The sequence below is a fragment of the Microterricola pindariensis genome, from assembly GCF_002936985.1.
Lineage (GTDB): Bacteria > Actinomycetota > Actinomycetes > Actinomycetales > Microbacteriaceae > Microterricola > Microterricola pindariensis.
Window position 1 is genome coordinate 1 of record NZ_MPZN01000006.1, and the last position, 54,707, is coordinate 54,707.

59 protein-coding genes (1 of these 59 running past the window's edge) are annotated in these 54,707 nt (G+C 70.1%); 34 read left to right on the plus strand and 25 right to left on the minus strand.

From position 1 onward, the window contains the following. The coding region (locus GY24_RS03095) for a class I SAM-dependent methyltransferase (RefSeq protein WP_193953488.1) at positions 1-363 on the plus strand (363 nt) is incomplete at its 5' end. Between the two features lie 222 nt (positions 364-585). On the opposite strand, the gene GY24_RS03100 is transcribed toward GY24_RS03095, so the two are convergent. Beyond that, the gene (locus tag GY24_RS03100; RefSeq protein ID WP_233279168.1) at positions 586-2,256 is read right to left on the minus strand and encodes a DHA2 family efflux MFS transporter permease subunit; all 1,671 of its coding nucleotides are present in this window, start codon (positions 2,254-2,256) and stop codon (positions 586-588) included. Between the two features lie 132 nt (positions 2,257-2,388). Between GY24_RS03100 and GY24_RS03105 the strand changes: the two genes are divergently transcribed. From GY24_RS03105 to GY24_RS03120, 4 genes are all read left to right on the plus strand, one after another. Further along, positions 2,389-2,982, plus strand: coding sequence for a TetR family transcriptional regulator (locus tag GY24_RS03105; protein ID WP_104474319.1), 594 nt, complete (start codon positions 2,389-2,391; stop codon positions 2,980-2,982). A gap of 99 nt (positions 2,983-3,081) precedes the next feature. Next, complete coding sequence (locus GY24_RS03110) at positions 3,082-4,797, plus strand: long-chain-fatty-acid--CoA ligase (RefSeq protein WP_104474320.1); 1,716 nt, start codon at positions 3,082-3,084, stop codon at positions 4,795-4,797. A 166-nt stretch (positions 4,798-4,963) separates the two neighbouring features. Further along, complete coding sequence (locus GY24_RS03115) at positions 4,964-5,596, plus strand: TetR/AcrR family transcriptional regulator (RefSeq protein ID WP_233279169.1); 633 nt, start codon at positions 4,964-4,966, stop codon at positions 5,594-5,596. A 56-nt stretch (positions 5,597-5,652) separates the two neighbouring features. Continuing rightward, positions 5,653-6,453 carry an alpha/beta fold hydrolase gene (locus GY24_RS03120; RefSeq protein ID WP_104474321.1) on the plus strand — a complete coding sequence of 267 codons (801 nt, stop codon included), beginning with the start codon at positions 5,653-5,655 and terminating at the stop codon, positions 6,451-6,453. Positions 6,454-6,456: 3 nt separating this feature from the next. Here the strand turns inward: GY24_RS03120 and GY24_RS03125 are convergent, their stop codons facing one another. The 3 genes from GY24_RS03125 to GY24_RS03135 form a co-directional block, all read right to left on the minus strand. Beyond that, the gene (locus GY24_RS03125) at positions 6,457-7,131 is read right to left on the minus strand and encodes a YdeI/OmpD-associated family protein (protein ID WP_104474322.1); all 675 of its coding nucleotides are present in this window, start codon (positions 7,129-7,131) and stop codon (positions 6,457-6,459) included. 141 nt (positions 7,132-7,272) lie between these two features. Next, complete coding sequence (locus GY24_RS03130; protein ID WP_233279170.1) at positions 7,273-8,013, minus strand: hypothetical protein; 741 nt, start codon at positions 8,011-8,013, stop codon at positions 7,273-7,275. A gap of 62 nt (positions 8,014-8,075) precedes the next feature. Next, on the minus strand, positions 8,076-8,291 hold the full coding sequence (locus GY24_RS03135) for a hypothetical protein (protein ID WP_104474323.1): 216 nt from the start codon (positions 8,289-8,291) through the stop codon (positions 8,076-8,078). Positions 8,292-8,471: 180 nt separating this feature from the next. Here GY24_RS03135 and GY24_RS03140 point away from each other — a divergent pair, with 180 nt between their 5' ends. Continuing rightward, a complete protein-coding gene (locus GY24_RS03140) occupies positions 8,472-8,795 on the plus strand; it encodes a DUF7882 family protein (protein ID WP_083365084.1) in 324 nt (107 codons plus the stop codon). Positions 8,796-8,815: 20 nt separating this feature from the next. Here the strand turns inward: GY24_RS03140 and GY24_RS03145 are convergent, their stop codons facing one another. The 3 genes from GY24_RS03145 to GY24_RS03155 form a co-directional block, all read right to left on the minus strand. After that, positions 8,816-9,145: a DUF7882 family protein gene (locus tag GY24_RS03145; RefSeq protein WP_104474324.1), complete on the minus strand. Its 330-nt coding sequence runs from the start codon at positions 9,143-9,145 to the stop codon at positions 8,816-8,818. A gap of 62 nt (positions 9,146-9,207) precedes the next feature. Continuing rightward, positions 9,208-9,654 (minus strand): SRPBCC family protein, encoded by a 447-nt coding sequence (locus GY24_RS03150; RefSeq protein WP_104474325.1) that lies wholly within the window; start codon positions 9,652-9,654, stop codon positions 9,208-9,210. Positions 9,655-9,714: 60 nt separating this feature from the next. Next, on the minus strand, positions 9,715-10,785 hold the full coding sequence (locus GY24_RS03155; RefSeq protein ID WP_233279171.1) for a YihY/virulence factor BrkB family protein: 1,071 nt from the start codon (positions 10,783-10,785) through the stop codon (positions 9,715-9,717). A 249-nt stretch (positions 10,786-11,034) separates the two neighbouring features. Between GY24_RS03155 and GY24_RS03160 the strand changes: the two genes are divergently transcribed. From GY24_RS03160 to GY24_RS17595, 3 genes are read left to right on the plus strand one after another with little or no spacing between them, the layout of a single operon-like run. Beyond that, complete coding sequence (locus tag GY24_RS03160) at positions 11,035-11,931, plus strand: SDR family oxidoreductase (RefSeq protein ID WP_104474326.1); 897 nt, start codon at positions 11,035-11,037, stop codon at positions 11,929-11,931. A gap of 53 nt (positions 11,932-11,984) precedes the next feature. Next, positions 11,985-12,512: a Dps family protein gene (locus GY24_RS03165; protein ID WP_202972903.1), complete on the plus strand. Its 528-nt coding sequence runs from the start codon at positions 11,985-11,987 to the stop codon at positions 12,510-12,512. Positions 12,513-12,555: 43 nt separating this feature from the next. After that, entirely contained in the window at positions 12,556-12,729 is a 174-nt protein-coding gene (locus tag GY24_RS17595; RefSeq protein WP_161498672.1) for a hypothetical protein, read from the plus strand. A 55-nt stretch (positions 12,730-12,784) separates the two neighbouring features. Here GY24_RS17595 and GY24_RS17815 read toward each other — a convergent pair whose 3' ends face one another. Together GY24_RS17815 and GY24_RS03170 are read right to left on the minus strand one after the other, a co-directional pair. Further along, positions 12,785-12,952, minus strand: coding sequence for a hypothetical protein (locus GY24_RS17815; protein WP_162842919.1), 168 nt, complete (start codon positions 12,950-12,952; stop codon positions 12,785-12,787). A 2-nt stretch (positions 12,953-12,954) separates the two neighbouring features. Then, positions 12,955-13,134, minus strand: a complete 180-nt coding sequence (locus tag GY24_RS03170) for a CsbD family protein (protein ID WP_104474328.1) — start codon at positions 13,132-13,134, stop codon at positions 12,955-12,957. A 464-nt stretch (positions 13,135-13,598) separates the two neighbouring features. Here GY24_RS03170 and GY24_RS03175 point away from each other — a divergent pair, with 464 nt between their 5' ends. The 3 genes from GY24_RS03175 (at position 13,599) to GY24_RS03185 (ending at position 15,486) form a co-directional block, all read left to right on the plus strand. Beyond that, positions 13,599-13,967 carry a DMT family transporter gene (locus GY24_RS03175; protein ID WP_104474329.1) on the plus strand — a complete coding sequence of 123 codons (369 nt, stop codon included), beginning with the start codon at positions 13,599-13,601 and terminating at the stop codon, positions 13,965-13,967. Beyond that, entirely contained in the window at positions 13,967-14,281 is a 315-nt protein-coding gene (locus tag GY24_RS03180) for a DMT family transporter (protein ID WP_104474330.1), read from the plus strand. Before GY24_RS03175 ends, GY24_RS03180 begins: the two co-directional genes overlap by 1 nt. Positions 14,282-14,361: 80 nt before the next feature. After that, the gene (locus GY24_RS03185) at positions 14,362-15,486 is read left to right on the plus strand and encodes a hypothetical protein (RefSeq protein WP_104474331.1); all 1,125 of its coding nucleotides are present in this window, start codon (positions 14,362-14,364) and stop codon (positions 15,484-15,486) included. 84 nt (positions 15,487-15,570) lie between these two features. Here the strand turns inward: GY24_RS03185 and ectB are convergent, their stop codons facing one another. Together ectB and GY24_RS03195 are read right to left on the minus strand one after the other, a co-directional pair. Continuing rightward, the gene (ectB, locus tag GY24_RS03190; RefSeq protein WP_104474332.1) at positions 15,571-16,836 is read right to left on the minus strand and encodes a diaminobutyrate--2-oxoglutarate transaminase; all 1,266 of its coding nucleotides are present in this window, start codon (positions 16,834-16,836) and stop codon (positions 15,571-15,573) included. Positions 16,837-17,087: 251 nt separating this feature from the next. Beyond that, positions 17,088-17,645 carry a TetR/AcrR family transcriptional regulator gene (locus GY24_RS03195; protein WP_083365074.1) on the minus strand — a complete coding sequence of 186 codons (558 nt, stop codon included), beginning with the start codon at positions 17,643-17,645 and terminating at the stop codon, positions 17,088-17,090. Between the two features lie 140 nt (positions 17,646-17,785). Here GY24_RS03195 and GY24_RS03200 point away from each other — a divergent pair, with 140 nt between their 5' ends. Continuing rightward, positions 17,786-18,799 (plus strand): SDR family NAD(P)-dependent oxidoreductase, encoded by a 1,014-nt coding sequence (locus GY24_RS03200; protein WP_104474333.1) that lies wholly within the window; start codon positions 17,786-17,788, stop codon positions 18,797-18,799. Positions 18,800-18,841: 42 nt separating this feature from the next. On the opposite strand, the gene GY24_RS03205 is transcribed toward GY24_RS03200, so the two are convergent. Continuing rightward, a complete protein-coding gene (locus tag GY24_RS03205) occupies positions 18,842-19,411 on the minus strand; it encodes a GNAT family N-acetyltransferase (RefSeq protein WP_233279172.1) in 570 nt (189 codons plus the stop codon). A gap of 13 nt (positions 19,412-19,424) precedes the next feature. After that, on the minus strand, positions 19,425-20,069 hold the full coding sequence (locus tag GY24_RS03210; RefSeq protein WP_104474335.1) for a class I SAM-dependent methyltransferase: 645 nt from the start codon (positions 20,067-20,069) through the stop codon (positions 19,425-19,427). A gap of 158 nt (positions 20,070-20,227) precedes the next feature. Here GY24_RS03210 and GY24_RS03215 point away from each other — a divergent pair, with 158 nt between their 5' ends. Both GY24_RS03215 and GY24_RS03220 read left to right on the plus strand, forming a co-directional pair. Then, positions 20,228-20,515, plus strand: coding sequence for a hypothetical protein (locus GY24_RS03215; protein WP_104474336.1), 288 nt, complete (start codon positions 20,228-20,230; stop codon positions 20,513-20,515). A gap of 51 nt (positions 20,516-20,566) precedes the next feature. Then, on the plus strand, positions 20,567-21,007 hold the full coding sequence (locus GY24_RS03220; protein WP_104474337.1) for a VOC family protein: 441 nt from the start codon (positions 20,567-20,569) through the stop codon (positions 21,005-21,007). Here the strand turns inward: GY24_RS03220 and GY24_RS03225 are convergent. Genes GY24_RS03225 through GY24_RS03235 form a run of 3 tightly spaced genes read right to left on the minus strand, consistent with a single transcriptional unit; the run spans position 21,004 to position 26,557 of the window. After that, positions 21,004-21,756, minus strand: a complete 753-nt coding sequence (locus GY24_RS03225) for an EI24 domain-containing protein (RefSeq protein ID WP_233279173.1) — start codon at positions 21,754-21,756, stop codon at positions 21,004-21,006. The two genes, GY24_RS03220 and GY24_RS03225, sit on opposite strands and share 4 nt — an antisense overlap. A 9-nt stretch (positions 21,757-21,765) precedes the next feature. Beyond that, positions 21,766-23,748, minus strand: coding sequence for a hypothetical protein (locus GY24_RS03230; protein WP_104474338.1), 1,983 nt, complete (start codon positions 23,746-23,748; stop codon positions 21,766-21,768). Between the two features lies 1 nt (position 23,749). Then, complete coding sequence (locus GY24_RS03235; RefSeq protein ID WP_104474339.1) at positions 23,750-26,557, minus strand: MMPL family transporter; 2,808 nt, start codon at positions 26,555-26,557, stop codon at positions 23,750-23,752. Between the two features lie 135 nt (positions 26,558-26,692). Between GY24_RS03235 and GY24_RS03240 the strand changes: the two genes are divergently transcribed. Continuing rightward, entirely contained in the window at positions 26,693-27,100 is a 408-nt protein-coding gene (locus GY24_RS03240; protein WP_104474340.1) for a pyridoxamine 5'-phosphate oxidase family protein, read from the plus strand. A gap of 47 nt (positions 27,101-27,147) precedes the next feature. Then, the gene (locus tag GY24_RS03245; protein WP_104474341.1) at positions 27,148-28,182 is read left to right on the plus strand and encodes a GGDEF domain-containing protein; all 1,035 of its coding nucleotides are present in this window, start codon (positions 27,148-27,150) and stop codon (positions 28,180-28,182) included. Between the two features lie 33 nt (positions 28,183-28,215). Here the strand turns inward: GY24_RS03245 and GY24_RS03250 are convergent, their stop codons facing one another. Both GY24_RS03250 and GY24_RS03255 read right to left on the minus strand, forming a co-directional pair. Next, complete coding sequence (locus GY24_RS03250) at positions 28,216-29,640, minus strand: DUF2252 domain-containing protein (RefSeq protein ID WP_104474342.1); 1,425 nt, start codon at positions 29,638-29,640, stop codon at positions 28,216-28,218. 19 nt (positions 29,641-29,659) lie between these two features. Next, complete coding sequence (locus GY24_RS03255) at positions 29,660-30,040, minus strand: PLDc N-terminal domain-containing protein (RefSeq protein WP_104474343.1); 381 nt, start codon at positions 30,038-30,040, stop codon at positions 29,660-29,662. A gap of 202 nt (positions 30,041-30,242) precedes the next feature. Here GY24_RS03255 and GY24_RS03260 point away from each other — a divergent pair, with 202 nt between their 5' ends. The 3 genes from GY24_RS03260 to GY24_RS03270 are packed head-to-tail and all read left to right on the plus strand — an operon-like array spanning position 30,243 to position 33,606. Beyond that, entirely contained in the window at positions 30,243-31,901 is a 1,659-nt protein-coding gene (locus GY24_RS03260) for an MFS transporter (RefSeq protein WP_104474344.1), read from the plus strand. Next, a complete protein-coding gene (locus GY24_RS17415) occupies positions 31,898-32,467 on the plus strand; it encodes a hypothetical protein (protein ID WP_133161091.1) in 570 nt (189 codons plus the stop codon). Before GY24_RS03260 ends, GY24_RS17415 begins: the two co-directional genes overlap by 4 nt. Positions 32,468-32,508: 41 nt before the next feature. Then, a complete protein-coding gene (locus tag GY24_RS03270) occupies positions 32,509-33,606 on the plus strand; it encodes a DUF998 domain-containing protein (RefSeq protein WP_104474346.1) in 1,098 nt (365 codons plus the stop codon). Between the two features lie 46 nt (positions 33,607-33,652). Here GY24_RS03270 and GY24_RS03275 read toward each other — a convergent pair whose 3' ends face one another. Beyond that, a complete protein-coding gene (locus GY24_RS03275) occupies positions 33,653-35,524 on the minus strand; it encodes an alkyl/aryl-sulfatase (RefSeq protein WP_104474347.1) in 1,872 nt (623 codons plus the stop codon). A 101-nt stretch (positions 35,525-35,625) separates the two neighbouring features. After that, positions 35,626-36,531, minus strand: a complete 906-nt coding sequence (locus GY24_RS03280; RefSeq protein WP_104474348.1) for a DMT family transporter — start codon at positions 36,529-36,531, stop codon at positions 35,626-35,628. Between the two features lie 39 nt (positions 36,532-36,570). Between GY24_RS03280 and GY24_RS03285 the strand changes: the two genes are divergently transcribed. The 3 genes from GY24_RS03285 to GY24_RS03295 all read left to right on the plus strand — a co-directional run bounded on the left by GY24_RS03285 (position 36,571) and on the right by GY24_RS03295 (position 39,846). After that, on the plus strand, positions 36,571-37,083 hold the full coding sequence (locus tag GY24_RS03285; protein WP_104474349.1) for a MarR family winged helix-turn-helix transcriptional regulator: 513 nt from the start codon (positions 36,571-36,573) through the stop codon (positions 37,081-37,083). Between the two features lie 80 nt (positions 37,084-37,163). Further along, positions 37,164-38,594 carry an argininosuccinate synthase gene (gene argG / locus GY24_RS03290; protein ID WP_104474350.1) on the plus strand — a complete coding sequence of 477 codons (1,431 nt, stop codon included), beginning with the start codon at positions 37,164-37,166 and terminating at the stop codon, positions 38,592-38,594. A gap of 739 nt (positions 38,595-39,333) precedes the next feature. After that, positions 39,334-39,846: a Dps family protein gene (locus GY24_RS03295; protein WP_104474351.1), complete on the plus strand. Its 513-nt coding sequence runs from the start codon at positions 39,334-39,336 to the stop codon at positions 39,844-39,846. Positions 39,847-39,949: 103 nt separating this feature from the next. On the opposite strand, the gene GY24_RS03300 is transcribed toward GY24_RS03295, so the two are convergent. Then, positions 39,950-40,147, minus strand: a complete 198-nt coding sequence (locus GY24_RS03300) for a hypothetical protein (protein WP_104474352.1) — start codon at positions 40,145-40,147, stop codon at positions 39,950-39,952. A 174-nt stretch (positions 40,148-40,321) separates the two neighbouring features. Between GY24_RS03300 and GY24_RS03305 the strand changes: the two genes are divergently transcribed. From GY24_RS03305 to mnhG, 6 genes are read left to right on the plus strand one after another with little or no spacing between them, the layout of a single operon-like run. Beyond that, complete coding sequence (locus GY24_RS03305; RefSeq protein WP_104474353.1) at positions 40,322-43,255, plus strand: Na+/H+ antiporter subunit A; 2,934 nt, start codon at positions 40,322-40,324, stop codon at positions 43,253-43,255. Next, entirely contained in the window at positions 43,252-43,875 is a 624-nt protein-coding gene (locus GY24_RS03310) for a sodium:proton antiporter (RefSeq protein WP_104474354.1), read from the plus strand. The genes GY24_RS03305 and GY24_RS03310 overlap by 4 nt, the downstream gene beginning before the upstream one ends. Beyond that, positions 43,875-45,443, plus strand: coding sequence for a Na+/H+ antiporter subunit D (locus tag GY24_RS03315; RefSeq protein WP_104474355.1), 1,569 nt, complete (start codon positions 43,875-43,877; stop codon positions 45,441-45,443). Before GY24_RS03310 ends, GY24_RS03315 begins: the two co-directional genes overlap by 1 nt. Then, a complete protein-coding gene (locus tag GY24_RS03320) occupies positions 45,440-46,132 on the plus strand; it encodes a Na+/H+ antiporter subunit E (protein ID WP_156786404.1) in 693 nt (230 codons plus the stop codon). Before GY24_RS03315 ends, GY24_RS03320 begins: the two co-directional genes overlap by 4 nt. 1 nt (position 46,133) lies before the next feature. Continuing rightward, positions 46,134-46,406 (plus strand): monovalent cation/H+ antiporter complex subunit F, encoded by a 273-nt coding sequence (locus tag GY24_RS03325; RefSeq protein WP_104474356.1) that lies wholly within the window; start codon positions 46,134-46,136, stop codon positions 46,404-46,406. Next, positions 46,403-46,786, plus strand: coding sequence for a monovalent cation/H(+) antiporter subunit G (mnhG, locus tag GY24_RS03330; protein ID WP_104474357.1), 384 nt, complete (start codon positions 46,403-46,405; stop codon positions 46,784-46,786). Before GY24_RS03325 ends, mnhG begins: the two co-directional genes overlap by 4 nt. A 76-nt stretch (positions 46,787-46,862) precedes the next feature. On the opposite strand, the gene GY24_RS03335 is transcribed toward mnhG, so the two are convergent. Then, positions 46,863-47,402: a MarR family winged helix-turn-helix transcriptional regulator gene (locus tag GY24_RS03335; protein WP_233279174.1), complete on the minus strand. Its 540-nt coding sequence runs from the start codon at positions 47,400-47,402 to the stop codon at positions 46,863-46,865. Between the two features lie 110 nt (positions 47,403-47,512). On the opposite strand from GY24_RS03335, the gene GY24_RS03340 reads away from it, so the two are divergent. Together GY24_RS03340 and GY24_RS03345 are read left to right on the plus strand one after the other, a co-directional pair. Then, a complete protein-coding gene (locus GY24_RS03340) occupies positions 47,513-48,088 on the plus strand; it encodes an NADPH-dependent F420 reductase (protein ID WP_104474358.1) in 576 nt (191 codons plus the stop codon). A gap of 118 nt (positions 48,089-48,206) precedes the next feature. Further along, positions 48,207-48,743, plus strand: a complete 537-nt coding sequence (locus GY24_RS03345) for a hypothetical protein (RefSeq protein ID WP_104474359.1) — start codon at positions 48,207-48,209, stop codon at positions 48,741-48,743. A gap of 8 nt (positions 48,744-48,751) precedes the next feature. On the opposite strand, the gene GY24_RS03350 is transcribed toward GY24_RS03345, so the two are convergent. Next, positions 48,752-49,588, minus strand: coding sequence for an MBL fold metallo-hydrolase (locus tag GY24_RS03350; protein ID WP_104474360.1), 837 nt, complete (start codon positions 49,586-49,588; stop codon positions 48,752-48,754). Positions 49,589-49,693: 105 nt separating this feature from the next. Between GY24_RS03350 and GY24_RS03355 the strand changes: the two genes are divergently transcribed. Continuing rightward, positions 49,694-50,440, plus strand: a complete 747-nt coding sequence (locus tag GY24_RS03355) for an NUDIX hydrolase (RefSeq protein WP_104474361.1) — start codon at positions 49,694-49,696, stop codon at positions 50,438-50,440. A gap of 29 nt (positions 50,441-50,469) precedes the next feature. Here the strand turns inward: GY24_RS03355 and GY24_RS03360 are convergent, their stop codons facing one another. Together GY24_RS03360 and GY24_RS03365 are read right to left on the minus strand one after the other, a co-directional pair. Beyond that, entirely contained in the window at positions 50,470-51,507 is a 1,038-nt protein-coding gene (locus GY24_RS03360) for a serine hydrolase domain-containing protein (RefSeq protein WP_104474362.1), read from the minus strand. Positions 51,508-51,765: 258 nt separating this feature from the next. Continuing rightward, positions 51,766-52,755 (minus strand): LacI family DNA-binding transcriptional regulator, encoded by a 990-nt coding sequence (locus tag GY24_RS03365; protein WP_104474363.1) that lies wholly within the window; start codon positions 52,753-52,755, stop codon positions 51,766-51,768. A 128-nt stretch (positions 52,756-52,883) separates the two neighbouring features. Between GY24_RS03365 and araB the strand changes: the two genes are divergently transcribed. Both araB and GY24_RS03375 read left to right on the plus strand, forming a co-directional pair. Further along, positions 52,884-54,641, plus strand: a complete 1,758-nt coding sequence (gene araB, locus GY24_RS03370) for a ribulokinase (RefSeq protein ID WP_104474364.1) — start codon at positions 52,884-52,886, stop codon at positions 54,639-54,641. Beyond that, positions 54,638-54,707, plus strand: partial view of an L-ribulose-5-phosphate 4-epimerase gene (locus GY24_RS03375; RefSeq protein ID WP_104474365.1) — the 5' end (the start) only. The gene runs 656 nt beyond the window's last position; only the first 70 of its 726 coding nucleotides appear in the window; the start codon lies at positions 54,638-54,640; its stop codon lies beyond the right edge, outside the window. Before araB ends, GY24_RS03375 begins: the two co-directional genes overlap by 4 nt.

Here is a 54,707-nt window from a genome sequence, read left to right on the forward strand (position 1 = left end):
ACGCACAAGGCGGCGGCCGGCGGCTTCATCGACCGCTACGTCTTCCCCGACGGCGAGCTGACCGGCTCGGGCCGCATCATCACCGCAGCGCAGGATGTCGGCCTCGAGGTGCTGCACGAGGAGAACCTGCGCCGGCACTACGCGCTGACGCTGCGCGACTGGTGCGCCAACCTCGTCGCCCACTGGGACGAGGCGGTCGCCGAGGTGGGGCTGCCCACCGCCAAGGTGTGGGGCCTGTACATGGCGGGCTCCCGGCTCGCCTTCGAGAGCAACGGCATCCAGCTGCACCAGGTGCTCGCCGTCAAACCGGATGCGAAGGGCGGGATCGGCGATCTGCCGCTGCGTCCGTGGTGGACGCCCTGACGGGCGCGTCTTCGAGAGTGCCGTCATCAACGTCGTGATCCGCAACACCCCTCGGCATCGAGTCTGTGACCCTGTGGCCCTGTGCCCGGGAACCCTCACGTCGCGTGCCGCAGACTGAAACCCCGGCGGCGCACTCCGGACCTGACACAACTCCTTGTTCATCGCGTCGAGCCCGCTCCCGGCACCCGCGGCGGCGCACGCGGGGCCGGGCGTCAGATGTTCCTATTCCGCCACGGGCTGCGCCTCTGGCTCGTCGGCCTCTGCCTCGGCCCCAGCCTCCTCTGGGCGGCGCACCGGCGTTGCCGGCAGGCCCACCGTGGCGAGCAGGCCCAGCGCCAGCACGCCGGCCGCGCTGAACGTGGTGATGCGGGCCGCGGTGACCATTGCGTCCGACGCGGCGGTCTGCACGGCCGCGCTGGAACCCGGCATCGAGGCAAGCTCCGGGATCGCTGCGCCCGCGGAACCCGTGACGACCGACACGACCTGCTCCTGGGCGGCGGCATCCAAGCCCTCGACGTTCTCCAGGTTGGCGGCCGTCGCGGCCGCCAGAGTCGTGACCAGCACCGTGCCGAGGATCGCGATGCCCAGTGCCGCACCGAGCTGGCGCACCGTGCTCTGCACGCCGGATGCCTGGCCGCTCTGCGCCACCGGCACGTCGACCAGGATCACGTTGGTGAGCTGCGCGGTGGCGAGTCCCACGCCGATGCCGTAGAGGAACAGCCAGGCGGCCAACGCCCAGGCGTTGGCCGTCGCCGAGATGCTGAGTGCCAAGCCGGCGACAGCGATGACCTCGAGCAGCAGGCCGAGCCGCACCACTCCGCGGCCCCCGATGCGGCGCCCGATCTGCGCTGTGCCGCCGGAGATCAGGAACGTTCCGATGGCCAGCGCGAGCACCAGCAGGCCGGTGTTCAGGGCGGTGAAGCCGAGCACGCTCTGCACATAGAGGGGCAGGGCGAACAGCATGCCGAATTCGCCGAGCGCCACGATCAACGCCGCGATCGAGCCGTAACGGAGGCTCCGGATTCGGAACAGTCCGAGGTCGAGCAGAACGAACCGGCCGGCACGAGCCTTGGCGGTCTCGACCAGCACGAAGCCCACGAGGGCCACGACGCCGATGGCGAAGGCGATCGGCACGGGGGAGAGCGCGAACGGCCAGGTCCAATCGCCGATGACGGGCGCGCTGGCGACCAGCCACCAGCCGTAGCGCTGGCCCTCGATCAGGCCGAAGACGATGGCCGCGAGGCCCACGATCGACAGGGCGATCCCCGCGGCGTCCACTCCACGTGTGGCGTGCGGGTCTCGGGTCTCTGGAACCCACAGAATCGTGCCGACCACGATGATGATTCCGATCGGCACGTTGATCAGGAATGCCCAGTGCCAGCTGAAATCGGTGGCCAGCCAGCCGCCCAGCAGCGGCCCGACGGCCGCCATGCCGCCGATTGTCGAACCCCAGATCGCGAACGCGATGCCGCGCTCGCGCCCGGTGAACATGGCGTTCACGGTGGACAGTGTCGAGGGCAGGATCATGGCCCCTCCGACGCCCTGCAACAAGCGGGCGGCGAGCAGCATGGTTCCCGTCTCCGACGCTGCGGCCAGAACACTGGCGCCGACGAAGATCACGGTGCCCACCAGCAGCAGCCTGCGGCGTCCGAACAGGTCGCCCATGCGCCCGACCGTGATCAGCAATGCGGCGAAGACGAGCGCGTAGATCGAGTTGACCCACTCGGCCTCGGAGACGCTGAGCGAGAGGTCTTGGATCAGCACGGGCAGGATCACGTTCACGATGGTGGCGTCCATGATGATGATCGACACCGCCAGCGAAACGATCGCCATCGCGAGCCAGCGCTTGGGGTTGGGCTCTGTCGCCGTGGGGTGAGTCTGGGTGTCGCTCACGGTCATCCTTCGATCTCGGTGGTGGACGCTGCGGTGCCGCCTTTTGCTGACACTGGCGTTTGCATCTTACGCCTGTGCCGCACGGTTGCTAAGCTATGGGGGGAGAAATCGCATGGTGAGGAGTATCAGCGCATGCCGAAGATATCCGCGCCAACCGTGGCAGAACACCGCAGGCGTCAGCGCGAAGCCCTCCTGACCGCCGCCACCGGGCTTCTCGTGCAGGGCGGCGTCGCAGCCGTCACGCCGGCGGCCGTCGGCGCAGCAGCAGGGCTGGCTCGCCCCAGCGTTTATCAGTACTTCGACTCGGTCGCCAGCATCCTGGCTGCCATCATCGAGGACGCGTTCCCGCGCTCCAATGCCCAGCTCGCCAGCGCCCTCGCCGGGCTCACCGATCCACTCGAGGTGATGGACGCCTACGTGCGCGAGACGCTGCGCCAGGCCGCCGAGGGGGCACACCTGCCCGCCGCCGCACTGGCTGCGGCGGGGCTGCCCGACGAGTGCCTGGCCCGGTTGGCCGAGTTGCACCAGGAGCAGATGGCGCCGTTCCTGCGGGCGCTGCAGCAGCTGGGCGTGCCGGAGCTCATGATCACGGCCCGCCTGCTCGGCGGCGTGCTCGAGTCGGCCATGGCGGCCGTCGAATCGGGCTCTGACCGGGACACGGTCGCCCGTACGGCCATCGCCATGATCCACGCCGCGGTGCAGCCGGCCGGGTTGGTGCACGCCTAGCCGCGCCCGGCCGGAGCCCCGCCATCCCGGGCGGGCTCCCTCTGCGGACGAGTTCGGCGCAACTCTGCGCATGCGACACGGGGAAACTACACTGGGCCAGTGCATTTAAACGAGAGCAGGGCCTGGAACCGCTTCTACGCGCCCGGAACCCCCGTCGACATCGAGCCGGTCACCGGGTCACTCATCGACCTGCTGGACGGGAGCGTGGCCCGCTGGCCCGGGCAGGATGCCATCAGCTTCTTCGGCGAGACGGTCACCTACCGCGAGCTCGCCGACCGGGTCGCGCGGGTCGCGAACGGGCTGGCCAAGCTCGGGGTGAAGGCCGGAGACCGGGTCGCCCTCATCATGCCGAATGCGCCGCAGCACGTCATCGCGTTCTACGCGGTGCTGCGCCTCGGCGCGATCGTCGTCGAGCACAACCCGCTGTACACCCGCGACGAGCTCGAGACGCAGTTCCGCGACCACGGCGCCACCGTCGTGGTCAGCTGGGACAAGGTCGTGCCCACCATCCAGTCGCTGCCGGCCGAGCTCGGCATCCACACCGTCATCGCCGTCGACGTGACCCGCGCGATGCCGTTCATGACCCGCCTCGCGCTGCGCCTGCCGGTGGCGAAGGCCAGGGAGTCGCGCGCGAAGCTCACCGGGCCCACCACCGGGACCGTGGCGTTCGCCGCGCTGGAGCGCACCGCGCCGCTGCCGGCCGACCACGCCCGCCCGGCGGCATCCGACGTCGCCTGCCTGCAGTACACCTCCGGCACGACGGGGGCGCCCAAGGGCGCCATGATCACGCACGCCAACCTGTGGTCGAACGCCCGCCAGGGTGCCGCCTGGATGCCGGAATTCACCCGCGGCGAGGGCAGCATCTACGGCCTGCTGCCCATGTTCCACTCCTTCGGCCTGCTGCTCTCGGTGATCTACTCGGTCGAGACAGGGTCGCGCGCCGTGCTGTTCCCGACGTTCGACCCCGAGCTCGTCTCGCAGGCGGCGAAGCGGTTCCCGCCCACCTTCGTGCCGGCGGTGCCGCCCATGTTCGACCGCCTGGCCCGCGTCGCCCGCGACGGCAAACTCGACCTCAGCGGCGTCGTCTACGCCATCTCCGGCGCGATGACGCTCACGCCGGCTGTCGTGAAGCGCTGGGAGGACCTCGCAGGGAGCATGCTCAACGAGGGCTACGGCCTGACCGAGTCGAGCCCGGTCGCACTCGCGAACCCGTTCAGCGACACCCGCAAGCTCGGCACCATCGGCATCCCGTTCCCCTCCATCGACATCCGCGTCGTCGACCCGAACAGCCCAGAGATCGAGGTCGCCCTCGGCGAGACCGGCGAGCTGCTGATCGCCGGGCCGCAGGTGTTCCAGGGGTACTGGAACCGCCCGGAGGACACGGCCGCGACCCTGCTGGACGGCTGGCTGCGCACCGGCGACCTCGTGGTGCAGGACGAGGACGGCTTCGTCACCGTCGTCGACCGCAAGAAGGAGATCATCATCACCGGCGGCTTCAACGTCTCGCCGAGCGAGGTAGAAGCCGTGTTGAACCAGCTCCCCGGCGTGGCCGAGTCCGTCGTCGTCGGCGTTCCACGCGGCGGCGGTGTCGAAGTCGTGACGGCCGCAGTGGTGCTTGAGCCCGGCGCCACCTTCGACGTGGATGCCGCCCGCGCGCTGGCCCGCGAGCAGCTGGCGGAGTACAAGCGACCGTCGAGCTACCTCGTCTGGGAAGAGCTGCCGAAGTCTCTGATCGGCAAGATCCTGCGTCGCCGGGTGCGAGACACTCTCGTCGCCGACCGCTCCGCGGTGCGCGCGGCCGCTGAGGGCGAGTAGCCGCAGGCCGAGGTCCAGCGCGGGCCCGGTGCGCTCGCGGCCGGGCCGCCGTCCGCAGTTTCACCCCCGCACGCCAGTCCAGCCCAATTCCGAACGCCGAACGGTAGACTCGGAGGTTAGACCTCGCCGGCCCGAATTCCGTACGGCGCACGCCACGGATCGGAGAATGATGCCCACGACTGCGAACCCCGCCCCCGAGGGGCTGCGCGCCCGCAAACGTCGGGCGACCGAGAACGCCATCGAGATGGCATCCGTCGAACTCGCGCTCGAGCTGGGTTTCGAGAATGTCACCGTCGAGGCGATTTGTGAGCGCGCCGATGTCTCGCGCAGCACCCTGTTCAACTACTTCCCGTCGCGCGACGCCGCCATCGTGGGGCGCCCCATCCCGGTGCTCGGCGGCGAAGAGGCGGCTGCGGTGCTCGCCCAGCTCCCCGGTGAGCTGACGCTCGGGCTCTTCCGTCTCATCTTCGCGTCGATCGGGCATTCCAACGTCAACTCCGACGTGGCCCGGTTGCGTGGCCGCCTCGCCGCCGAGCAGCCCGCCGCGCGCCGGGTCGGGACGATTCTGCTCGTCGAGACCGGGGAGCGCCTGATGGCGGCCGCCGAGAGCTGGTTGCGCGCGCACCCCGAGCTGGCCAAGCTCGCCGGCGAGCCCGAGCGGGAGGCGTCGCTGGCCACCAACGCCGTGTACGCCGCACTCACGGTGATGGCCGGCGGATGGCTGTCGTCGGTCGGTGACGTGGAGGCCAGCGAAGCCCAGTTCGAGGCGGCGATGCGACAGCTGCGCGCCGTGATCTAGGGCCTCACGAGCGCTCGCGTGGCACCCAGCGGCGCCCGCGCGGGAGAATGGTCCCCATGACTCCAGTCTTCCCGGCACTCACTGAGATGCCGCGCCCGCAATTCGTGATGTCGGACGACGGGCGCCGCATCGCCACCTACCTCTGGGGCGACGACGACGCGCCGACCGTGCTCTGCGTGCACGGCTTCGCGTCGAGCTGCCGCGACAACTGGGTGAACACCGGCTGGGTGCGCGACCTGACGCGGGCCGGATTCCGGGTGCTCGGGGTCGACCAGCGCGGGCACGGCGCGAGCGACAAGCCGCACGAGGCCGCCGACTTCAGCATGGACGCCTTCGTGGCCGACCTGGTCACCGTGCTCGACACCTACATGCTCGACTCGGTGCTCTACGCCGGCTACTCACTTGGCGCCCGCGTCGGCTGGCAGCTCGCCGTGGCGCACCCGGAGTTGGTGCGGCGCGCGGTGCTCGGCGGAATCCCGGACGGCGTGCCGCTCGCCCGCCTGCAGATCGAGCAGGCGCGGGCCTACGCCGAGCAGGGCACCCCGCTCGAGGACAAGACCACCCTCAACTACGTGACGCTCGCCGAGCGCGTCGCCGGCAACGACCTGCCCGCCCTCATCGCGCTCGCCGAGGGCATGCGCTTCGGCGACGCCGACCCCGACGTCACGCACCCGCCGCTGCAGCCGATCCTCTTCGCGACGGGCAGCAAGGACGCCATCCTGGAGGGCTCGAAGCAGTTGGCGGATGCCACCCCGCACGGTTCCTTCGTCGAGCTGCCCGGGCGGCACCACTTCAACGCCCCCGGCTCCCGCGTCTTCCGGGAGGCGGCGCTCGCCTTCTTCGAGGAGCGTGGCTAGCCGTCAGCCCTGCGCGGCGGCAGCCGCACGGGCCGCCTCGGCCGCCCGCTCCGCCCATTTCGGCATCTCGCCGTAGCGCTGGAACGGCACCACAACCCCGGCGGCGCTGTCGTCGACGAGCTGGGCCAGCCGGCGCTCCCGGGTGGCCTCCTGCTTCGCCGAGAGCACCCAATGGGTGACCTGGCGGCGGTAGGTCGGTGTGGCTGCCGCCCAGAACGCGGATGCCGCCGGGTTCGCAGCCAGCCGGGCCGACGCCTCGGGCGAGAACTCCTGCTCGGGGTTCTCGTGCGAGTACACCCCCGAGCGGTCGGCCCGGCGGCGCTCGAAGGCGGCGAGGCCGGCCGGGTGCATCTTGCCGTCGGCGGTGAGCTGCTCGACCAGGGCGATGTTCACGCTCGACCAGATGCTCGCGCTCTTGCGTGGGGTCCACCGCTGGCGCCGGGCATCGTCGTCGATGCGTTGGGCCACGGAGTCGATCCAGCCGAAGCAGAGCGCCTCGGGGACGGCCTGCTCCCAGGTGAGGCCGCGCTCCGGCACGTGCTTCTTGTAGAGCCCCATCCAGAGCTCGGTCTCGGTCTCGTGGTTGGCCACCAGCCAGGCCCGGAACTCCTCGGGAGTGTCGAAGAAGATCGCCGGCCGCTCAGCCGATCCGCCCGGGGTGCCGATCGCCGTGTTCATGGCACGAGTCTGCCAGAACCCACCGCAGCGGGGCTGTGCCACTGCAGAAAAATTGGGAGGACTCGAATGCCAGAGCCGGCGGCAGGCGTTGACGCAAGTTCGGGGCGTAGCCGAGGGCCACAGACGGTGAGCGCGGCCCGTTCACGAGCCGATCTGACCGACGGCGTGCGCGATAATCAGCGCGAGCATCACAAAGCCGCCGCCAGACTGCGCAAGGATCAAGGCCTTCATCCGAGCGGAGAGCGGCACCGCGGCGCCGGGGCTGAACGCCATGGCGCCCACGCCGGCCTCATACAGGTAGTCGATGAACGCCGGCGTCCAGTCGATTTTCGCGGAGGAACGCTTGGCGACTTCGGTGATGGCGTCATGGTCCTCGTCCTGAGGGAAGCGGAAGTCGGCCAGGGGCAGCTCGTCGCGTTCATCGACACGGCGCGCGACCGGGCCGCCACGATCCAGCTCCCAATAGATGAGCGAGAACGCGATGACGTTCGTCACCCAGACTTGCACCGCTGCGACAAGGAGGGACTGCGCATCCTTCGACCCTGCGACCGTGAGCAGAATCACGATCTGAATGAGCGCGGCATAGTTGGCGATCGCCAACATGATCGGCAGGCCGACCGCCAGTCTGCGCGACCACGACGTCTGCTTGTTCAGGCGCACGGGGTTGAGGATCACCACGGGGACGAGCATTCCCACCGCGATGACGACGACCAATGCCCTGAGCGCGGTGGGCGTGACATCCGTCGGTAGGAACGCGTAGAACGAGAGCGCCACAAGTACGGCCAGCACAGCCGGCCAACGGTGCTCTGCCCTCGCCGTTCTTTCGATCGCCCGGTCGTTCTGGGCGTCGATGTCAGCTTCACGCCCCTGTGGTCTCGTCACGTCGATTCTCCTTTTTCGCCGACTCCGCCGCGGGGAAGGCGGCCACGGGGCCCGGGGCTTTGCTACTCGAGGAGGCCGGTGTCCTCGCCGATGTTGACGTCGAGGGGGTCGCCCAGCACTCCGGTTCGCTTGTGCTCTGGTTCCGGGGCGTCCTCGCGCTCAAACACGCCCTCGTCGGCCGGCACGGTGATCTCGTCCTCCATCAGGAGGTCATCCTCCATCTGTTGCCGGTCGTTCAGCCGGTTGTCGTTCAGTCGGTCGTCGTTCTGGTCGCTCATGGGAATCAGCTCCTCAGGCTCGGATGCTCCCACGATAGTTCCGAAGCTTGAGAACCGCGTGGGCTTGACAAGTGGCCGTGCACCGAGCCGAGATGACCCCCGAATGGGCGTCAGGCTGTAGGGTGGGCTGAGACTGCCGGAGGGATCCCTCTGGCTTCGAACCAGAACACGGGGTGCACAATGGGCGCAATCATCTACGGTGGCGGGGAGCGGCGCGTCGAACTGGACGATCGCACCCTGGCGCACGTGAAGTCGGTTGTCGTCACCAAACTCCGGCGTCAGGAGTCCTTCACGCTCTCGTGCATCGAGGGCCTCGGCGACGACAGCCACCGGAGCTCGCTGTGGATTCACCCGTCGATCCCGCTCGAGTTCGAGTTCACCGATCCCGATCGACCCGAACTCAACCGGGCCTGGCTCAACGCCCTGATGGTGAGCACCAATGGCTCCGGCGACCTCTGGGTCGATCCAGAACCGGATGCGGAACCAGGGGTCACCGCGGCGTGAGCCGGCCCCGCCCGTGACGCCTAGACGTGCGGGTGCTCCCGCACGTAGGCCTCGGCCTCTTTCTCGGGCAGCACGACCATGCCCCGATCGCTGACGGCCGTCAGCTCCAAGGCCTGAACCCAGACGGGGCTGAGCTTTGGGGCGGTGTTTCCCCGAAAGTGGAACTGCAGCGGGATGGCTGGAGACAGCCAGATGCTGATCCGCCCCGATCCGCTCGACGACGGGACGACCCAGCTCAGGTAGAACGATTCCTGACGTCGGAGTTTTGCGCCCACCGCAACCTTGACGTGGGCGAGCGTGCGGTCTTCCATCTCGTAAGAAGTCTCTGCACCGTAGATAAGTTCGCCCATTGTCACAGAATGATGCAGTGGACTAGCGAAAGCAAGTCCGCCCCGCGGTTGGGCGCGCCGAGCTAGAGGGCTTCGAACCGCTGGAGAGTCTGCTCCCACCCGAGCGGCGAGCGCGTGCCGCTCTCGAGTTCGCGCTTGAATCCACGCAGGTCGGCATTGATCTGCACCCCATCGAGGAACATCAGTGGGATGTAGCTCTCCTGGGAGTCCGGCCGCTGCCACTCCAGCGCGATCATCACCCGTGTGCCTCCACCGTCTATCGGGTCGAAAGTCACCTCGCCGTCCGGCGCGCGTTCCTCCGGGCTCGCCCACGTGATCGAGCGGCCGGTGCCGTTCGGTTCGACGAGCGCGGGCTCGCTGTCCGGTGGAACGCCATTCACTCGCACAGCCCAATGCACGCGCCCCGTGGGGGCGCCGGTCTCCGTTCGCTGAGGCGCGGCACCGTTCGTGCGCCGCCAATGTGCATAGGCCTCTTCGACGGTGGCGTCGACCTCGATGACTGCTGTCACCCTGTTTCTCATCGTGCTTCTCCCAACCCCTGAGCGTGTGTAGCCGGCATCAACGAATCCTTAACTCTTGCCCCCGTTCTGCTCCACGCGGATGCCGGCCCCCTCGGCGATGTCCTTGGCCTCTTTCGCATTTGACTTGACGAACTTCTTCCTCGAGCGCAGGGGCAGCTGGATGCCCGCCTCGGCCGGGATTCCGGCCTGCAACTGGCGGGCCCGCTCAAGCTCGGCGTCGAACTCCGCCCCGAACAGGAGGGCGAGATTCGAGAGCCACACCCAGACCAGGAAGATCACCGCGCCGGCCAGTGCGCCGTAGGTGCGGTCGTAACTGGAGAAGTTCGCCACATAAAAGGAGAACCCGACGGTCATCACCACGATCGCGACCACTGCCACCAGGGCGCCCATGCTGATCCACCGGAACTTCGGCTGCTTGATGTTCGGGGTGGCGTAGTAGAGCAGTGCGATCGCGAGAATGATGGTGACCAGGAACAACGGCCACTTCACGATCGACCAGATCAGCACCGCCTGCTCGCCCAGCCCGAGGTACTGGCTGATCGCCGCGGCCGTCGTGTCGCCGATGGCCACCAACACCGTCATCACGACGACGAGCAGCATGCCGATCAGCGTCACGACCAGCTGGGCGAGCTTCAGCTTGATGAAGGTGCGCCCCTCTGGCACCCCATAGACACGGTTCATCGCGCGGCTGAACGCGCCGGTGAAGGCCGACGCCGACCAGATTCCGACGACAATGCTCACGATGAGTGCGGTGCCCGCGAATTGTCGAGAGCTGGCCTGGTCCAGGATCGTGTTGAGTAGCCCGACCGCGGATTCCGGCGCGACCTGTTGCGCAATCGACGTGAGCATCTCCGAGAACTTCTGCCCGTTCCCGAGCAGTCCGAGGATCGAGACGAGGGCGATCAATGCCGGGATGACGGCCAGCACGGCGTAGTAGGTGAGCGCGGCGGCGGAGTCCGGGCAATTGTCGTTGGTGAACTCGCGCACCGTCTTGCGGAGCGCGTAGCGCCAGGAGCGGGGCTCCAGGTGCCACGGCCAGGCCGGCTTGCGCGCGTCATCCGGCAGGGGCGTCTTCTGGGTGCTGGTGCTCATGCTGGTGCTCATGCTGGTGTCGGCCATGCTGTCTCCACGCTGCGTTCCGTAATAGAGAGGTCCGCCCGTCTGGGGCTCCTTCAAGGCTGTCAGCGGCGGGCGGGAGTGAACAGGGGGTTGACAAGTGCGCAATCGGCAACAGCTGCCCGCCCACCGCTGACTCGACCGTCGCGCAGAGTCGCCCATCTAGGCGGCGCGGCGTCGGTTGTCAACCCGTTGGCGTCGGATGGGGAGCCTGCCTAGCGTGGTCTGAAGACGCGATCGAAGGGAGCACTGATGACCAACGACCAATACACGTTCGACAATCCGAAGACGCGCTACGACGCCCTCTCGCCGCCCGGGCAGCATCAGCCGGAGCCCGGCCTCGATAGTCGGCTCAGGCCCCGCCCCGATCTCGGTGAAGAGAGTTATCGGGGAACCGGCCGGCTGACGGGCAGAAGAGCGCTCATCACGGGAGCGGATTCCGGCATTGGAGCGGCAGTCGCAATCGCGTTCGCCCGAGAGGGTGCCGATGTGGCGCTGGCGTATCTGCCCAGTGAGGAGAGCGACGCCACGCGGATCGCGGAGCTCGTCCGCTCCGCGGGCCGGGAGGCGGTTCTGCTCCCTTGCGACATTTCCGTGAACGAGGAGTGCACCCGCCTCGTCGACGACGCAGCGAATGCTCTCGGCGGACTCGACATCCTCGTCAACAACGCCGGCAAGCAGGTCTACTGCGAGAAGCTCGAAGATCTGGCCGACGACGCATTCGACGCGACAATGCGCACGAACGTCTACGCCATGTTCTGGATCACGAAGGCCGCGCTGAAGCATCTGCCGGCAGGGTCCTCCATCATCAACACCACCTCTGTTCAGGCATACAAGCCCTCGCCGATCCTCGTCGACTACGCGACGACGAAAGCGGCGATCAACGCTTTCACCAAGGCTCTCGGCGCCCAGCTCGCCGAGCGCGGCATCCGAGTGAACGCCGTGGCGCCGGGCCCGGTCTGGACAGTGCTTCAAGTCACCGACGGCCAGCCGCCAGAGAAGATCGCCGCGTTTGGTCATGACACGCCCCTCGGGCGCGCAGCCCAGCCGGCGGAAATGGCCCCGGCGTACGTGTTCTTGGCCTCCTCGGAGTCCAGCTACGTCATCGGCGAAACGCTGAACGCCAACGGCGGGATGCCAACGCCCTAAGAAGTCCGCCACCCGAATCAATGCCAGTCAACCTGGTCAACGAAAGGAACACCGTGAAAGCCTCCGCAACTCTGACCCAGAACCTCCAGTCCGTGCTCGTCGACTTGATCGAGCTGCATCTGCAGGGCAAGCAGGCGCACTGGAACATCGTCGGGACCAACTTCCGGGATCTGCACCGCCAACTCGACGAGGTCGTGCTGAGCGCACGCGTCTTCTCCGACGAGGTGGCCGAACGGATGCGTGCCCTCAACGCCGAACCGGACGGCAGATCCAAGACCGTCGCCGCGTCGACCAGCCTGGAGGACTTCCCGCTCGGTGAGGTCGCGACGCACGACGCGATCGACCTGATCGCCGCGCGGTTGGAGGCCACCTCGCAGACGATGCGCAGGGTGCATGACGAGGTCGACGAGGAAGACCCGACGACCGCCGACATCCTGCACGCGGTCATCGAGAAGCTCGAGCAATTCGCGTGGATGATCAGCGCCGAGAACCGCACACCGGGGTCAGTCAAGCAGCAACGCCCGGCCGAGCCGGGCTCGGCCGCGCACAAGAAGAAGGCCGCCTCGGCGTCGAAGAAGTAGCAGCCGCCTTGGCATCGAAGAAGTAGGAGAAGGAGACGAATCGATGAGTGACCCGCACGCACCCGACACCAGCGTCAACGATCCGGCGGAGGGCGTTCCCGAGCCGCCAGCGGATCCCATGACCACGCCCAGCGTCGAGCAGCCGGAGGACCCGAAGCCCGACGAGGAGAAGAAGGAGTCCATTCGGCTGGACCCCATCGGCGACGACCAACCGTAGCCCGGACACACAAATACCGCCCCACCGAATGGTGGGGCGGTATGTGTGTGTCTCGCTAGACGCTGGAGTTGCGTCCCGAGATCATTCGGATCAGCCAGGCGATGATGGCGATAGCCGCCAGCACGAGGCCGACCCACAACAGGAAGTTGAGTGACTGGACGAGGCCACCGGTGATCGCGAGGATCACGGCAACAACGATGACGATGATGAGAAGAATATTCATGATTACTTGTCCTCCGTCAGAGCGTCTTTTACCTTCTCGCCGGCCTGCTTCACGTTCGCCTTGGCCTGGTCGACTCGTCCCTCGTTCTTCAGGGAGTCGTTGTTGGTCGCTTTTCCGACGCCTTCTTTGACCTTGCCGACCGCTTCTTCCGCGGCGTTCTTGATCTTGTTGCTCTCGCTCATGACACACTCTTTTCTTCGCTCAAGGTTGGATTTCCTGGGCTTACACGCGGGTCTCGCGCAGGTGTCGCCGCGACCATCTCTCTCGAGACTGTGGAGTTGTCGCGCCCTGCCGGAGCTGCGTGCTCGTATCCAGAATGGCACCGGGGAGCGCCGCGAAGAAGGGGCTTGACAGGCGCGGAGCGAACCCGCTACTTTCCGCGCGTGCGCGCACAGCAGGCCCGCACAGCAGGCCCGTGCAGCGATGTGACAGCGCTGCCGGGTGTACCCGACGGATGCCGGCCTCGCCGGCGCCCCGACGGCCGAGCAACTGCGCGACGCCCAGCTCGCTGCCGTTGCACAGGGTGCCAACGGTCGCTGAAATGTCGGTGTCGCAGCGCACCTGCCGGGCCGCCGCTCACTATCTTTGACTCCATGCCCGGATACCGTGACCAGCTCTGGCGCGCGGCCGCGCCGGGTGCCAGCCGATGACGAAGTGGCTGCTGCTGGCCGGTGCGATCGTCTGCGAGGTGGCGGCATCCCTGTCGCTGCAGGCCGCCATTGACCAGCCGCTCTGGTACATCGTGGTCGTCATCGGCTACGTCACGGCATTCACCCTGCTGTTCGTGCTGCTGAAGCGCGGCGCCGCCATCGGCGTCGTCTACGGCATCTGGGGCGCCTGCGGCGTGGTGTTGACCGCGGCGCTCGCCGCGGTGCTCTTCGGCCAGACGCTGACTCCGTCGATGATCGGCGGCATCGCCCTGGTCGTGGCCGGGGTGCTCTGCGTCGAGATGGGCTCCCAGCGCGCGCACGCCCGCAAGGCGCGGGCCGACCCCCACGCGGTGGCGGGCGCCTGATGGCCTGGCTGTTCCTCGTGATCGCGATCCTCACCGAGGTCGCCGCGACGCTGTCGCTCAAACTGGCCTCCGAGGGCAGAAAGCGCTGGTTCATCCCGGTCGTCGTCGGCTACGCCACGGCGTTCAGCATGCTGGCGCTGGCACTGGGCGAGGGGATGCCGATCGGCGTCGCCTACGGCATCTGGACCGCCTGCGGCGTCGCGCTCACCGCCGTGCTCGGCCGGCTGCTCTTCAAGGACCCGCTCAGCTGGGTGATGGCGCTCGGCGTCGCCCTCATCGCCGGCGGCGTCATCCTGATCGAGTTCGGGCACTGAGCCCGGCCGGGGCGACCCGGCGTCGTGCCCGTGCTTCTGAGGGCTATCCCAGCGGGGCCGGCCGCCCTACAGTGTGGTGCATGACCCGCCACGTGCCGAGCGTCGCCCTGTCCGCTGTGCTCCTCGTCGCGCGCACGGCCTGCGCTCCGCCGGCCGCCGAACCGGGTGTCCAGCCGAGCGCGCCGGTGAGCGCCCCGCCGACGACGAGCGTGCCGACACCGGTCACCGCGCTGCTGGCCTGCGACGACCTGGTGGGCGCGGATGCCGTCGCCGCCGCGTTGACGGGCGCCGACGGCATCCGGCCGACGCCAGTGGCCGCGGTGCAGCCGTCCGACGCGTTCGAGTCCGCGCTGCTCGGCGGAGTCGGCGGGCTCGCCTGCTCCTGGCGGGTGGGAGAGGGTCAACGGCTCCTCGGCGACGCCGACGGCGACTGGGCGTACCTGCAGCTCGACGTTCTGCCCGGCGCGGCCGGGCAGTGGCAGCCGGCGTGGGCGGGCGACATGCCGTCGACCGAGACCGTCGACATCGATGGTGTGAGCGCCTCCGTCAGCCAGGGCGAGACGGGCTGGCAGCTCTCCGCCCCGGTCGCCGACAACTGGGTGCACCTGACCGTGCGCGCCTCGGACCTGATGCGGGGCACCTCGCGCTTTGCGGGGCTGCCGGAGGGCACCGTCGCCGGCAGCCTCGCCGACGTGGCGGCGGAGGCCTTCGCGGTGCTCGCGGCGGCCGCACCGGAGCGGCTGGCCTGGCCGGCGCTCGAGACGCGCAGTGGAGAGGCGCTCTGCGACGGCGGGCTGGCCGAGGCGGGGATCGCGGCCGCGCTGCAGATCGACCCGGTCGATGTGCGGAGCTACACCGCGACAGACGCGCGCGCGAGCACGCCGACCTCGCTCCAGGCCGCCGTGCACGCCGCCGCCGGGAGCTTTGTCTGCGAACTGGCCACCGACGGCTTCGGCATGACCTGGATCACCGTGGTGCGCGGCTTCGCTCCCGCGCTCGGCGCGATGAACGACGGGCCGGACACGGCGGCGGCGTTCGCCCCGATCGCGCTCGAAGGCGCGGTGCCCCCGGAGGAGGCGATCGTGGCCGTGCGCGACGACGGGCCGCGCTCGCCGCTCTACTTCACTGTCGGGAGCACGCTGTACGAGGTGCACTCCGACGGCGCGCAGAGCGTGGCCGAGGCGATCATCGCGCAGACCCGCTAGGCCGGGATCCGCTCCGCGCCCTCACACGAGAACCCCCGCAGCCGAGGGCTGCGGGGGTTCGTGTGTTGTCGCTTGTGCCCGTGCCTAGGCGGCGAGGACGGCGGCGAGGCTCTCGCGCACGATGGCGAGGCCGGCCAGCAGCTCGTCATCCGTGATGGTGAGGGCCGGAAGGAACTTCAGAACCTCGTCGCGAGCGCCGGAGGTCTCGATCACGAGCCCGCGCTCGAAGGCGGCGGCCGAGACGTTGCCGGCCAGCTCTGGACGCTTCGTCGAGGCGATGCCGTACATCAGGCCGCGGCCGCGCACGGTGAACTCGATCGCGGGGTACTCGGCGGCGATCTTCTCCAGCTCGGCGCGGAGCAGCTCGGACTTGCGGGCGACCTCGTCCATGAACGCCGTGTCGGCCCAATACGCGTCCAGGGCGGCGCGCGCCGTGATGAAGGCGAGGTTGTTGCCGCGGAACGTGCCGGTGTGTGCGCCCGGCTTCCAGACGTCGACCTCGCGGCGCATGAGCACGATCGCCATGGGCAGACCTGAGGCCGAGATCGACTTGGACACCGTGACGATGTCCGGCACGATGCCGGAGTCCTCGAAGCTGAAGAAGCCGCCGGTGCGGCCGACGCCGGCCTGGATGTCGTCGACGATGAGCAGGATGCCGCGCGCCTCGGTGATGGCGCGCAGGCGCTGCAGCCAGGGTGCGCTGGCGACATTGATGCCGCCCTCGCCCTGCACGGTCTCCACGATCACGGCGGCAGGCAGGTCGAGGCCGCTGCCGGTGTCGTCGAGCATCTTCTCGAACAGGTCGAGCGTGTCGATGCCCGCGCCCAGGTAGCCGTCATACGGCAGTCGGGTGACGTTGTCGAGCGAGGTGCCGGCGGCGTCGCGGTACTTCTTGTTGCTGGTGGCGGCGAGGGCGCCGAGGCTCAGGCCGTGGAAGCCGTTGGTGAAGGCGACGACGTTGCTGCGGCCGGTCGCCTGGCGGGCCACCTTGAGGGCGGCCTCGACGGCGTTGGCTCCGGTCGGGCCGGCGAACTGCACCTTGTAGTCGAGGCCGCGGGGCTTCAAGATCCGGGCCTCGAAGGCCTCGAGGAAGGCGCGCTTGGCGCTGGTGGCCATGTCCAGGCCGTGGATGATCCCGTCGCGCTGCAGGTACTCGATGAGCGCCTGGGTGAACAGCGGGTTGTTGTGCCCGTAGTTCAGCACGCCGGCGCCGGCGAAGAAGTCGAGGTAGTCGCGGCCGTCGGCCGTGGTGAGTGTCGAGCCTCGTGCCGAATCGAAGACCACGGGGAAGGAGCGGATGTATCCGCGCACCTCCGACTCGATGCGGTCGAAAATCTCGAGGTCGCCCATATCTTCACTTCCTGTGGTTCGGTGTACTGCCTGGGGGCGGATGCCGGCGCGAGCACGTTGTGGGTGCGGTGCGCCGCGTCATCCGGGAGAAGATGGCCCCGCGAGATGTGCGTGCGGGGCTGCCCGTCCAGCCTACCGAGTGCAGGCTGGACTTCCGGTGTGGCCCGCGGGCGCGCTCAGCGCTGGCTCGCGGGAGCTCCCTCCCGCGTTGGCTCGAGGGAGCTTGCGACCGAAGCCAACATCGCGAGCGCTCAGCTGCGGAGGCCGGGGCCGATCAGCACGCGCCACACCCAGCCGGCGGCGGTCTCCACCGAGGGGCGCGGCTCGCGGGCCAGCCAGGTCTCGATCACGGCGATGGCGGAGCCGGCGATGCCCGCCCCGACGACGTCGAGCGGCAGGCCGTCGAAGGCGGTCGAGCCCGAGGCGACGACGCCGTCACGGGCGGCGATCTCCAGGCGCGAGCGGAGTCGGGCGGCCGCCACCGAGGAGCCGCGCTGGCCGAGCACGAGTCGGTACAGCGCGGCGTTCGTCTCGAAGTGCCGCAGGTAGGCGACGAGGTCGGACGGCGGCTCGAGGGGGAGCGGGCCGTCCAGGGTCGGCACGCTGGCCCCGGCGTCCGCCTCGGCCGCGTCGAGGGCGTCGGCCAGCAGGGTGTCCTTGTCGGAGTAATGCTGGTAGAAGCTGCTGCGGTTCACGCCGGCGCGCTCGACGATCGAGGCGATCGTGATGTCGTCGAGCGGACGCTCCTGGGCGAGCGCGAGCAGGGCCTGCTGCAGGCTCGTGCGGGTGCGCTCGACTCGGATGTCCATCGTTCCAGTGTTGCAGGGTTGAGGCGGCCTCGCGGCTACGTAGCCAACATTTGTCGGAAATCCGACAAGAGTCGGATAAACTGCCGGTGTGGAGCCGAGCTCTGATCACTCCGGTCGGGGCGGTACGAAAGGAAGCGCACATGGCAACGGAATCGAAGCCGCTCACCGGCAACAGCACGATCGGCGAATGGCTCGCCCACCCCGAGGGCGGCCCGGCCGTGAAGGGCCTGCTCGCGGCATCCGGCGCGACAGAGGAGTCGCTCGCCCCTGTGCTCGGCCTGCCGCTGCAGCAGCTCGTGGCACTGAGCCAGGGCCAGATGCCGCAGTCGGTCATCGACGACCTCGTCAAGGCCGTCAACGGCGGAGTGATCCCCGAGAGCGAGGCGGGCGGCTGGCAGGAGAAGATCACCGGCGGCCGCTTCTCCGGCAAGACCGTCGTCGTCACCGGTGCCGCCTCCGGCATCGGCCGGGCGACCGCGAGCCGCATCGCCCGCGAGGGCGGCCGCGTGATCGCCGTCGACATCTCCGCCGAGAAGCTGGACGAGCTCGTCGCCGCGCTGCCCGGCACCGAGATCGTCACCGTCGCCGGCGACATCACGAAGCAGGAGTCGGTCGACGCCATCATCGCCGCCGCCGGTGAGAAGATCGACGGCCTGGCCAACGTGGCCGGCATCAACGACGACTTCTCGCCGCTGCACGAGACCAGCGACGCCATGTGGGATCGCGTGATGGGCGTCAACGTCACGGGTGCGTTCAAGCTCTCGCGCGGCGTGCTGCCCGCGATGGTCGCGGCCGGCTCCGGCTCAATCGTCAACGTGGCCAGCGAGGCCGGCCTCCGCGGCAACGCCTCCGGCAACGCCTACACGACCTCCAAGCACGCCGTCATCGGCATGACCCGCAGCGCGGCATTCCAGTACGGCCCGCACGGCATCCGCGTGAACGCCGTCGCACCGGGTGGAGTGGCAACCGGCATCCCGTTCCCCGCGCACGTCTCCGAGGCCGGCAGCGCACGCCTGCAGCCGTTCCAGTCGATGATCCCGTCGCTGGCCACGGCCGAGCAGCTGGCCGCCTCGATCACGTTCCTGCTCAGCGACGACGGCGTGAACATCAACGGTGCCACGCTGCCCTCCGACGGCGGCTGGTCGGTTCAGTAGCACCCGCCGGGTCGGGGCGGATGCCACGGCATCCGCCCCGATTCAGCGCAGCGGCAGCCGCATCAGCACACGCGGGAAGCCGTTGATCACCGAGCCCGTGTCGGCGGCCTTCACGAATCCGGCTCGCTCGAACAGCGCCCGCGTGCCGACGTAGGCCATCGTCAGGTCGACCTTCCGGCCGCCGTTCTCGACCGGGTAGCCCTCGATCGCCGGCGCCCCGTTCGCCCGTGCGAACTCGACGGCTCCGGCGAGCAACGCATGCGAGATCCCGGTGCCGCGGTGCCCCGGCCGCACACGGATGCACCACACCGACCACACCGGCAGGTCGTCGACGTGCGGAATGGTGCGGCTGTGGGCAAAACCGGTGTCGGCGCGCGGGTGCACGGCCGCCCAGCCGACCACCTGCTCGCCGTCATAGGCGAGCACGCCAGGCGGCACGGCCTCCGCGCAGAGCTCGCGCACCCGCTCGCCGCGGGCCGGCCCCCGGAGAACCACGTTCTCCTTCGACGGGATCCGGTAGCTCAGACACCAGCAGACGTTCGCGTCGGCGCGCTGGGGGCCGAGCACGGCGGCGACGTCGTCGAACACGGCTGCCGGCCGCACCTCGATCACGGCCGCACCTGGCTCACGGCCGGGCACCCTCCGCCGGCGCATGCCCGTCGAAAAGCACCACAGGCACCGGGCCGAACGGGGCGGAGCGCACGCGGATCCGGCGGCTGTCATCGGCGACGAATCCGGCGGCGGCGAGCAGCTGTGCGGTGTCCCTGTCCCAGTGGCAGCCATGGCAGAAACGGGCGGAGAACGGGGTGGCGGCCCGCTGCACGGCGCGCTTCAGGGTGCGCGGCGGGGCGACGACGTGGTCGATGAACACCACCCGCCCGCCCGGCACGAGCACGCGCCGCACCTCGGCCAGGGCGGCGGCCGGGTCGTCCACCGAGCAGAGCACGTAGCTGCCGAACACCGCGTCGAGGGAGCCGCTCGGCAACGGAATCGCCTCGCAGCGCGCGTCCAGCGGCGCAGCGGCGTGCCCCCACTCTCTGGCGCGGGTGGCGAGCTCGCCGCGCCGTGCGGCATCCGGCTCGAGGCCCGCCCAGACGACATCCGGGTGCAGCGCGCCGAAGTTCTCGCCAGAGCCGGCCCCGACCTCGAGCACCCGGCCGCGCAGCCGCGCCACGAAGTCGCGCTCGAGATCGTCCAGATCGTCGTCGCTGATCGGCCGGGCCGGCGCGTCGCCGGCCGGGCCGCCTGCGACGCCCGCACCGCCGCTCATCGCCACTCTCGGTCCACGCCCCCAGCGTCTCACCGCCCGGCCGGGCTGGCAACCCGCGTCGAGGACGCACGAAGAAAAGAGGTGGGCGAGGGATTGCGCGCGCGCCCGGGCGGGAGGATTCTGGGACGACGCACTCCGAGCCAGGAAAGGGGCGGGCCATGTCGAAGGACAAGCCGCAGAAACACCAGGCACTTGAGCACAAGGGCCGGGAATACACCGTTCAGAAGACCGAGTCCGGGCACTGGCAGATCACAGACGACGCCGGCGTTCTCTACGGCTCGATCGAGATGATCAGCCGCCACGGCGCCGACGACGACCCGGTCTACAACGGCTACGAGCCCGGGCAGACGCACTTCTCGCACTTCGGCTCCGACTGGATCGGGATCGCCCGCACGCTGATCAACGAGTTCGAGGCCGCGCACCCGCGCACCATCACGCACTACTAGCAGGCTCCGGAGCGTCGGCGTAGCATAACGGCCACCGAGCAAGGAGGAGCAATGGCGAACCTCGTCGTGCACTTTGAGATCCACGCATCGGAGCCGCAGCGGCTCATCGACTTCTACTCGAGCCTGTTCGGCTGGACGTTCACCAGGTTCGGCGAGATGGACTACTGGTCGATCTCGACCGGCGAGGGGTCTATCGGGATGGACAGGTCGCCGGGCCTGGGCATCAACGGCGGCATGACCAAGCGGATGGGCCCGGGGCCCGACGTCGGCGCGCCGGTGAACGGCTGCGACTTCGTCGTCGGAGTTGACGACATCGACGCCCTGTTCGCAAAGGGGCTCGAGCTCGGCGCGATCGAGGCGCTGCCCCTCGGCGACATGCCGGGCATCGGCCGTGTGGGCTACCTGCTCGACCCCGACAACAACGTGTTCGGCATGATCTCACCCGTGCTCTCCGATGGCACCGACGTCACCATCCCGATGGGCCCCAGCTAGGGAGCGTTGCGCCCGGCCAGGCGGGCGGCGTCCAGCGCCCTGCCGGCCAAGAAGGTGGAGCCGGCAACGGCCGCCGGCATCGTGAAGACCGCCCCCAGCGGGACCATGAACAGCAGCTGGGTGGCCACGCCGAAGCCGAGCAGCTCCCAGCGGATGCCGCGGCGGAGCGCGCGTTGCCCCGCGCCCGGGATGCCGCGCGCCTCGAAGGCGCGCGAGCTCAGCTCGACGGCGAGCAGTCGGCCGGAGAGCACGATGCCGAGCGTCGGCGCGAGCGCCGCACCGAGCAACGGGACGAAGCCGGCGAGCACCACGAGCAGGGCGGTGAGAACGCCCATGCCGAGGAGGGCGAGCGAACTGCGCACGGCCCGCCAGAATCCGGCGCCGGCCTCGGGCACCTCGCCCAGTTCTTGTTCTGCCGCGCGCCAGATGCGCTCGTAGAACGGGTCGCCGACGGCGAGGGTGAGCGCCGTGAAGGTGACGGCGGCCAGCACGATTGCGCCGCCGAGGAGCACGGCCCCGAGCGCGGAGGCGATGATCGTCGGCCAGGGCTCAGGCCAGGCGTCGTCGAACGGTGTCAGCCACAGCACGAGTGACGGCAGGTTGGCGCCGAGGGCGATCAGCGCGGCGAGCATCAGCGCGAACACGATCGCGGCCGGCACCAGCCCGAGCAGCATGACGCCCGGGCGGCGGCGCCAGAACCCGAATCCGCGCAGCAGCAGTCCGACGCCGGAGAAGAAGTCGCTGAGCACGGGCCCAGCCTATGCGGAGCGCTGCGCGCCCTCACCCTCGCCGGGCGTCGGATCCGCCACGGCCTCGCCGCTGGTGCTGCTGCCGTCGCCGGCAGCGCGCCGCCGCACGGCCACGCCGGCGTAGACGAGCGCCGCCCCGAGCAGTGCCCAGAGCAGCAGGCCGGCGAGCCCGGCCAGGGCCGAGCCCGCATCCCGGGTGAGGGCGGCCAGCAGCAGCTGGAGCGCCGGGGCCGTCGGCAGCGCCCCGGCGATGCCGGCGATCACGGGGGGCACGGCGCCGCTCAGCCCGGCCGCCAACGCCACCACCGCGACCGCGGCGGCCAGCAGTCGCCCCACCGCGCCGAACGCCGCAGCGAGACCCTGGTTGAGCACGGCGAAGACGGCGCCGATGGCCAGACAGGCCCCGGCGAAGCTGAGCCACTGCAGCGGGCTGGCCGCCACGGCGGTGAGCACGACGACGCCCACGACGACGCCCTGCGCGGCGCCGAACGCCGCCGTCAGCCCGAGCGAGCGCAGCGCGATCCCGGTGCTCGGCGCCGCGGTGAGCAGCAGGCGCGTCGGCACGGCCCGGCGGGCGATGGCCAGCACGAGGCCGCCCAGCCAGAGGGCGACCACCGCGAACAAGGGCACGGACTGGAACCCGGCCGGCAGGGCCGCCTGCTCGACGAGCACCGGGGCCGAGACCACCGCGGAGAGCGTGCTGATGTCGCTGTCCGAGTACGTCGGGATCTGGGCGACCGCCTGCTGCAGCCCGCTGGAGAGCTGCGCTGCCCCGGAGTCCACCTGCGCCGCCCCGGCCGCCACGCTCTGCGCTCCGTCGGAGAGGGAGGCGGCGCCCTCGCTCAGCTGCGCCGCCCCGTCGGCCAGCTGCTCTGCACCGCTCGCGGAGGAGTCGATGCCGTCGACGAGCGGGCCCATGCCGGCGGCCAGCTGGGCGTTGCCGGATGCCACCTGGTCGGCGCCTCCGGCCAGCTGCGCCGCTGTCTGGTTCGCGCTCTGCAGCCGGGAGAGGGCGGCCGTTGCCCGGTCGCAGAGCACGCCGGGGGTCAGGCAGATTTGGGCGACGGTGGCGGTGAACTGGCTGGTCGCATCCGCCACCGCCGCGCTCAGCCCGTCGGCGGCCGCGGCGACCTGGGCGGCGCCGGCTGCAAGCTGGGCGGTCTGCCCCGGCAGCGGCTGCGCCGCACTGTCCAGTTCGGACAGTCCGTCTGCGAGGGCGGCCGCGCCCGTGTCGAGCGAGCTGGCACCCGCGTTCAGCTGCCCGGCGCCGCTTGCGAGCGACTGCGCCCCGCTGTCGAGTGAGCTGGCCCCGGAGGCGAGGCTGTCCGCGCCGGACGAGGCCTGCCCGATCTGCTGGTTCAACGTGTTGAACCCGGCGTACACATTGTCGAGGTACTGCTCGATGAGTTGCTGGTTGAGCGAGGCGGCCGCCGTCCGGGTGATTGCCTGGGTCAGCGCCGGGTCGAGGAACGCCGACGCGGGCGTCGTCTGAACCTGGAGCGCGGCCTGCGTCGCCGCGGAGGCGGGGCCCCCGATCGACATCGCCGTAGCCGAGAAGGAGGCCGGGATGGTGACGACCGCCGCGTAGCGGCCGGAGCGGAGGCCGGCTGCGGCCTCGTCGCCGTTCGTGAGCACCCAGCTGAAGTTGTTCTGCGCGGCGCCCGCCTGGGGGTCTGTGTCGGTGCTCGCGTCGCTGCCCCCGTCGGTGCCCGCTGCCTGGCCGGCGATCAGCCCGGCGGAGAACTGCCGGCCGAGCGGCACCGTGTTGCCGTTCACGGTGACCGGCTCGTCGTTGTTGACGATCGCCGCGGTCACCCGGTCCAAGTGCGTGGTCGGGGCGGCCAGCGCCCAGCTCAGCACGCCTCCGATCAGCAGCGGCACCAGGAGCAGGCCGATCAGGGTGAGCCGGCCGATGCGCTCCGAGCCGGATGTCGCGGCGAACCGGGATGGCGCGGTGGCCTCGGTGGGCGGGCGGGAGTCGCGGGCGGCCATGTCAGCCCACCAACTCGGAGGCGGCGGGCGGCGACGGCACCGCCGGCGTCGCCGCGGCGAGCCGCGCCACCTGCAGCGCGGTCCCCTCAGGCAGCATCAGGCCGGCCCGCGTGCCGGCGCCCTCCGCCAGCACGATGCTGGGAAGTGGCCGGCCGTGACGGGCGGCCCCCCACAGGCGCTCGGTCAGCAGCTGCCGGATCTGCTCCCGCGTGGCCGCCGCGAGCACGGTGTCTGTGACGTCGATCATCACGATTTCCGGGTCGCCGTGCAGGGCATCGCGGATGACGTCGACCGCGTCGGCCGAGCGATCCACCCGCACGTAGGCCGTGCAGGCGCGTGCGGCGGCGGCCCGGGTGGGCTGCACAAAACCGCACACCTTCAGGCGCCCGGAGAGCACCGGGGCCCGCCCGCCGAGCGCCAGCAGCAGGGCGCTCCGCTCCGCGGGGGTTCCACCCTCGACGAGCAGCGCCCCGCCGGCGGCGAGCTGCGCGTCGAAGTCCGTTCCGACTGGCGGCGTCTCGGCGGTGCGCACGCCCTCCGCGGCGATGGCGAGCCGGTCGCCCGGCTCCGGCCAGTCGGCGAGCGCGAACTCGGCCGCCAGACCCTCGCCCTCGATGTCGAAGCGTGGCAGGGCGCGGTCCAGCCAGGCCGGGAACCACCAGGCGCGGTGGCCGAACAGCACGAGAACGGCGGGGATGAGCGTCATCCGCACCAGGAAGGCGTCGATCGCAACGCCGACCGCGAGGCCGAATGCGATGGGTTGGATGTTGGCCTCGCCCTCCGGCACGAACGCGGCGAAGACGGCGAACATGATGATCGCGGCTGCGGTGACGACCCGGGCCGAGGCGACGAAGCCGCCGTGCACGGCCCCGCCCGGGTCGTGGCTCTGCACGTATTCCTCCCGCATCCGGCTCACCAGGAACACCTCGTAGTCCATGGCGAGGCCGAACAGGACGCCCATCACGATGATCGGCATGAAGCTGATCACCGAGCCCAGCCCGGCCACGTTCAGCGGCTCGGCGAGGAAGCCGTCGATGAAGACGAGCGCGGTGAGGCCGAACGCGGCGCCGATGGAGAGGGCATAGCCGAGCGCGGCCGTGATGGGGACGACGATCGAGCGGAACACCATGGCCAGCAGCACGAGCGAGAGGCCGACGACGAGCAGGCCGAACGGCAGCAGGGCGCCGGCCAGGCGGGCGGAGATGTCGATGCCCGCCGCGGTGTACCCGGTGACGGAGAGGGAGACGCCGTACTCCTGCTCGAACTGCGCGTGCATCGAGCGCAGGGTGGCTACCAGCTCGGCCGTCGCCTCCGAGTCGGGGGCGCCGTCCGGGATCACCTGCACGATGCCCGTGTCTCCCGCCTCGTTGGGGGTCGACAGCGGCACGGATGCCACCCCGGGCACGGCCGCGATCTCGGCGCCCAGATTGTCCATCAACCCGACGGGGTCGGTGCTCTGGATGACGGAGCCGGTGACGATCAGCGGGCCGTTGAAGCCCGGCCCGAAGTGTTCGGCCACGAGGTCGTAGGTCACGCGGCCCGGCGTGCCCTCATCCAGCGAGCCGGCGTCGGGCAGGGCCAGCCGCAGCGAGAGGGCCGGCACCGCGGCGAGCCCGAGCAGCACCACAACGGCGAGCACGGTGACGAGGGGCCAGCGGGTGACCGCGCGCGCCCACGCCGGGAAGAAGCGGCCGGGCCGCTCCGCCGCGTCGACAGGAACGTCGCCAGGAACCTCGGCAGGCGCGTCACCGGGCGCCTCGGGCACGGCGGCCGCTGGCCGGTACCGCTTGGCGACGACGCGCCACCTCGCGAAGCCGAGCAGCGCCGGCGTCAGGGTGATCGAGATCAGCACCGCGATCGCGACGGCCAGCGCGGCGGCGACGCCCATGATGCTGAGGAACGGGATGCCGGCGACGGCCAGCCCGAGCAGCGCGATGATCACGGTGATCGCCGCGAACACCACGGCCGAGCCCGAGGTGGCGACGGCGCGCGCCGCCGACTCCTCCGGCTCGAGGCCATGGCGCAGCTGGTCCTGGTGCCGGGAGATGATGAACAGGGCGTAGTCGATGCCGACGGCCAGGCCCAGCATGAGGGCGAGCAGCGGCGTTGTCGAGGTGATCGTGAGCACGCTGGTCGCGGCGAGCACGATGGCCAGGGACGCACCGACCCCGAGCAGCGCGGTGATGAGCGGCAGGCCAGCCGCCACGAGCGATCCGAAGGTCAGGAACAGCACCACGAAGGCGACGGCGATGCCGAGCAGCTCGGTGATGCTGATGCCGGCCGGACTCTGCGCGAACAGCTGGCCGCCGACGGCGACCTCGGAGCCGGGCGGCAGTGCCGCCTGCAGTGCGACGCCGGCCGCTTGGAGGGCGTCGGCCGTCGTCGGCAGCACGGCGGTCGTCGCCACGGAGAGCTGGATCGGCACGATCACCGCCGAGGAGTCGGCACTGATGTTCGCCGTCGACGACGAGCCGTAGGGCACGGTGGCCGAGGACACCTGCGGGATCGCGGCGATCGTGGCCGCGGCAGCTGTGACGGCCGCCTCGAACCCGGCATCGGTGACGCTGCCGCCGTCCGGGGCGACCGCGATGAGCTGGGCGGAGCTGCCGCTCACCTGAGGGAAGGTGCGGGCGAGCGCGTCGAGGGCGTCCTGGGATTCGGTGCCCGGGATGCTGTAGGTGTTGTCGGTGCCCTGGCCGAGCAGCCCGGCCCCGGCGAACAGCACCGCCAGCGCCACCAGCCAGAGCACGAGCACCCTCCGGTGCATGCGGAACGCCCAACGGCCAAGGGCGTAGAGGGCAGCAGACATGGCGACCGTTTCGGGTAGCAGTCTCGGGGGATTCTCCGGCGGGCTGGTGTCGGACAGGCTACAACTGCTCCGGGCCTCCGGCAAGGGATGCCGCCGGCGGCCGGGCACCCTCCTCCGCTGGGCAACAATGGAAGCATGACGACTCAGCTGAATGACACCGCACTGCACTTCGTGAGCGAGCGCCACATGGGCATCCTCTCGACGCTCGACCGGCGCGGCGGCATCCACGCGGTGCCCGTTGGCTTCACGGTGGAGGGCGGCGTAGTGCGCATCATCACCTCCGATGCCACGCAGAAGGTGCGCAACATCGAGCGCGGCGAGACGGCCACCGTCGCGCAGGTGCACGAGGGGCGATGGATCTCGTTCGCCGGCCCGGCCACCATCAATCGCGATGCGGATGCCGTCGCCCACGCGGTCGAGCTCTACGCCGGCCGCTACCGCCAGCCGCGGGTGAACCCGATCCGTGTCGTCATCGAGATCGCCGCCTCGCGCGTCTTGGGCTCAGCCGACCTGTTCGAGCCCCGCGAGCATTCCGCGGCCTGACGGCGCGCTGCCCCATGAGGCCGCTCGAACATGGCCAGAATGGAGTGATGGACACTGTTCTTGACCAACTCTCCCGGACGGTCACCGCTGCGAAGACGCTCGAGGATCTGGCCCGGCCGATGCTCGAGATGCTCGAGGTGGCCACCGGTCTCGAGTCGACCTACCTGACCACGGTTGACCTGGAGGCGGGGGTGCAGAACATCCTGTTCGCCCGCAATGTCCGCGAGATGCAGATCCCGGAGGGGCTCAGCGTCCCGTGGGCAGACACACTCTGCAAGCGGGCGCTGGACGAGGACAGCTTCTACACCTCGGACGTGCCCACGCGGTGGGGCGACTCAGAGGCAGCCGCGGCGCTCAACATCCACACCTATGTGAGCACGCCGATCGTGACGGAGAGCGGCGGTCTCTATGGAACGCTCTGCGCCGCCAGCGCGATCTCGCAGCCGCTGCAGGCGCAATCGCAGACGATGCTGGAGCTGTTCGCGAAGATGCTCGCCCAACAGGTCGAGCGGGAGCTGCTGTTCCAGCGTCTGCAGCAGGCCAACAGCGAGCTGGCCTCGCACGCCTCGACGGACGCGCTCACCGGCCTGCCCAATCGGCGGCAGCTGCTCGACGAGCTGCGCCGCATGCTCGCCCGCGGCTCCCGCGATGAGCGGGACGTGATCGTCGCCTTCATCGACCTCGACGGGTTCAAGGCCGTCAACGACGCATACGGCCACGATGTCGGCGACGAGTTCCTCTCCAACGTCGCGCGCCAGCTCGGCTCCGCCCTGCGAGAGGGTGACCTGCTGGCCCGGCTCGGCGGCGACGAGTTCGTCGTGATCGGGGCCGGCCCGGCGTCCGGCGACTCGCAGGCCGCAGCGGATGCCGCCGAGGCGCTCCGCACGCGCCTGACCGACTGCACGACGGCGCGCATCGAGCTGGGCATCGGCCCCGTCGACTATGCGGGGGCCAGCGTCGGCGTTGTCGTCGTCGACCCGCTCAGCACAACCGCCGAGGCCGCCCTGCGGCAGGCGGACGAGGCGATGTACGCCCTCAAGCGCTCGCGGCGGGCTCAGCGCCTGACCCTGCCCGAGCCATAGCCCCGCCAGCGAACAGACCCCGCCCGTGAACAGCTAGACACCGGAGACGGCGTGCAGCCGGCCGGATGCCACCGCCTCCTCGAACGCGGCGAAGTCGCGCTCGTTCTGCTCGGCGTAGCGTGCGGCGAAGTCGGCGATCGCCCGGTCGAACACATCGGCAGAACCCAGGTACGCGGCGATGGCGACGCGGTCGCCGGCGCGGGCGTGCGCCCGGGCCAGCGTCTCCCCGCAGAGGCGGGCGTAGAGCAGGGCGCCCGTCGCATCCATGTTCTCGACATCCGCCGAGCCTTTCCAGTCGTGCAGCTGGCGCACGTAGAAGTCGCGCTCAGTGCCGTCGAATCCGGGCACCCGCTGCCAGCCGAGGAAGATGTCGCTGGCGCTCTGCATGATGCGCTGGCCGCGCACGACCCGCTCGCCGTGGTGGGAGTACTCGCTGGCGGGCAGGAAACGCTCCAGCACCGAGGCCTGCGCCTCCTTCGCCTGCAACAGCAGCGGGTCGCCGTCGTCGCGCCCACGCAACAGCAGGATCCAGGCCCGTGTGCCGACACTGCCGACGCCGACCACCTTGCGGGCCATGTGCAGGTACTCGAACTCGCGCAACGGGTGGTTCTGGTGGGCGAGCGTGCCCTGGTATTCGGCGAGCACCCCCTGCATCTGCTCCACCTCATCCGCGTGGCTCCGCCCCGCCGGGGCGAGGTCATCGATCGGCACGATCAGTGGGGGAGCCGGCAGGATGCGCAGCTCGCCGTCGACGACCCCGACGAGCTTCGTGAACACGCTCATGCTGTCGCGAGTGAGCGCCTTGGTGAGCACCGCCGTGGTCCGTTTCACCTGCCTGCTGCCCGCCCGGTCCTCCTCCTGCTCGTGCTTCAGCCAGCGCAGCGCGTCGTCGGCGCTCAGCCGGTCATACCAGGACCGCAACACCGGCGAGGCGGCGGCCTTCCGCATCCGCTCGCGGTACGCCCGCACCAGGGCCAGCACGGTGTCCCGCCTCTCGGCGCCGCTGAAACCGCGGTGCCGGCCGGCGACCTCGAAGCTCGCCGCGAGGCGCTTGACGTCCCACTCCCACGGGCCGGGCAGCGTCTCGTCGAAGTCGTTCATGTCGAAGATCAGGGTGCGCTCCGGGGTGCCGAAGACGCCGAAATTCGACAGGTGCGCGTCGCCGCAGAGCTGCACGATGATGCCGGAATCCGGGGTGCCGGCCAGGTCGGAGGCCATGATCAGCGCCGCCCCGCGGTAGAAGGTGAACGGCGAGACCGCCATGCGCCCGTAGCGGATGGGCACCAGCTCTGGCGCCCTGTTGAGCGCCTGCTCCTCGAGCAGCGCGACCGGGTCCGGCCGGCCGGCGCCGGGCGCCCAGTCGGCGTGCGCGGAGCGCGGCGTGCGGCGCCGGGCCTCCCGACCGGCCTCCTGCCGGCGCTGGAACGCCGGGGAGAGTGTGCCGTCCTTCTCTGCCATTGTCAGGCCTCGCCCACGCTCAGTACCCGCCCATGGCCTTCGCCTTGAGCGCGTCGAACTCACCCGGCGTGATGGTGCCGGCATCCATCAGTTCCTTCGCCTGGGCGATGTCGGCCGCCGGGGTGCGAGAGGGCTCCGGCTTGGAGTAGTCCTCTGGCACGGGCGCGTTGTCGTAGCGGGCGCGGGCGGAGCGCTCGTTCATCGACGCACCCCGGGTGATCATGTAGATCAGCGCGGTGACGAACGGCACGAAGATCAGGCAGATGATCCAGAGTGCCTTCCACCAGCCGTTCAACTCGTGGTCGCGGAACAGGTCGGCGAGGACCCAGAACAGCAGCACCAGGTAGCAGACGAAAACCCATGTCCAGAAGAAGAATCCGACGACTCCCCAGAAGTCCATATCCGTGGCCTTTCTCTCGAGGCACACCCGCTCGGCCGCGCCGGTGCCAGACACTGTAGGCCCACCCGATTGTGCTGCGCCTCCCTCAAACTCAATGAGAAATCAGGCCCGGGTCGGGAGTATTGCGCAGCGTCGCACCGAGGTCGATACTGAGCTTGCGGCATCCGGACCTGCCCGCGCCGCGTGAGGGAGCCGCACGCGCATGAAGAAATGGACCGTCGTTCTCATCCTCGGCAGCGCCCAGTTCGTGATGGTGCTGGACGGCACGGTGATGAACGTGTCGATCTCCACGGTCGTCGCCGACCTGGACACCACCGTCACGGCCATGCAGGCGGCGATCACCTTCTACACGCTGACGATGGCCGCCGTCATGTTGCTGGGCGCGAAGCTCGGCGACGTCTGGGGGCGCCGGCGCGCCTTCGTGATCGGCTCGATCGTCTACGCGATCGGCTCGCTGACGACAGCGCTCAGCCCCAACATCCAGACGCTCTTCATCGGCTGGTCGATCATCGAGGGCCTCGGGGCGGTGCTCGTGATCCCGGCCATCGCCGCGCTCATCGCCGACAACTACACCGGCACAGACCGGATCACCGCCTATGCGACGATCGGCGCCGTCTCGGGCGCCGCCGTGGCCGCTGGCCCGCTCATCGGCGGGTTTGTGACGACCTACTTCAGCTGGCGCTACGTGTTCGTCGCCGAGGTCGTGATCATGGCCATCGTCGTGCTGTTCTCCCGCCGGGTCACCGACTCAACGCCGCCGCGGAAGGTGCACATCGACGCGCTGAGCGTTCTGCTCTCGGCGTTCGGCCTGATCGGTGTCGTGTTCGGCATGCTGCAGAGCAAGACCTGGGGTTGGGTGACGCCGCTGCACTCGCCCGTGATCGGCGGCGTGGAGATCGCGCCGCTCGGCATCTCGCTCACCGCGTGGTTCATGCTCGCCGGTGCCGTGCTGCTCTACTACTTCGTGCGCAGGCAGAAGGCGCTCGTCGCGAAGGGGCTGCCCCCGCTCGTGCACGTGGAGATGTTCAGCATCGTCCGGCTGCGAAGCGGGCTCAGCGTGCTCGGCGCGCAGTACGCGATCACCGCCGGGCTCTTCTTCATGGTTCCCGTCTACCTGCAGATGACGCTGGGGCTGGATGCGCTGCAGACCGGCATCAAGATCTTCCCGCTGTCGATCGCGCTGATCTTGTTCTCGATCATCGGCACCCGCCTCTCCGCCCGCTGGTCGCCGCGGCGGATCGTGCGCTGGGGGCAGGCGATTCTGGTTGTGAGTGCCTTCGTGCTGCTGGGCTCGCTCGACATCGACCTGAAGAGCTGGGTGTTCGCGATCGGCATGTTCTCGGCCGGCGCCGGCCTCGGGCTGCTCGCCTCCCAGCTCGGAAACGTGAACATGTCGGCCGTCAGCGGCAGCGAGTCCAGTGAGGTCGGCGGGCTGCAGGGCGTGTTCCAGAACCTCGGCTCCTCGCTCGGCACCGCCCTGATCGGCTCGGTGCTGATTGGGGCGCTCGCCACCTCGTTCGCCTCCGGTGTCGCCGACAGCACGCTGCCGGCCGACGTGCGCACCACAGTCACCGAACTCACCGAGGGCGGCGTCGCCATCGTCCCCGCCTCGAGCGTCGCGGGCATCGCCGAGAATGCCGGGCTCAGCCCGGCTGACGCCGACACCCTGACCTCGATCTACAGCGAGTCGCAGATCAGCTCGCTGCGCACCTCCTTCTTCGCCCTCATCGCCATTGCCGCCTTCTCGCTGCTATTTGCCCGCGGCATCCCGAATGAGGTGGCGGGGGAGCCCCAGGGCGGGCGGGAGAAGCCTGCCCGGCCCGTGCGGCCCCCGCGACGCGCACGGGGCGGCGGCGCATGAGCGCCGAGCCGCCCGGCCCGGCCGACCACGCACACGGCCCAGGGAACGACGCCGCGGCGCGCGAGGCTGCGGGCACCGTGCTGGTGCGCGTGCGCTCCGGGCTCATCACCGAGGAGTCGGTCTACGGGATCGTGCTCGTCAGCGGCATGATCGTCGTCGCCGGCGGCTACGGGGCGACGTCGTGGGAGACGTTCCTCGGCGTGATCGGCACGGTGATCGTCTTCTGGGCCGCGCACGTCTACGCCGGGACGGTCGCAGGCCACGGCGTGCTCGAGGGGGACGAGACGACCCTGGGTGGGGCATTCCACCGCGCCGTCGGCCGCTCACTCGGATTCCTGCTGGCGGCGCTGCTGCCCTGCTTTGTGCTGCTGCTCGGCGCACTCAAGGCGATCGACGACTCGGTCGCGATGTGGACCGCCCTCTGGCTCGGCGTGGTCGTGCTCGGCGTGCTCGGGTTCAGCGCGTTCACCGTGCGCGGCAGCTCCTGGCCCGTCCGCATCGCCGGGGCGCTGGGCACTGCGGCGTTCGGGTTCGCCATGATCGCGCTCAAGGCCATCATCCATTAGCCCCGCCGGCGTGCCGACGGCTTTTCATCGAGGAGGACGACATGACCCAGTCGACATCGATCGTGCGCGTGTTCCGGCATCCGGCCGAGAGCAGGGAGTCAGTGGAATCCGTCGCGCTCATGGTGGGCGCAGCCGGCTTCCTGCTCGGCGCGCTCATCGCGACCCTGTTCTTCTGGGGCGGCGCCGTGCCGATCGCCGGCCCCGGCTCGCTCGGCCAGCTGGTGGCGGTCTGTTCCGCGATCGTCGCGCTCGCCGTGGTGGTGTGGGCGCGGATGCTGGTGCGCCCGCGCCGCGCCGTGGCGGAGTCCGAACCGCGCCTGCGCTGGTTCGACACCGCCGCTATCGCGCTGACCTACGCCATGATCGCGCTGCTCGGCTGGGTCGGCGTCGCCGCGGTTCTGGCCGAGAGCTTCGTCGATGCCGTCGTCTTCCCCTTCTCCGCCGCGCTGCTGGCCGGGGTCGGGGTGGCCCTGACCGCCTACGTGGTCTTTCTCTCGGCGGTGCACCTCACCCCCATCCATCTCTCGCTCGTTCTGGCGCTGTTCCTCGTGGTCGGGATGCTGACCAGCATGCTGAGCGCCGCCGACCCGCACTGGTGGCAGAAGAACCTGAGCTCGCTCGGCATGACGGACGACCTCTCGGCGCGCGCGTTCAACCTCACCCTGATCATCGCCGGTGCTCTCGTGACGACGATCGCGAACTTCGCGACCGCGTCGCTGCCCGCCGACACGGACGAGGAGCGCCGGCACCGCCGCTTCGTGCGGGTGGCCCTCATGCTGATTGGGGTCCTGCTGGCCTGCGTCGGCATCTTCCCCGTGGATGAGTCCCTGCAGTTGCACAACCTCTCGGCGACCGGGATGGCCATCGTCTACGTCACACTCGTGCTGCGGCTGCGCACGCTGATTCCGAGCACGCCTCGGGTGTTCCTGCTCGTCGGCTACGTCTTCGTCGGCGTGATCGTGCTGCTCGCCGTGCTCTTCATCACGGGCTACTACAACCTCACCGCCGTTGAGCTGGTGCTGGCGGTGCTCGTGTTCAGCTGGCTCATCGTGTTCATGCGCAACCAGGGGCTGTCCCCGCAGCAGCCGCCCCCGGCCGGCGCGGCCAGCGCGGCGCCCTCGACGACGGGCGTCGCCTGACGGCGTCCGTCGTCCTGAGCGGCGCGGCGCGGGGGCTGCGGCCGGGCTAGGGCACGATGATGTTGAACGCCGGGTCGCCGGAGTCCAGCATGCCCAGCAGCGCAGGGAGCACTGAGGCGTCGCCGCTCAGCTCCAGACCGGGGGAGTCGAGGTCGCCGGCCAGCACCGCGATCATCCGCTGCTTGCTCAGGGCGAGCGCGGCCGGCGCCGCTTGATCCGGCTCGATCCTCCGGTTGATCAGCACACCGTTGCGCAGGGTGAGCGCGTAGGTGGCGTCCAGATCGGTGAACGTCACGTCGAGGCGCAGGTCGAGGTCCCACGCCTTCGGGCCGTCCACCGAGATCGCGAGGGCGTCGAAGATCTGCTCTGGGCTGAGCTGGGCAATGAGTGCGGGAGCCGAGGTGACCGTCGGGGTGCCGAAGTTGCCCTCCCGCAGCTCGGTCGCGCCGGAGAGGAAGAAGTTGCGCCAGGTGCCGTTCTCCGCGCCGTAGCCGAGCTGCTCGAGGGTGTCTGCGTACAGTGCGCGGGCGGCGGCGTGGTCGGCATCCGTGAACACGGCATGGTCGAGCAGGGTCGCCGCCCACCGGAAGTCGCCCTCGTCAAACGCCGTCTGCGCGAGTTCGACGACGCGGTCGATGCCGCCCAGCGCGGCCACGTAGCGCACCGCCTCGGCCTCGGGCGGGTGCGGCCAGAGCCGCGCCGGGTTGCCGTCGAACCAGCCCATGTAGCGCTGGTAGATGGCCTTGACGTTGTGGCTGATCGAGCCGTAGTAGCCGCGGGTGCTCCAGGCCGTTTCCAATGCGGGCGGCAGGGGGAAGTCCTCTGCGATCTCCGCGCCCGTCAGTCCCCGGTTCAGCAGGCGCAAGGTCTGGTCGTGCAGGTAGGCGTAGAGGTCGCGCTGGGTGGAGAGGAACTCGACCACGTTGTCGGTGCCCCACGTCGGCCAGTGGTGCGAGGTGAAGGTGACGTCGCTGCGCGCACCGAAGGTGTCGATGGCCTCGGTGAGGTAGTGCGACCACACGTTGGGATCGCGCACCAGCGCCCCGCGCAGGGTGAGCAGGTTGTGCAGGGTGTGGGTGGCGTTCTCCGCCATGCACAGCGCGCGGAAGGCGGGGAAGTAGAAGTGCATCTCGGTGGGCGCCTCGGTGCCCGGTGCCATCTGGAACTCGATCTGCACGCCGTCCACGGTGTGCGTCTCGCCGGTGGCCCGCACCTCGAGGGTCGGCACGATCAGCCCGATTTCGCCGCTGGAGGTCGTCTGGCCGAGCCCCGCGCCGAGGGCGCCGGCCGGCCCGCGCTCCAGCACGGCCCCGTACATGTACCCGGCGCGCCTGGCCATGGCCGTGCCGGCGTAGACGTTCTCCGCGACGGCGTGCTCGACCAGTCCCTCCGGGCTGATCACCTGCACGCGGCCGGCGTCGACATCGGCCTGCGTGGTCACGCCGAACACCCCGCCGAAGTGGTCGACGTGGCTGTGCGTGTAGATGACGGCGCTGACCGGGCGCTCGCCGCGGTTGGCGCGATAGAGGGCGAGGGCGGCGGCCGCCGTCTCCGTCGAGATCAGCGGGTCGATCACGATCACGCCGCGCTCGCCCTCGACGATGGTCATGTTGGAGAGGTCGAGGCCGCGCACCTGGTAGATGCCGGGCACGACCTCGAACAGGCCCTGCTTGGACGTCAACCGCGACTGCCGCCACAGGCTCGGGTTCGCCGTGGCCGGCGCCTCGCCGGTCAGGAAGGAGTAGCTGTCGCCATCCCAGACCACCCGGCCGTCTGCGTCGTGCACGACCCCGGGTTCCAGGGCTGCGATGAATCCCCGGTCGGCGGCGTCGAAGTCGCGGGTGTCTGAGAATGGCAGGCTTTCCCTGAGCTGCTTGTTCGCCTGTTCGATCCTTGCGGTGACTGCCCGATGTTCCATGGTGTGCCCTCCCTCGAAATGAGCGGCGCCCGCCACAGAACGAGGGGCGTCGCGGGAACTCGAGCGAAGGTGCGGCTGGAGCTCCGCAAATCCCTCGCAGTCTAGGGGCGGGTGCGTTCGCGGAACAAGGGTGCGCGGGGCGGGGCAGCATGCTGCCTGGTCGCCCCGGCGCGCTGGCCGAGCACGATTCCGGTGAGGGTGATCAGGATGCCGAGCACCTGCTGCGGGCTGAACACCTCGCCGGCCAGCGCCACACCCAGCAGCACGCCGGTGACCGGGTTGAGCAGCCCGATGAGCCCGACCGTGCCCGCGCCGAGGTGCGCCAGCCCGGTGAACCAGGCCACGTAGGCGAGTGCGGTCGCGATCAGCGACACGTAGCCGAATCCGAGCAGCGCCGGGCCGTCGAGCACGGGCGGCGCCCCCTCCGCGAGCAGCGCGATCGGAACGAGGGTGAGCCCGCCCGCGAGGAGCTGCCACGACGTGAGCGAGAGGACGTCGACGCCGGCGCCCCAGCGCTTGGTGAGGACGAAGCCGAGGGAGGAGAGCGCCATGGCGCTCAGTGAGGCAAGAACGCCGGCCAGGTTGATCGTCGTTGCGCCGGTGAAGAGCATGGTGCAGACACCGACGATGCCGAGCCCGGCACCGATCAGCGGCATCCGCTGTGGCCGCTCGGCGATCAGTGGCCAGGCGATCAGCATCATCATGAGCGGACCGGTGGCCATGATCGTCGCGGCGATGCTCGTCGGCAGCAGCTGTGCGGCGACGTAGACGAGGGCGAAGAAGGCGCCCATGTTGAGGGTGCCGAGCACGAGCGACTTCCACCACCAGGAGCCGCGGGGCAGGCGGCGGCGGAGCGCGAGCAGCACCAGCCCGGCGGGGAGTGCCCGGATCGCCGCGCCCCAGAGCGGGGAGTCGGCGGGCAGGAACTGGTGGGTGACGTAGTACGTCGTGCCCCACGCGATCGGCGCGACGGCGGTGAGGAGCACGAAGCGCCATTTATCTTCCATGGAAGCAATAATAGCTGCCAAGGAAGATAATATGGCGGTATGGAATCAGATTCCCCGGAGAAGCTCGACCGCGTCGCGCAGATTCAGCAGGAGTGGCACCGGGAACGGCCGGAGCTGGACCCCTCGCCGATGGGGGTGATCGGCCGTATCCATCGGCTGGGCGAGTACCTGAGTGAGGAGATCGTTGTCGTGTACAAGCGGCACGGCCTCGGCGAGGGGGAGTTCGACGTGCTCGCGGCGCTGCGCCGGGCCGGTGCCCCCTTCGAACGGGCGCCGGGGGAGCTGGCACAGCACACCATGGTCACCACCGGGGCGATGAGCAAACGGATCGACCGGCTCGAGGAGCGTGGGCTCGTCAGCCGCCGGGTGAGCGCGGTCGACGGTCGGGCGCGGGTCATTGCCCTCACCGGGGCCGGGCGCGAGCTCGTCGACCGCGCGGTCACCGAGCACCTGGCGAACGAGCGGCGGCTGCTGGATGCGCTGAGCCCGGAGGACGTGGCGGCGCTCGAAGCGGTGCTCACGCGCTGGTCGCTGGCCGTCGAGAACGGCTGAGCGCGGCATCCGCCGGGCAGCGCTCCGCCCGCCGCGGGCCCGGGTCTTTCTCGCGGCCGGTCTGGAATAAGCTTGAGGGCATGTCTAAGGTGCTCAGCTCTCTTCCTGTCGGCGAACGCGTCGGCATCGCCTTCTCCGGCGGCCTCGATACCTCCGTCGCCGTCGCCTGGATGCGTGAGAAGGGCGCGGTGCCCTGCACCTACACCGCCGACATCGGCCAGCCAGACGAGCCCGACATCGAGGCCGTGCCCGGCCGTGCCCTCGAGTACGGCGCCGAGATCGCCCGCATCGTCGACGCCAAGTCGGCCCTGGTCGAGGAGGGCCTCGTCGCCCTGGCCTGCGGCGCGTTCCACATCCGCTCCGGCGGCAAGACCTACTTCAACACCACGCCGCTCGGCCGCGCCGTCACCGGCACCATGCTGGTGCGCGCCATGAAGGAGGACGGCGTCGACATCTGGGGCGACGGCTCCACCTACAAGGGCAACGACATCGAGCGCTTCTACCGCTACGGCCTGCTCGCCAACCCGCGCCTGCGCATCTACAAGCCGTGGCTCGACAGCTCCTTCGTGCACGAGCTCGGCGGCCGCACCGAGATGAGCGAGTGGCTCGTCGCGCGCGGCTACCCGTACCGTGACTCGGCCGAGAAGGCCTACTCCACCGACGCCAACATCTGGGGCGCCACCCACGAGGCCAAGCTGCTCGAGGAGCTCTCCAGCGGCATCGAGCTGGTCACCCCGATCATGGGCGTCGCCGCCTGGCGCGATGACGTCGAGGTCGCCACCGAGGTCGTCTCCGTGCGCTTCGAGGCCGGCCGCCCCGTCGCCATCAACGGCGTCGAGTTCGCCGACCCCGTCGCCCTCGTGCTCGAGGCGAACAAGATCGGTGGCCGTCACGGCCTCGGCATGTCCGACCAGATCGAGAACCGCATCATCGAGGCGAAGAGCCGCGGCATCTACGAGGCCCCGGGCATGGCGCTGCTGCACATCACCTACGAGCGCCTGCTGAACGCCATCCACAACGAGGACACCGTTGCCAACTACCACAACGAGGGCCGCCGCCTCGGCCGCCTGATGTACGAGGGCCGCTGGCTCGACCCGCAGTCGCTCATGGTGCGCGAGTCCATCCAGAAGTGGGTCGGCTCGGCCGTCACCGGCGAGGTCACCGTCAAGCTGCGCCGCGGCGACGACTGGACGATCCTCGACACCACCGGACCGCACCTCAGCTACCACCCGGACAAGCTCTCCATGGAGCGCGTCGGCGACTCGGCCTTCGGCCCGGACGACCGCATCGGCCAGCTGACCATGCGCAACCTCGACATCGCCGACTCCCGTTCGCGCCTCGAGCAGTACGCGGCAGCCGGCATCATCGGCGGCGCGACCGCAGAGCTGGTCGGCCAGCTCGAGTCCGGCGCGGCGAGCGAGATCCTCGAGGGTTCCAGCGACGCGGATGCCGAGAGCGACGCCGTCGACCGCGCCTCCGAGGGTGCTGCCTTCGACTCCGGCACCGACTAGTCGCTGCAGAGACATCGTCTGTGAGGGGCCGGCTCCGTTGGGAGCCGGCCCCTCCTGCGTTTCCCGGCGGTTTCCCGGCCGTTTCGGCCGGCGGGGCAGGGAGCCAGCCCGAGGCGCGCGTCGCGCGTCTGGATGCGCGCGGTTCGGAGGCGATCGCACGATTGGGAGGCCGGTTCGGGTCGGTTTCTGCCTCCCGAACCTCCTCTTGCCTCCCAACCGGATGCCTGACCCTGCACCGCATCCTCACCGACCCGCTCGACGGGACCCCGCTGCAGCTGGACCCGACCCAGTACCGGCTGTCCGCGGCTATGCGGCGCTGGATCCTCTACCGGGACGAGACGTGCCGGTTCCCCGGCTGCATCCGCAAGGCGGAGCGCTCCGAGACCGACCACACCCGGGTCTGGGAGCACGGCGGGCTGACCGTCGAGGAGAACCTGGCCGTGCTCTGCAAGAAGAAGCACCGGCTCAAGCGCCAACGGTTTCGACACGCTCTACCAGCGGGGTTGCGCCGCCGTATCCACCAGGCGCTTTCCCCGAAGCTCCGCCGTTCTGAGCGTCGAACCACCGCGCCTGCAACCCCGCGCCTGCGACCCCGCGGCTGGGCGCGCGGTCCGAGTATCGCCCACGGCCCTGTCCAGGCGAGGCGTGCGGGGTTAGCCTCGAAGAAGCGCACCGGTCGGGTACTGCCCCCACGAGCAGCGCACTCTCCGGCCGGGCGGCAACCGAGAGGAAGCACGCCATGACCGACACTCTGGAGCGAGGGACGCGGAAGAGCTCGCGCACGCACACGGAAACCGAGGTGTTCACCGCGTCGAAGAAGCTCAGCGATGCCCTGCAGCAGGTGCTCGTCGAACTGCTCGAGCTGCAGCTGCAAGGCAAGCAGGCCCACTGGAACGTCATCGGGCGCAACTTCCGCGACCTGCACCTGCAACTCGACGAGATCATCAAGGCGGCCCGCGGCTTCTCCGATGTCGTGGCCGAGCGGATGCGCGCCCTGCACGCCGTGCCGGACGGGCGCAGCGACACGATCGCCGCGACGACGAAAATGCCGGCCTACCCGGCGGGGGAGACCGACACCGCAGAGACCGTCGACCTGATCACGGCGCGGCTGCACACGGTGGCCGGCACGGCGCGTGCCGTGCACGACGTGGTGGATGCCGCAGACCCGACGAGCGCCGACATCCTGCACGCCATCATCGAGAAGATCGAGCAGTACGCCTGGATGGTCGGCGCCGAGAATCGCACCCCCTAACCCACGATCCAGCTACCGATTCAGCCATCGATCCTGCACGTATGGTCGTTTTTGGAGACGAAACAGCCACGGAAATGACCATATGTGCAGCGTTGGCTGCGTCTCAGAGCGCGTCGAGCACGGCCTCGATATCGCTGAAGTCGAGGCCGGTCGCGTTCGCGAGGTGACCGTCCAGCAGGGCGTTCAGCTGGCTGGCATCCGCCCGGTGCAACGGCACGCTGACGCCGCGCAGGCAGTCGTCGCAGTTGCATCCGGCGGGATCAATTGTCGAGACGATTTCGTTGCTGTCGATCGCGGTCATGAGGCCCCCTCTCATCGGTCCAGCGAGCCTAGCCGCGCCGCGGTGCCCCGCAAATGGGGGATGTCCCGGATCGCACCCTGAGTCGCCGCAGCGAGGATGCTGCGAAGCCTCTGCAAAACAGCACTGCCGAGGCTTGGTATTCTTGACGAAACCGCGACCAGGCAGGGGAGATTGATGATCTTCTCTCTTGTGGCGGTTGGAATCCTGGCCATCGCCACCCCCCTGCTCACGCGGTGGCTGAAGGCGCGCGTGTTCTGGCTGATCGCCCTCGCCCCCGCGGCGCTGTTCGGGATCACTCTCGCCCAGGCGCCCGGCGTCCTGGCCGGCACACCGGTCACCGAGACATTCCCATGGATTCCCCAGCTTGGCATTGAGCTCAGCTTCCGGATGGATCCGCTCGCGCTGCTGCTCGCCCTGATCGTCACCGGCGTCGGTGCGCTCGTGCTCGCCTACTGCGCCCGGTACTTCAGTGACGACGAGCCAGGCCTCGGGCGCTTTGCCGCCCTCCTGCTGGCCTTCGCCGGTGTGATGTACGGCCTGGTCACGAGCGACGACGTGATCGTCATGTTCGTGTTCTGGGAGGCCACGAGCGTTCTGTCCTACCTGCTCATCGGCCACAACACCGGCCGCAAGTCCAGCCGTGGTGCGGCGCTCCAGGCACTGACCGTCACCACCTTCGGTGGCTTGGCCATGCTCGTGGGCATTGTGATGCTCGTCATGGCCAGCGGCACGACGTCGATCACCGAGATCGTCGCCAACCCGGTCGGCGGCACCCTCGGCCAGGTGGCGATCGTGCTCGTGCTCCTCGGCGCGCTCAGCAAGAGTGCGCTCGTGCCGTTCCACTTCTGGCTGCCGGCCGCCATGGCCGCTCCCACCCCGGTCAGCGCCTACCTGCACGCCGCCGCCATGGTGAAGGCGGGCATCTACATCATCGCCCGCTTCGCCCCCGGCTACGCGGATCAGCCGCTCTGGCAACCGCTCCTTGTCACGATCGGCGTGCTCACGATGCTCGTCGGCGGCTGGCGTGCCATGCGCCAGTACGACCTCAAGCTGATCCTCGCCTACGGCACTGTCAGCCAGCTCGGCTTCCTCACCATCATGCTCGGCTTCGGCACGAGGGACGCTGCCCTGGCCGGCGCCGCGCTGCTGCTCGCGCACGCCCTCTACAAGGCGACGCTGTTCCTTGTGGTCGGCATCATCGACCACGCGACCGGCACCCGGGACTGGCGCAAGCTCTCCGGCTTGGGCCGGCGGATGCCCGTGCTGGCCGTGATCGCGTCGATCGCCGTCGCATCGATGGCCGGCCTTCCGCCGCTGCTCGGCTTCGTCGCCAAGGAGAGCGTCTTCGCGTCCCTCCTCGAGGCCACCTCGGGCGGGGCCGGGCAGAGCGAGTTCTGGGCCTGGTTCGCCCTCGTCGGCGTTGTGCTGGGCTCCGTGCTCACCGTCGCCTACAGCCTGCGCTTCATCTGGGGTGCGTTCTCGACCAAGGCGGACGTCGGCGCCATCCAGCTGCACAACACCGGCTTCGGCATCCTGACGGCCCCGCTCGTGCTCTCGCTCGCGACGATCGGCGGCGGTGTCGCCGCCGGCACGGTCGACGCCCTGGTGGCGCCATACGCAGACACCCTGCCCGGCCCGCACGAGCAGCATCTGGCCCTCTGGCACGGCTTCGAGCCCGCGCTGGCCATCTCCGCCGGCGTGCTGCTGCTCGGGTTCGTCTTGATGCGGCGTCGCCGCCAGGTCGCCCGCTTGCAGGCCAAGCTGCCGCAGGCCGTGGACGCCGGGCGGGAGTACGTGCAGTTCATGCGCGCCTTGGACCGCTTCGCGGCCGCGTTGACCACGCGCATCCAGCGCGGCGGCCTGCCGGCCTACCTGGCCGTGATCATCGGCGTCTTCGTGCTCGGCCTGGGCCTCTCCGCCGCCCTCAACCGCTCGTGGCCGGAGGGCGTCGTGCCCTGGGACTACGCCGTCCAGCCGTTCATCGCCCTGGTCATGGGCATGGCCGCGATCGGCGCCGCCATCGCCGGCCACCGCATGACCGCGGTGCTGCTGGTCGGGGTCACCGGCTACGGCCTCGTGCTGCTCTTCGCGATGGGCGGTGCCCCCGACCTCGCCCTCACCCAGGCGCTCGTCGAGACGCTCACCGTCGTCGTCTTCGTGCTCGTGCTCCGCCGCCTCCCGCAGCAGATCGCGGCGCGCAACAAGGCCGTGCGCAAGGGCCTCCGCGCGGCCCTCGGCATCCTCGCCGGCACCGTGATGGCCGTGATCGCGGTGATCGCCCTCGGCGCCCGCGAGGCGGCATCCATCTCGGCCGAGCTGCCCGCACTGGCCGCGGAGGCGCACGGCAAGAACATCGTCAACGTCATGCTCGTCGACATCCGGGCCTGGGACACCATGGGCGAGATCGCGGTGCTCGTCGCCGTCGCGACCGGCGTCGCCAGCCTCGTCTTCATCTCGGGCCGGGCCGCGCCCGTCGAGCGCATGGAGGGCGGCGGCGAGCGACGCAACCGCCCCGTGCTCAACAGCAGCGCCGTCTCCCGCCAGACCTGGCTCCTGGCCGGCCGCACGCTCTCACCGCAGAACCGCTCGATCATCATCGAGGTGCTCGTTCGCCTGCTCTTCCACCCGGCCATCATCGTCTCGATCTACCTGCTCTTCGTCGGGCACAACCAGCCGGGCGGCGGCTTCGCGGGCGGGCTGCTGGCCGGTCTCGCGCTGGTGGCGCGCTACCTCGCCGGAGGCCGCTACGAGCTGGCAGAGGCCGTGCCCATCGATGCAGGCAAGCTGCTCGGAACGGGTCTGCTGCTGGCCGTCGGAACCGCGCTCAGCTCGATGTTCTTCGGGCTGCAGGTGCTGGAGTCCTCGTGGTTCGAGGCGAGCATCCCGGTGCTCGGCGAGATCTCGATCGGCACCTCGACGATCTTCGACATCGGCGTCTACCTGGTGGTCTTCGGTCTCGTGCTCGACATCCTGCGCAGCCTCGGCAGCGAGGTTGACCGGCAGCAGGAAGACCAGGAGGACGACGAGGAAGACGCGGAGTACGCGCGGCCGAGCACCTCAGACACCAACCCGGCCAAGCCAAACCAAGCAGAGGGGGGATCCCGATGAACGCCTCGATGACCCTCATCCTGCTGATGGCCGTGATGTACGCCTCCGGTGTCTACGTCATGCTCGAGCGCAGCCTCACTCGCGTGCTGATCGGCTTCCTGCTGGTCGGCAACGCCACCAACATCCTGCTGTTCCTGATGAGCGGGCGGCCCGGCCTGGGCCCGATCATGAACGACGGAGTGGATGCCGCCGACATCTCCGACCCGCTGCCGCAAGCCCTGATCCTCACCGCCATCGTCATCAACCTCGGCATCACCGCCTTCATGCTCGCCCTCATCTACCGCTCCTGGTGGCTCGCCCAGCTGGGCGCCAAGGGCGACCTCATCGACGATGAAGAGCAAGACCTCGAGGACGCGCTGGCTTCCGCCGCGGAGCTGCGCCGCTCCGAGGACGACGACACCGCCATCCACGCCATCCTCGACGCCAGTGACGAGCACCTCGACGCGACGGGCGACGTCGACGACACCGCACGTGACGCCGACACGGATGCCGCAGAGCTGCTCGCCGAGCTCACCGCGCTCGATGTGCCGACGGACACCTCCCCGATCGAGGTGCAGCGCAGCGAGCAGGCTGGGCGCGACGGGACAGACGACACTTCACCGCGAGACGGGAGCAGCTGATGCCAGAGCTCATCCCGCTCATGGTCCTGATCCCCCTGATCGCGGCCGCACTCACCGTCATCTTCGGGCGCCAGCCGCGCCTGCAGGTGGCCATCAGCAGCACCGCGCTGACCGCCACCGTCGCGATCAGCGCCGTGCAGATCGCCCTCATCGACCAGAACGGCCCGGCGGTCGTCGCCGTCGGCGGCTGGGCGGCGCCCTGGGGCATCGCCCTCGTGGTGGACAGGCTCTCGGCCATCATGCTGCTGATCTCGGCGATCATGCTGCTCGGCGTGCTCATCTACTCCATCGGCCAGGGGGTCGCCGACCGCCACCGCGAGACGCCGGTGTCGATCTTCCACCCCAGCTACCTCATCCTCTCTGCCGGAGTCTTCACCACCTTCATCGCCGGCGACCTGTTCAACCTCTACGTCGGCTTCGAGGTGCTGCTCGCGTCGAGCTACGTGCTGCTCACGCTCGGCGGCACCGGTGAGCGGATCCGCGCCGGCGTCACCTACATCATCGTCAGCCTGGTCAGCTCGCTGTTCTTCCTGGCTTCCATCGCGCTGATCTACGGCGCGACGGGAACGGTCAACATGGCCCAGCTCTCCGTGCGGCTCGGAGAGCTCCCGGCCGACGTGCAACTGGTGCTGCACGTGCTGCTGCTGATCGGCTTCGGCATCAAGGCCGCGGTGTTCCCACTCTCCTTCTGGCTGCCGGATTCCTACCCGACGGCGCCCGCGCCGGTGACTGCCGTGTTCGCCGGCCTGCTCACCAAGGTGGGGGTCTACGCCCTGATTCGTACCGAGACGGTGCTCTTCGCCGGGCACGATCTGAGCGCGCTGTTCCTGGTGATCGGCAGCCTGACGATGATCGTCGGCATCCTCGGCGCGCTCGCCCAGGCCGACATCAAACGACTGCTCTCGTTCACCCTGGTCAGCCACATCGGCTACATGCTGTTCGGCATCGGGCTGGCCACCACGCTGGGCCTGGCCGCGACCATCTACTACGTTGTGCACCACATCACCGTGCAGACGACGCTGTTCCTCACGACCGGACTCATCGAGCGCACCGGCGGCGCCACCTCCATCAACCGGCTGGCCGGCCTGCTCAAGGCCTCGCCGCTCGTCGCCATCCTCTTCTTCATCCCGGCGCTGAACCTCGGCGGCATCCCGCCCTTCTCTGGCTTCATCGGCAAGGTCGGCCTATTCATGGCCGGCGCCGCGGCGCCCAGCCCGCTCGTCTGGATCGGGATCGCTGCCGGTGCGATCACCTCCCTGCTCACCCTGTACGCGCTCACCCGGTTCTGGAACATGGCCTTCTGGCGCGGCAAGGGCGAGCTCAAGGGCTACGAGTCGGTGCTGATCGAGTCGTTGCAGGAGGCCCCGGAGGCCCCGGACGCCTCGGTGGCGGTCAAGACCCGCACGGTGCCTGCCACGATGCTCGCCGTGACCGCCGGCATGGTCGCGCTGACCGTGGCGCTCACGGTATTCGCCGGACCGCTGTTCGGCATTGCCGAGCGGGCTGCAGAAGACCTGAAGACCCCGGCCTTCTACATCGACACCGTCTTCCCTGGGGGTGTGCAGTGACCGAGGCACAGAACGAGAACCCATCGAACCCGGCCCCCATGCGCGGCGGCGTCATCCCGACCAGCCGTGTGCCCAGCGGGCCGGCCTTCCCCGAGACGGAGCAGACACACCGGCAGAACCTGTGGCGCCAATTCCCCCTGCTCGTCATCCTGGTCGCGCTCTGGCTGCTGCTCTGGGAAGAGATCACGGTGATGAGCGTCGTGACCGGCGTGCTGCTGGCGCTGTTCGTCACCCGCGTGTTCTACCTGCCGCCGATCGCGCTGAGCGGGCGGCTGAACCCGTGGCGACTGCTGATCTTCGTCGGGCGGATGATCTCCGACATCACCTTCGCCTCACTGCACGTGGCCTGGCTGGCGATCAACCCGCGGTACCACCCGATCAACTCGATCCTCGCGATCAAGCTGCACACGCGCAGCGACCTCGTCATCACCCTGACCGCGGTCTCGATCTCGCTCGTCCCCGGCACCGTGGTAATCGACGCCGACCGGGAGAACGCGATCCTCTACATCCATGCCCTCGGCACGCGCACCCCGGAGGACATCGACAGAATCCGGCGCGATGTGCTCGGCACGGAGGAGCGCATCGTGCTGGCGATCGGCGCGAAGGACGAGGCCGACGGCATCCGTGCGGACCGCCGAGAGCGCGAGGGCGGCGTCGGAACCGTCGGCGCGAGACGGAAGGGAGACTGACATGTCGTTCCTCATGATTGTCGCCGTGCTGGCCGGAGTGATGTTCGGGATCGGCGCGCTCTGCGCGGTCTACCGGATCATTCGCGGGCCGTCGATCCTGGATCGGGCCCTGGCCGCCGACGTCATGCTCGCGATCGCCATCTGCGCGCTCGGCGCCGAGATGGCCATCAACCGGCACACCGACACGCTGCCCGTGCTGCTGGTGCTGGCCATGTTCGCCATCGTCGGCTCGATCAGCATCGCCCGCTTCATGTCCAAGCAGGACGCATCATGAACGAGATCCTCGCCGGTGTGCTCATCCTGCTCAGCGCCTTCCTGTCGATGGCTGCCGGCATCGGCATCCTGCGCTTCCCCGACGTGCTCTCGCGCCTGCACGCGTCGACGAAGCCGCAGATTCTCGGTGTGGCGGCGATCGTGGTCGCCATCTGGCTGCTGAACCCGAGCTGGGGCGTCGCCTCGACGCTGATCCTGGTGCTCGGCTTCCAGATGATGACGCAGCCGATGACGGCGCACATGATCGGCCGTGCCGCGTACCGCACCGAGCACGTGCGCGCCGACCTGCTCATCGCCGATGAGATCGCGGATGCCGTCGATGCGGCGTCCGCGGCCGAGGCCGAGGCCTCAGAGGCCGGGGAGTCGCGCCCCGCCGAGTAGCGGCCCCCGCTGGTTGAGCGGCCCCCGCGGTTGAGTTTGTCGAAACCCCCGGGCTGCCCGGGCTCGAGCGGCCCAGTTACGGCGCGGGGTCGAGCGCCTTGGCCGGGTGGCAAGCCGTGGCGGTGAGCCGGCCGTCCGGGTCGAGCCGCTCCAGCAGCGAGCCGGCGATCGCGTAGAGCTGGTCGAGCTGCTCGGCGCTGAGCGCGTCGAGCACGGTGCTGCGCACGGTGTCGTGGTGGCCGGGCGCCGCGGCGTCGAGCAGGGCGAGGCCCTCCGGCGTGATGCGCGCATTCGTGGCCCGGCGGTCCTCCGGGCACGGGAAGCGCTCGACGAGGCCGCGCTCCTCGAGCCGGCGCACGACGTGCGAGAGGCGGGGGAGCGTGGCATTCGTGCTGGCGGCCAGCGCCGTCATCCGCATGGCCTCTCCCGGCGCGGACGCCAACGCCATCAGCGTCATGTACTCGAAGTGGGTGAGCTTGGCGTCGCGCAGCAGCTGGGCGTCCAGCACGGGAGGCAGCAGCTCGACGACCGCGATCAGGCGCTGCCAGGCTGCGGCCTCGTCGTCGTTCATCGGGCGCGGGCCGGCCGTGCTGGTGCTGCGTGCTGGCTCGGTCATGCCCCCAGTCTACCGCTTGTCGCGGCAATAGTTGACGCAACAAGTAAATGGGGTTATGGTTTTACTTGTTGGAACAACCAAAGCGCCCCGGCGCAGATTGCAGGAGAGACATGACCACGGTCAGCATCATCGGAAACGGCAACATGGGCACCGCAATCGGCGGCATCGTGACGGCCGGCGGCAACAATGTCGAGTTCATCGGGCGTGACGCGGACGCCGCGATCAACGGCGACATCGTCGTGCTCGCCGTCGGTTACCCGGCCGTCGCCGACGTCATCGCCGCGCACGGCGACAAGCTCGCCGGCAAGGTCGTCGTCGACATCACCAACCCGCTCAACTTCGAGACCTTCGACTCGCTCGTCGTACCCGCCGACGGCTCGGCCGCCGCGGTCATCGCCGAGGCGCTGCCCGCCTCCAGCGTGCTCAAGGCCTTCAACACGAACTTCGCCGCCACCCTGGCCGGCAACACCGTCGGCGGCAACGCCGCCACCACCGTGCACATCGCCGGTGACAGCGCAGACGCGAAGGCGCTGCTCGGCTCGGTGCTGCAGGCCGGAGGCGTCGCCTCCGTCGACGCCGGCGCTCTCGCCCGCGCCCGCGAGCTGGAGGCAATCGGGTTCCTGCAGCTCACGCTCGCCGTGCAGGAGAAGATCGGCTGGAACGCCGGCTTCGCGCTGATCAAGTAGTGCAACGGCCCCGCCTCGGCGGGGCCGTCGGACGAGGGGCCCGCTCTGGATGGAGCGGGCCCTTTGTCGTTCCCGGCCGAGGACGCCCTAGGATCGCTGCAAGGAAGAGGGGTGTCGGATGGGCGGCAACGAGCTCGAGGTGCGCGAGCGCGCGGACGCGACGGGGGTGCGCGGCTTCGCCCGCTCGGTGGTGACCGAATCGGCCGTCTACGGCGTGATCCTGGTGTCGGCGATGGTGATCGTCACGGGGCAGAAGTCCGACGCGTCGATCGATGTATTCCTCAAGGTGCTTGGCACCGTGATCGTATTCTGGATCGCGCATATCTTCGCCGAGGTCGTCGGCGGCTTCGGGGCGACCGGGGGCGACGACGCGGTGTCGGTGCGCAAGTTGATCGCGCACGGCGTGCAGCGCTCCTGGGGCCTGCTCGCCGCTGCGCTGATCCCGCTCGGCGTGATCCTGCTCGGCACGGTCGGCGTGCTCAGCGACGATGCCGCCGTCTGGGCGGCGCTCTGGGTCGACGTCGTGCTGCTCGGCGTGCTCGGCTATCTGGCCGTCGCCCGCCGGACGCGGCGGCAGGCCCCACGGGTGGTGGGCGCGCTGCTGACCGCCGCGCTCGGGGTCGGGATCATGCTGCTCAAGGCCTTCATCCACTGAGAGAGGCGTCAGCGCGCCGAGGCGGCGGCCAGGTGGGCGAGCTGGGCGCGCACGGCGGCATGGGCCGCCGGCAGGATGGCGGGGTCGACGTCTGGGTAGACGAGGGCGGTGACGCGCTCCGTGAGCTCCGCGGGCTGCGGATCCGCCGGGTCGACGCCGAGGGTCGCCAGCGCGGCGCGCACCTCGTCCAGGCGCCTCCGCCTGTGCTCCAGGTACTGGGCCCCGACCTCGGCGAGGCTTGGCAGCGTCGGCCCGTGGGCGGGCAGCGCGAGCGCCGGGCCGAGGGCGACCAGTCGCTCCAGCGACGCCAGGTACTCGCCCAGGGTGCCGTCCGGGTGGGCGATGACCGTGCTGCCGCGACCGAGGATCGTGTCGCCGGTCAGCACGGAGCCGGAGCCGGCGCCGGCGTCGGCGCCGGCGGAGTCCGCGTCGCCGGCCGCGTCCTCCGGGAGCAGGAAGCACAACGAGTCGGCCGTGTGGCCCGGCGTGTGCAGCACGACGATCTCGGTGCCGGCCGCCGCGATCCGCTCGCCATCCCGCAGCGGGGCGCCGCCGATGCAGTAGTCGGCGTCGAACGCCCGGACGCGCGCCCCGGTGAGCGCGGCCAGGCGCGCGCTGGCCGCGGTGTGGTCGGCATGCCCGTGGGTCACCAGGATCAGCTCGATCGGGCCGGATGCCACCAGTGCGGCCACGTGGGACTCGTCCAGCGGGCCCGGGTCGACGAGCACGGATGCCGCGGCATCCGTGCCCCGAATCAGGTAGCTGTTCGTGCCGTCGAGGGTCATCGGGCCGGGGTTTGGCGCGCGCAGCCGCCGGGTGAGGCGGCTCGTTCTCGTGGCGTCCATGCATGAATCCTTCGACTGTCTCGTCGCATCCTATGGCCGAGATGCGCCATCGGGCTGTGTGCCCCGCGCGGTTGTCGTAGGGTGGGGCGGTCGAGGGAGACGGCCATGAAGACCAACGATCGCACGGCGCCGGCGGGTGTGACCGGGCTGGCCGCCACCGTCGTGCTGCTGCGCGCGGGAGCGCAGCGTGCGCCCGGCGTCGAGGTGCTGCTGCTCGAGCGTCCGCACGACCGGGGCAGCTTCGCCGGAGCATGGGTCTTCCCCGGCGGCGCCGTCGACCCCGAGGAGCTTCCCGCCGGGCACGGCCCGGCTGGGCGCGGGCCTCTGGAGCTCACACTGACCGAGGAGGAAGCGGCGAGCCGGCGCGCGGCCGTTCGCGAGACCCGTGAGGAAACGGGCCTGGTGCTGCAGGCGGCGCAGCTCGCGCCGCTCTCGCGCTGGCACCCGCCTCGGGAGGCGCCGAAACGCCTGCGCACCTGGTTCTGGCTCGCCGCGGCTCCAGCGGGCCCCATCACCGTGGCGCCGGACGAGGCCGTTGGCCACCGCTGGCTGAGCCCGGATGCCGCGCTCGCGCAGCACGCGCGCGGTGAACTGCGGCTCTTCCCGCCGACCTGGCTCACGCTGCACGGGCTGCTCGGTGCGACATCCGTCGCCGCACTGCTGCAGCGTGCCCGGGGGAGCGAGCGGGCGGAGTTCGCCACACGCATGCTGCCGGGCGGGGGCATGACCGTGTGGCCCCCGGATGTCGCGTACGGCCAGGATGCGGCCGACCCCGCGCGGATTGATGCGCCCGGCCCGCGCAACCGGCTGGACATGCGCGAGCTGCCCTGGCGCTATCTGCGCGCGGGCTGAGCGGAGCTTCGCGACTCGCGCCGGCAGCCTCAGTCGCGCGCGGCCAGTGAGGCGATGCGGGCGAGCACCTGGTGCGAGAGTTGGCGCTTGTCCATCTGGTTGACGGTGCCGGCGATCACGAGGTGCTTCTCGGGGGCGTAGTAGAGCACCGAGCCGATCGACCCCGAGTGCCCGACGAGCCGTGGCATCGGGTCAAGCGGTGAGAACACCCGCGGCAGGGTGTACTGCATCACCCCGAGCCCGTAGCGCAGCGGGCCGAAGACGGAGTTCGTCTGCGCGGTCAGCTGGGGCAGCCAGTGCGGGTCGAACAGCTCCCCGCCGAGGAACGCGCGCAGGAAGCGGGTGCACTCGGGCAGCGTGGAGACGATCGCCCCCTGTGAGCCGCAGGAGGCGAGCGTCAGCGGCAGGCGCAGCGGCCGGCCCTTCGAGAAGAACGGCGCGACCTCGTCGTAGCGCTGCATCGTGTCCCGGTCGAAGAGGTAGCTGTTGCCGAGGCCGAGCGGGCGGAAGATCTGCGTGTCCAGCGCGTCGCGATAGCTCTGCCCGCCGGCCTGCTCGATCACGAGGCCGAGCAGGGTGAAGTTCGTGTCGGAGTAGTGCGCGCGGCTGGTGCCGGGGGCGAAGCGCGCCGGCATCCGCCGAGTGCGCTCGATGGACTCGTCCGGCGTCCAGGCGAGATCGCCGGCGAGCGACTCGGCGAGGAACCCGCCCGGCCCCTCGAAGTAGTCGGCGAGGCCGCTGGTCTGGCTGAGCAGTTGGCGCACGGTGATCGAGCCGCCGTGGTCGACGCCGCCGTGGGTGTTCAGGCCCTGCATGGTGCCGGCCGGCAGGTAGTCGGCGGCGGGCTTGTCCAGATCGACCAGGCCGGCGTCGACGAGGCGCAGCACCAGCACCGTCGTGTACAGCTTGGTGATGCTGGCGATGAAGATCGGTTGGTCCTGCTCGCCGAACGTCCACGACCAGTCGGAGTCGGTGCGCTCCACCCGCCAGAGCACCGCGCCGGTGAGGCGGTGGGCGGCGGCCCGCGTGGCGGCGGCGTCGAGCTTGGTGGTGAGTGCGTCGGTCATGGTTGGCACGGTGTCAGATCCCCCAGGATGCGCCGGTTTGCGCCGGCATTCGGTCGAGTTCGGAGAGGTCGAGGGCGGCCACGCCGTGGATGCGGGCATCGATCGTGTGCGCTCTGCCCCTGCATCCGGCCCAGCGCGCTCCTCGATCCCCCCGAGGAGCACATCGACGTCCTCGTCGGCCTTCAGTATCCGACACAGCCTGCCATGCCTGCGGCTTGTCCGGCAGCACCCGTTCAGGGTTCACCGGGCGTCTGTGGGTCAGTCGGCGGATGCCTGCGCGGTCGACTCGCGCTCGACCAGAGCGAACGGCACCGTGATGGTGCGGGCCGGCAGCGGCTCGCCCCGCTCGGCGATGCGCTCGGCCAGCATCTGCACGGCCAGCGTGGCGATCTGCTCGCGGCCGGGGCTGATGGTCGTCAGTGCCGGCAGCGAGTAGCGGGCGTCGTCCAGGTCGTCGAAACCGATCACCGACACCTGCTCCGGCACGCGGATGCCGCGCTGCCCGAGGGTGCGCAGGGCGCCGAGCGCGAGCGCATCGTTGAACGCAACGATGCCGTCGAACGGGGTGCCGGAATTCAGAAGCGCCTCGGTCGCGGCGGCGCCGTCGAAACGGGTCCAGGACTCCACGGCGCGCTCGAGCTCGGGCCGGCTGTCCAGGCCGGCGGCCGCCAGCGCCTGCCGGTAGCCGAGCAGGCGCAGGCTCCCCGCCCCTGAGGTGTCGCCGGGCCGGGCGCCGAGCGCGACGATCCGGCGCCGGCCGAGCGCGAGCAGGTGCTCGGTCGCGGCGCGGATGGCCTCGGTGTTGCGCATTGTCACGTGGTCGACGGGGGAGTGGGGGCCGGCCGGGAGCTGGGCGTAGAGGCCGGTGTCCTCCGCCTCGCTGCCGAGCGTGCTGAACAGCATGCCGTCGACGAGCTGCGCCGTGCTGGCGCGCGCCCCGGCATCCGCGCCCCGGGACTGCTCGATCAGCACCGACAGCCCCTCGCGCTCGGCCGCCTCGATGACGGCCTCGGCCAGTTCGGCGAAGTAGGGGTTCCGCAGCGTCGGCAGCACCAGGCTGATGACGCCGGTGCGGCCGGAGCGGAGGTTGCGCGCGGTCAGGTTCGGCCGGTAGCCGACGGCCGCGATCGCGTCGAGCACGCGTTGCTTGGTGGCCGGCCGGATGTTCGGGTGGTCGTGGATGACGTTGGAGACCGTCTTGATCGAGACGCCGGCGAGCTGGGCGACGTCGGAGAGCGTTGCGGCCATGGTGCTCCTCCGTCGGCGTGGGTGGGAGTCACCAAGCTATCAGGGTTCGCCTAGACGCTCGGCGTTCTGGCTGCTACGTTTACAACGTTGTAAACGAGGCCGTGAGCGGCCAGCAAAGGAGCACCCGCGTGAGCACGAGCAGCACTTCCCCCGCCGAGACGAGCGGCCCAGAGCAGAGCACCGCCGAGCAGTACGTCATCGGCGTCGATTACGGAACCCTCTCCGGCCGCGCCGTTGTCGTGCGTGTCTCCGATGGCGCAGAGCTCGGCTCCGCCACCCTCGACTACCCGCACGCCGTGATGGACACCGCGCTGACCGCCGGCCCGGCCGCGGTAGCCGGCGCCCCGATCGCCCTCGCGCCCGACTGGGCGCTGCAGGTGCCGGCCGACTACGTCGCCGTGCTGCGAAGCGCCGTGCCCGCGGCCGTCGCCGCGGCCGGGATCGACCCGGCGCAGGTGATCGGCATCGGCACCGACTTCACCGCCTGCACCATGGTGCCGACGCTCGCCGACGGCACGCCGCTCAGCGAGCTGCCCGCCTACGCCGACCAGCCGCACGCCTACGTGAAGCTGTGGAAGCACCACGCGGCGCAGCCGCACGCCGACCGCATCAACGAGCTCGCGGAGGCGCGCGCCGAGTCCTGGCTGCCGCGCTACGGCGGCCTCATCTCGAGCGAGTGGGAGTTCGCCAAGGGGCTGCAGCTGCTCGAGGAGGCCCCCGCGGTCTACGCGGCGATGGAGCACTGGGTCGAGGCGGCCGACTGGATCGTCTGGCAGCTCACCGGCCAGTACGTGCGCAACGCCTGCACCGCCGGCTACAAGGGCATCTGGCAGGACGGCGAATACCCGTCGCGCGACTTCCTCGCCGCACTGAACCCCGACTTCGCCGGCTTCGTCAGCGACAAGCTCGAGCACCGGATCGGCCAGCTCGGTGACGCCGCCGGCACGCTGAGCGCCGAGGCGGCGGCCTGGACGGGCCTGCCGGAGGGCATCGCCGTGGCCGTCGGCAACGTCGACGCGCACGTCACCGCCCCGGCCGCGCAGGCCGTGCAGCCCGGCCAGATGGTCGCCATCATGGGCACCAGCACTTGCCACGTGATGAACTCCGACACCCTCGCCGAGGTGCCCGGCATGTGCGGCGTCGTCGACGGCGGCATCGTCTCTGGGCTCTACGGCTACGAGGCCGGCCAGTCCGGCGTCGGCGACATCTTCGCCTGGTACGTCAAGAACCAGGTGCCCGCCGGCTACGTCGCGGCGGCGGATGCCGCGGGCACCAGCATCCACCAGTACCTCACCGACCTCGCCTACCGGGAGCCGGTCGGCGCCCACGGCCTGATCGCCCTGGACTGGCAGAGCGGCAACCGCTCGGTGCTGGTCGACCACGAGCTCTCCGGTGTCGTGCTCGGCACCACGCTCACCACCCGGCCGGAGGAGGTCTACCGGGCGCTGCTGGAGGCGACCGCGTTCGGCACCCGCACCATCGTGGAGACCTTCAACGCCAGCGGCGTTCCCGTCACCGAGTTCATCGTGGCCGGCGGGCTGCTGAAGAACCCGCAGCTGATGCAGACCTACAGCGACGTGCTGCGGATGCCGATCTCGACCATCGCCAGCGAACAGGGCCCCGCGCTCGGCTCGGCCATCCACGCCGCCGTCGCCGCCGGCGCCTACGAGAACGTGCTCGCGGCCGGGCAGGCGATGGGCAAGCTGAACAAGGACGTCTACCGGCCGAACGCGGCATCCGCCGACGCCTACGACGCGCTGTTCGCCGAGTACACCCTGCTGCACGACTACTTCGGGCGCGGTGGCAACGAGGTGATGCACCGGTTGCGTGCGCTGAAGCGGGACGCCGTGGCAACCGACGCCGACACGCAGGAGGCCGCGGCATGACCGTCTTCGACCCGGCCGGCTTCGACCCGGAGCTGGAGGACGCGATCCAGGCCGTGCGCCAGGACG

Coding starts and splice junctions, on each gene's coding strand:
- GY24_RS03105 (WP_104474319.1), top strand. CDS start 2,389: ATGCCGAAGATATCCGCGCCAACCGTGGCAGAACACCGCAGGCGTCAG.
- GY24_RS03115 (WP_233279169.1), top strand. CDS start 4,964: ATGATGCCCACGACTGCGAACCCCGCCCCCGAGGGGCTGCGCGCCCGC.
- GY24_RS03120 (WP_104474321.1), top strand. CDS start 5,653: ATGACTCCAGTCTTCCCGGCACTCACTGAGATGCCGCGCCCGCAATTC.
- GY24_RS03125 (WP_104474322.1), bottom strand. CDS start 7,131: ATGAACACGGCGATCGGCACCCCGGGCGGATCGGCTGAGCGGCCGGCG.
- GY24_RS03135 (WP_104474323.1), bottom strand. CDS start 8,291: ATGAGCGACCAGAACGACGACCGACTGAACGACAACCGGCTGAACGAC.
- GY24_RS03140 (WP_083365084.1), top strand. CDS start 8,472: ATGGGCGCAATCATCTACGGTGGCGGGGAGCGGCGCGTCGAACTGGAC.
- GY24_RS03145 (WP_104474324.1), bottom strand. CDS start 9,145: ATGGGCGAACTTATCTACGGTGCAGAGACTTCTTACGAGATGGAAGAC.
- GY24_RS03155 (WP_233279171.1), bottom strand. CDS start 10,785: ATGGCCGACACCAGCATGAGCACCAGCATGAGCACCAGCACCCAGAAG.
- GY24_RS03160 (WP_104474326.1), top strand. CDS start 11,035: ATGACCAACGACCAATACACGTTCGACAATCCGAAGACGCGCTACGAC.
- GY24_RS17595 (WP_161498672.1), top strand. CDS start 12,556: ATGAGTGACCCGCACGCACCCGACACCAGCGTCAACGATCCGGCGGAG.
- GY24_RS17815 (WP_162842919.1), bottom strand. CDS start 12,952: ATGAATATTCTTCTCATCATCGTCATCGTTGTTGCCGTGATCCTCGCG.
- GY24_RS03170 (WP_104474328.1), bottom strand. CDS start 13,134: ATGAGCGAGAGCAACAAGATCAAGAACGCCGCGGAAGAAGCGGTCGGC.
- GY24_RS03175 (WP_104474329.1), top strand. CDS start 13,599: ATGACGAAGTGGCTGCTGCTGGCCGGTGCGATCGTCTGCGAGGTGGCG.
- GY24_RS03180 (WP_104474330.1), top strand. CDS start 13,967: ATGGCCTGGCTGTTCCTCGTGATCGCGATCCTCACCGAGGTCGCCGCG.
- GY24_RS03185 (WP_104474331.1), top strand. CDS start 14,362: ATGACCCGCCACGTGCCGAGCGTCGCCCTGTCCGCTGTGCTCCTCGTC.
- ectB (WP_104474332.1), bottom strand. CDS start 16,836: ATGGGCGACCTCGAGATTTTCGACCGCATCGAGTCGGAGGTGCGCGGA.
- GY24_RS03195 (WP_083365074.1), bottom strand. CDS start 17,645: ATGGACATCCGAGTCGAGCGCACCCGCACGAGCCTGCAGCAGGCCCTG.
- GY24_RS03200 (WP_104474333.1), top strand. CDS start 17,786: ATGGCAACGGAATCGAAGCCGCTCACCGGCAACAGCACGATCGGCGAA.
- GY24_RS03210 (WP_104474335.1), bottom strand. CDS start 20,069: ATGAGCGGCGGTGCGGGCGTCGCAGGCGGCCCGGCCGGCGACGCGCCG.
- GY24_RS03215 (WP_104474336.1), top strand. CDS start 20,228: ATGTCGAAGGACAAGCCGCAGAAACACCAGGCACTTGAGCACAAGGGC.
- GY24_RS03220 (WP_104474337.1), top strand. CDS start 20,567: ATGGCGAACCTCGTCGTGCACTTTGAGATCCACGCATCGGAGCCGCAG.
- GY24_RS03230 (WP_104474338.1), bottom strand. CDS start 23,748: ATGGCCGCCCGCGACTCCCGCCCGCCCACCGAGGCCACCGCGCCATCC.
- GY24_RS03235 (WP_104474339.1), bottom strand. CDS start 26,557: ATGTCTGCTGCCCTCTACGCCCTTGGCCGTTGGGCGTTCCGCATGCAC.
- GY24_RS03240 (WP_104474340.1), top strand. CDS start 26,693: ATGACGACTCAGCTGAATGACACCGCACTGCACTTCGTGAGCGAGCGC.
- GY24_RS03245 (WP_104474341.1), top strand. CDS start 27,148: ATGGACACTGTTCTTGACCAACTCTCCCGGACGGTCACCGCTGCGAAG.
- GY24_RS03250 (WP_104474342.1), bottom strand. CDS start 29,640: ATGGCAGAGAAGGACGGCACACTCTCCCCGGCGTTCCAGCGCCGGCAG.
- GY24_RS03255 (WP_104474343.1), bottom strand. CDS start 30,040: ATGGACTTCTGGGGAGTCGTCGGATTCTTCTTCTGGACATGGGTTTTC.
- GY24_RS03260 (WP_104474344.1), top strand. CDS start 30,243: ATGAAGAAATGGACCGTCGTTCTCATCCTCGGCAGCGCCCAGTTCGTG.
- GY24_RS17415 (WP_133161091.1), top strand. CDS start 31,898: ATGAGCGCCGAGCCGCCCGGCCCGGCCGACCACGCACACGGCCCAGGG.
- GY24_RS03270 (WP_104474346.1), top strand. CDS start 32,509: ATGACCCAGTCGACATCGATCGTGCGCGTGTTCCGGCATCCGGCCGAG.
- GY24_RS03275 (WP_104474347.1), bottom strand. CDS start 35,524: ATGGAACATCGGGCAGTCACCGCAAGGATCGAACAGGCGAACAAGCAG.
- GY24_RS03280 (WP_104474348.1), bottom strand. CDS start 36,531: ATGGAAGATAAATGGCGCTTCGTGCTCCTCACCGCCGTCGCGCCGATC.
- GY24_RS03285 (WP_104474349.1), top strand. CDS start 36,571: ATGGAATCAGATTCCCCGGAGAAGCTCGACCGCGTCGCGCAGATTCAG.
- argG (WP_104474350.1), top strand. CDS start 37,164: ATGTCTAAGGTGCTCAGCTCTCTTCCTGTCGGCGAACGCGTCGGCATC.
- GY24_RS03295 (WP_104474351.1), top strand. CDS start 39,334: ATGACCGACACTCTGGAGCGAGGGACGCGGAAGAGCTCGCGCACGCAC.
- GY24_RS03300 (WP_104474352.1), bottom strand. CDS start 40,147: ATGACCGCGATCGACAGCAACGAAATCGTCTCGACAATTGATCCCGCC.
- GY24_RS03305 (WP_104474353.1), top strand. CDS start 40,322: ATGATCTTCTCTCTTGTGGCGGTTGGAATCCTGGCCATCGCCACCCCC.
- GY24_RS03310 (WP_104474354.1), top strand. CDS start 43,252: ATGAACGCCTCGATGACCCTCATCCTGCTGATGGCCGTGATGTACGCC.
- GY24_RS03315 (WP_104474355.1), top strand. CDS start 43,875: ATGCCAGAGCTCATCCCGCTCATGGTCCTGATCCCCCTGATCGCGGCC.
- GY24_RS03325 (WP_104474356.1), top strand. CDS start 46,134: ATGTCGTTCCTCATGATTGTCGCCGTGCTGGCCGGAGTGATGTTCGGG.
- mnhG (WP_104474357.1), top strand. CDS start 46,403: ATGAACGAGATCCTCGCCGGTGTGCTCATCCTGCTCAGCGCCTTCCTG.
- GY24_RS03335 (WP_233279174.1), bottom strand. CDS start 47,402: ATGACCGAGCCAGCACGCAGCACCAGCACGGCCGGCCCGCGCCCGATG.
- GY24_RS03340 (WP_104474358.1), top strand. CDS start 47,513: ATGACCACGGTCAGCATCATCGGAAACGGCAACATGGGCACCGCAATC.
- GY24_RS03345 (WP_104474359.1), top strand. CDS start 48,207: ATGGGCGGCAACGAGCTCGAGGTGCGCGAGCGCGCGGACGCGACGGGG.
- GY24_RS03350 (WP_104474360.1), bottom strand. CDS start 49,588: ATGGACGCCACGAGAACGAGCCGCCTCACCCGGCGGCTGCGCGCGCCA.
- GY24_RS03355 (WP_104474361.1), top strand. CDS start 49,694: ATGAAGACCAACGATCGCACGGCGCCGGCGGGTGTGACCGGGCTGGCC.
- GY24_RS03360 (WP_104474362.1), bottom strand. CDS start 51,507: ATGACCGACGCACTCACCACCAAGCTCGACGCCGCCGCCACGCGGGCC.
- GY24_RS03365 (WP_104474363.1), bottom strand. CDS start 52,755: ATGGCCGCAACGCTCTCCGACGTCGCCCAGCTCGCCGGCGTCTCGATC.